This window comes from Pseudofrankia coriaricola (genome assembly GCF_001854805.1).
Classification (GTDB): Bacteria; Actinomycetota; Actinomycetes; order Frankiales; family Frankiaceae; genus Pseudofrankia.
Window position 1 is genome coordinate 1 of the sequence record NZ_MBLO01000034.1, and the last position, 57,671, is coordinate 57,671.

Sequence of the window (57,671 nt, forward strand, 5' to 3'; positions counted from 1 at the left end):
TCGAGCAGGTCGCTGCCAACCGCGACCGGGTGCTCCCACTCCTCGTCACAGCCTGCGACAGACCAACGCGGTGAGCTACCTCGCCGAAGCCCTGGGGTGGACCCGAGTTCAAGCCGCCCTGTGGAATCGGTACGATCTTTCTGCGCTGCGACGAGGGGGACCTGCTGTGAGGGAGCGTGTGAAGGTCGACGCCGTGATCGAGGTTGGCATCCCTGGGTTCGCTTCGGTGTCGATTCAAGTACCGGACATCCTCAGTTATTTTGGACCGAGACGGGATCTAGCGGGCCCTTTCATGATCCTGGAGCGCAAGTCCGGGCTGGCTCTAAGGACTCCGGAGAAGTGCCAGCTGGGTTGGCAGCCTTACCTGCAAGCTGCATATGGCGACCTCGCCGACCAGTGGTTCTTCAAACGACCATCCCGTGGGTCCAGGGAACTGCTCATTGTCTCGGCCAGCAGTGGCATGGTGTTCGACAAGACCCCGGAGGATAGGAACGAGGCCCCGTTAATTCTGTGGGAAGAACACGCCGGCGCGGTACAACGGTGGCTGCTTGCAGCCTCGCCCGACCGGTTGGGCTGGATCATCCAGAGCTGCCACGATGGAAGGGTGCTCGATGTGGGTTTGACGCCGAGCGCGGATCGAAAGGCATGGACCTACGATGCGCACAGAGATCGTCATCAGCAGTTTCTGATTCTTCCGCTGGGTAGGGTCCTCAGCTAGCTTTGGCCGGCACAGAGCGGCAGCAGAAGGTGCAGCTGCCGGGATCGCTGCCAGCGTGGCCAGCACCGGCAGCCCATGGTTTCGCCAGCGGTTCACGCCGAGCTCGGCGCGCCAGCGGGCCACAGTGTCGGCGTAGTAGGAGGCCAGTCCTGAGGGCAGGCGGGCGACGTCGGCGGGGTCGCGGGCGTGGTCGCGGATCTGATCGAGCACGGTCAGCGCATAGATCCACACTCCGCCCGAGCGGTCCAGGAGCATACGGCAGAATCGATCAACGGAAGGCCCGGAGATGCGCAACGCCTCGGACAGTTCGGGATCGCTGGCGGTGATGGCAGTCAGATAGTTGAGCAGGTCGCGGTGGTTGGCCGCGCTTTCCACGTCGATCCGCTCGACCACTCGTGCCTCTGCGGGCACCGCGACCATTTTTGGCCGCGTCGTCGCGATGATGACCGTTCCCGGGGGAAGGCTTGGCGGTAGTCCAAACGACAGTTCGCCTGTCGGGGGCAGCGGGGCCTCGTCCAGACCGTCGATGAGCAGCACCACCGGCACACCTGGCGTTTCGCGGTCCCGGCGGGCGGCGGCCTCGGACAGCCTGCCCGACAACCATGCCGTCGACTCGGCGCGCTCGGGAAGGACTCCGTCTGGTGCGGCGTCCTCAAGCTGCCAGCGGGCGATGAGCTGCGCGCCGAGGTTACGCCGCGCGATCTGCGGCGAGCGGCCTTCGGCGAGGCGAGTGAAGTGCGCGGGCCAGACCCGGGTGTACGCGAGGTAGGTGGCCAACGCGGACTTGCCCATCCCGGCTTCGGCCTCGACGAGCAGATAGCCACCGCGGCGCTGCTGGACGCAACGGTTCAGGAAGGCGTCGATCCGGCCGATCAACTCGGTGCGGCCCCGGAATCGGCTGACCGGGTTGTCCAAGTCCGCCGGATCAGCGAGCCGCAGGTCACCCGGCAGTGGGTCGAGCGGGATCACAGCCTGTCGTAGCGACTGGAAAGGCCCGGTGAACCGCCGCGCGAGCGCTGCGCGGTAGTTGACTCCGACGGCTGGCCCGCCTGATGGGAGCACATTCCCCGTCTCGCCACCGCCGGGCTTGCCGCGGCTCAAGGCCGGCGCGACTCCGCCGAGGTCGGGGGCGGCGGAGCCAGCCGGAAACGGAGGCGTGGCTGGGGCACCCGAGGAATCGGATGGGAACGACGGCGCGCTGGTCGGCTTTGCTCGCCCACCGGACACCGCGAGCTTGGCCGCCTGTAACAGGTCATTGCGGGCTTGATGTTGTGAGATCCCGAACAGGTCGAACGACACGACGTGGTCAAGCAAACTGGGTCGATCGCAATCCGCCACCCGGGCGACGAGCAATCTGCGCCGCACCCCGGTCGGATCCGCCTTCCACGCGGCCTGCCACTCAGCGGTGCCGTGCACCGAACGGGCATAGCTGTCCGACAGCACTGCCAGGGTGCGGGCTGCGCGCCGGACGCCATTCTGCATGCCGACTATCCAGTTCGAGCCAGGCACGAAGTCCCACGCCTGCAGTAGCACCCGATAGCCGGTCTCCTCCAGTACCCAGGCGATCCACTCGGCCCACCCCTGGTCCGCCTTGGTGTAACTGATAAAGAAGTCGCGTTCCTCCGCCGCGTCGTCCGCCTCATCGGTGACATCCCCACTTGTCACGCGGCCAGTGTGTCACCAGCACAAACTGCACTAAAACGTCCGTGCCCGTGGTGGGCTGGCGTTGAGATGCGACCGTGTGGTCGATGTCGCTCCTTGCGGGACGACTAACTGACCGTCGATGGCTACCTGTCGCGAGTGATGCAGCCAGGTCGGAGCCATCGCGAGATCTTGAGATGGCCCCGAAGTGATCGGAGACGCAGTCGACAGGGATGGCTTAGACAGTGTCGACTAAGGCTCCTATGTGATTTTGGCGGCGCGTGTCCTGTGGTGAGTAGTCGGCGACGATGTCCGTGTTCTGTAGTGCTACGCATTGGATGGGTTGTTCTGGCTGAGAGAATCTGCCCGTTCGCGAGATTTCTGGACTCGCGATTTCCTTGCCACGGGCAAGACGCGAGTTTGTGTACTCGTCCAGAGTCGCGCGCTGCAGTTGCCCAGGTAGAGGGGATGTTTTGGATCTTCAAGGATCGCGGCCCGAATCTGCGAAGGCGCGAATCAGGTACGGCGCGTGGTGATGTCTCGCCAGCTCGTCGTCTGGTTGACCAAGGAAGATCGGCGGCATGTCGACGGATCTTGGGCTGCGGACTCGCCGAATGCGGGTGCGGTACCGCACCGACGACGGCGCGGTCGTCGACACGACGCTCGACAGGCTGACCGTGGACGAGGTTGCCGGTGGGCTGCAGGTCCGGGAGTTCCGTTGGCGGAAGGGCCAGCGTCACTACTCCGGATAGGTACTGGTCGTCCACTGCCGGCCGTCTGGTGATCTACGAGAGCCGTCTGGAACTGGGAGCGCGCGGAGTGGTTCTTCGGGCCGGCCCCCGGCTCAGGTCCGTTCGAGGAGCACGACCGGGATATCCCGATCCGTCCCGCTCTGGTAGGCATCGTAGTCCGGCCAGAGCGCCGTCATCGTGAGCCACAGGCGGGCCTTCTCGGCGGGCTCCGCCACCCGGGCCTTCGCTGGGAAGCGTTCCGTCCCGACCTGCAACTCGACCTCCGAGTGGGCGAGCAGGTTCAGATACCACAGCGGGTGCTCGGGAAAGCCGCCCTTCGATGCGACGACGACGTAGTCGTTCCCGTCCCGCCCGTAGATCAGGGGCGTGCGGCGCGGCTTCCCACTGCGACGGCCCCGCGTCGTCAACAGCAGCGTCGGGGCTCCCCGCTCGAACGAACCGTCGATGCCGTACCAGATGTGCCCATCGGCACCGCCGCTGTCGAGATAGCGGCGGGTGTGATCAGCTATCCAGTCCATCGGGCTGTCGCTGGGCGTCGTCTCGGTCACGCGATCTCCAGGCGAGTTGGCGTCGGGGCGTCTCGGTGATAGAAGCGCGGCGAACCGCGGTCGTCCCCGAACGGGCCCGGATCCGTTCGATGCGGGCTCACGCTTCGTGCCAGCATCCGCCGGCGCGGGGATGTTCCCATCCCTACCTGGAGTAGGTGGACAGCCGTGGGCGGCGAGGGCGAGGACGTCGGCGACCATGCCGATCGACTCTTCGGCGGTCACCCCGTGAGCGGCGTTTTCCCGCGGGGGTGGCTCGTGGTGCCGAGGGGGTGGGCATAGCGCCGGGGTGGAGCTGGTGCGGCGGGGAGCGTCCGAGTCGGGTCCGGCTTCGTTGCGGGGCGCGTTCACAGTGCGGCGGCCCCCGCCCGGGCGGGGGCGCCTCGCGCTGGTCAGCGCGTTGGCGACGGGGATCCCGCTGGCCGCGGGGCAGCTGACAGGACAGCTCTCGCTGGGGCTGACGGCGACTCTGGGCGCGGCGACGGCGATCTACTACCCGAGGTCCAGCTGGCGCTACCGGAGCCGGGCGCTGCCGGTGGTCGCGGTGGGAGCTGCCGCGGCGGGAAGCCTGGGGGCGGTGGCCTGGGGGAATCCGTGGCGCACGGCCATCGTGGTGGCCACGGTGGCGTTCGTCGCCACAGCGTTGTTCGCCGCCCTGCTCGCGCCCCCGCCCGGCGCGGTGCCGATCGTGGTCGCCTGCGCGGTCGCCACCCAGCTTCCGCCGGGCGTTGCCCCGGTCGTGACGCGGGCCGGACTCACCCTGGCCGGCGCGGCCTTCGCCTACCTGCTCACGATGATCGTTGCCCGCGGGGACCGGGCCGGGCCAAGCCGGCGCGCGGTCGCCGAGGCACTCGAGGCGCTCGCGACCATGTCCGACACACTGGGGACGGGGCGGACAGAGGTCACACGTCACGACGCCCAGCGGGAGATCCGCCGGGCGGAGGTGATCGTTGCCCGGGACCGCCCTGGCGGTCAGCTCGCCGCGATCGCCGCCCGTCTGCGTCGCGTCTTCACCCGGATCGTGGACTACGCGACGCTCACCGGGCGTCGGCCGCCCGCCAGCGTGTCCGGGCGCCTGCGGGACTACGCTGCCGGCGTCTCCGTCGGCCGGTACGACCCGGACCGAAGCACGCGTGCGCGGTGGTGGCGTCGCGCGCCCCCCGCCGACCCCGGACTGGCTGGCGACGCGGCGCTGGCCACCGCCTGGGCGGGCGCCGCGGCCCGCGCGTACGTGCTGGTTGACCGCGTGGACGCGCCGACCCACGCAGGGCGGCGCCCCTGGCCTGCGTCGCGGCCCATCACCATCGGGCCACCCATCCACCCCGGCCGGGTGGCGGCGCGGCGCGGGCAGGACCAGACGTCGCGGGCGTGGCATCGGCTCGCCGCGACGGTGGCCGAGATGACGCAACCGACGGGCGTGCGGCCGGTGGCGCCGATCATCGCGCCGACCCGGGACCTCCTCGCGGACGGGCTGCGGCTTCGGTCCCCGGCGTGGCCCTGGGCGGTGCGCAGTGGTCTGGCCACGGCCGCGGCGGCGCTGCTCGCGATCGCCGCCGGTATCGACCGGCCCTTCTGGGCTCCGGTAGCCGCCGCCACCGTCCTGGAGGTGCGGTCCGCCCGGGTCGCCGGGCAGCACACCCTGCAGCATCTGCTCGGAACCGCGCTGGGCACGCTCGCCGCCTTCGCGCTGCTGGTGGTCCCCTTCCCGGTGTGGTGGCTGATCCTGACCATCACCGTCCTGCAGGCCGCGATCGAACTGCTCGGCCCCGCCAACGGCGGTATCGGGGCGCTCCTGGTCATGCCGTCGACGATGCTCGTCGCCGAGTTCGCCGGCCCAGAGCAACTGGCCGGGCCGCTGGTCACGTCGCGGCTCCTCGGCACGCTGCTCGGGCTCGTCGTCGGCCTCGTCGCCTCGCTGGTCCTCTGGCCGCGGGCCGCCGCCCAGAGACTGCCGGACGCGCTGGCCGACTGCCTGCGTGCGATCGGCGTTCTCCTGGCGAACCTGCTGGTCGAGTCCCGCACCGGAAGGACGCCCCCGGCCCTGCGGCCAGTCCCGACGTTCGAGCACCCTGCGCGACACGGAGCGCCCGATCAACGGCGTCCCCCAACCGAACGGCGGCGGGGGGCGGCGCGCCACCACGTCGAGGCGACGCTGGAATGGCTCTCCGAAATGCACGCCGAGGCAGAGAACGAGCCGGGAGAGGCGGCCCGAGCGATCTGGCCCGCGGTGATCGCCGCCCGCAGGCTCGGCTACCTCGTCCTGCTCGAGCCTCCCGGGCTGCGTGACGCGCTGCCCGCCACCGCGGCCTCACCCGAGGCCATCCGCCTGCTGTTCAGCCAGCTCGCCGCCGCGATCCGGGGCGACGGCCCGTCGCCACCACAGGAACCGCCCCAACTGCCGCCGTTCCCGCCGCTGCGGGGCGAGTTCGCCGCACTTGTCGGCGCCGCCCCCCAGCGCTGACTGCCCGGACCGTGCATGGACGAGCCCGGACGCCCGCTGTGGCCATCAGCCCCGTGACGTACATCAGTGGACATCGGCGGAGTGGCGTTCGGTCCGGGCGTGCTGCTGGCCAGCGGCGGCGACGGTGCCGTCACCCAGACGCCGGTGAGCTCGGCGATGACATCAAGCGGTCCAGCGGTGCAGATGACGCATCCCTGCGGTGTGCAGATGACGCATCCCTGCGGTGTGCGTTGCCATGCCCACTCGTCAGGCCTTGCCCACAGCGCCCCGCCGTTCGGCCCGAGGTCGGAAGGATCAGCCACGCTGCCATCTTCGCTGTGGGCGCGAGCTGCGATGGGCCGAAGCGTGCCCGCACGCGTTGCTTGACGAGTTCCCCGGCGATTGAGGTGGGGAGTGAAGCGGGCGATGGCGTGGCACTGGCTCGCCCGATCGCCGTCCTGACAGGATGGCGACATGGAACGTGTGCTTGGAATCGGTGGATACTTCATGCGTGCCGCCGACCCGGTGGCCCTGGGTGCCTGGTATCGCGATTGCCTCGGCCTGGACGCTGATGAGCACGGCCTGTGGCATCAGGAAGTCGGGCTGACGGTGTTCGCGACGTTCGAGTCCGAGACCGACTACTTCGGGTCCCGTGCCCAGCAGGCTATGATCAACTTCCGGGTCCGCGACCTGGACGCGATGCTCGCGCAACTGCGCGCCAAGGGCGCGGACGTGGTTGAAGAGACGCAGGACATGGAGGGCGTCGGTCGATTCGGCTGGGTCACCGATCCCGCGGGTAATCGGATCGAGCTGTGGCAGCCCGCCTGACCGTGTCTTCACGCAGGCGATGATGTGCTGATGGCGCACCAGATTGTCGAGGTGTGAACTCTGCCAGAAGGCGTCGAACGCTCCACGGTTCAGCACGTAGTCAAGACCCGGCCCGAGAGCCAGGTTCTGGAGCCGGAATGGGCCCTACATGTAGCGGTACCGGATCCCGGCTCGCCAGCTCGACGGCCTTCTTGGCGTCCGGCTTGCCCCTGCACTTCTGGATGGCGTGACGGATACAGACCAGGACATCGTTCGCCAGGAGATCACAAACCAGGCACGATGGCGACTTCGCCCTCACCTGTCAGTCCTCGCCCCGATATCGACGCGTCGACGCGACGATGGGAGCTATGACCGGACGCCACACCGGTGACCCCGTCGTCCGCCTCGCCGCGCGGGTCGTGCTCCTGCATGCCAACAACGCGGTGCTTCTCCAACTGCACGACTGGCCGCACGAACCACACTGGCCTGCCCTGGCGGCCCGGGAGGCCCAGCGCGCGCCTGACGTCAGCGTTCAGGCGGGTCTCGGCGATCGCCTGGGGCGGAGCCGCGTAGCCGCCTGTTACAGCGTCACGAACGTGTAGCCCTTGCTTTTCAGCTTGGGCAGCGCCACCTCCAGGGCCTTCACCGTCTCCGAGCGATCCGTGCCGTGCCCGCTCGGCCGGTCCCCGTCACCGTCATGGCAGAGCAGGATGTCCCCGGGCTTCGCCGTCAGAAGGCTGTCGATGATCTTCTGCGTACCGGGGCGAGACCAGTCTCTGGGGTCGACGTTCCAGGCGATCGGGGTCAGGCTGTGCTTGGCCGCCGCTTCGAACACGGCCGGCGACCAGTCGCCGCCCGGCGAGCGGAACAGGCGCGGGGCGGTGCCCGCGGCGCCCACGATCGCGGACTGGGCGCTGCTGATCTCCTGTTCGATCGCGGCCGCGGACCGGTGAGCGAACGGCTGGGGATGCGTCATGCTGTGGTTACAGATCGCATGACCATCAGCGACGATCTGCCGGACGAGATCCGGGTGGGCCTGCGCCTGTCTCCCGACAAGGCAGAAGGTCGCCCGCACGTCGTACTTCCGGAGCAGCGCCAGTACTCGCGGCGTCCAGGAGGGATTCGGTCCGTCGTCCAGGGTCAGCGCGACGGCGTTGGCCGGGGCCCGCGGAAGGATCTGGTGCACGGTGTAGACGGGCCGTTTCGGCATGGCCACTGACGCCGCCGCCGGCGGCGTTGGCGTTGCTGCCGCTGCCTCGGCCGCCAGGGCCGGTCGCGCGGACTCGATCACGCCCGCCGACGTCAGCGCGATGGCCCCAGCCACGATCCAGGCCACCAGCCGAGATCGGACGTTGCGCTCGTTCAGGTCCCGCCTCGCCTCCGGTGACCGACCGCGCACGCATGCTCCCCGACGGGGTCCACCCATCCGACCGTCTGCATGCCACGCGCTTCCGGACCGGTTACGCAGGGTGCTCCTGGCGCGGATTGACAAGAGAAATGCTTTCCCGCGACACCTGCGGATGCCCGGAAAACCGGCACGTGAAACCGCGATCGGCTGGCCGCGCCCACGAGGAGAATGCTTCTTCGCACCCGCCCGGCGAACGCCTGCAGGTTCGCCGCTTCTGCCCCGCGAACAGATGAGATGACATGTACCGGAACCGTGGGCAGAACTCGGCGTCGGTCCGGCGTACGCGCCCCGGCGGGTTCGTGCTCCCGACCGGAACGAGTACAACGTTAGACAGGACTCGGGGCCGAGGGCAAACGCCCGGCATCACCGGGCACGGTGCCGATCGCTGACCGAGCGCATTCTCCGCTCACCCACAAGGAGATCGGCGGCCGGCTTGTGACCATCGTCACACGCCGTCCACCGTTTGACGTATCCAAAACGTGGCTGGTCTGCGTCATGAAGTAATGAACGCGCCAGCAGGAGGGCCGGGTAGGCGCCGCGAACTACCAGATCATGGGACCGGTCCCAGGCGGTAGGAGCTGTACAGGCCTCCTCCACGAATATCAACGAGCCGCATGATCGAGGCGCTCGCCAGCAAAATCGTGTAGTTGCACGCTTCACCGTTCTGGAACGCCGGTCGGCCGGCGCGCACCCCACGACGATGCCATGGGATCGCGACGCGGCCCGCGAAGGGAACAACCGCGAAGCGCCATCAGGCCGCGCGAGCTGCGCGGAGACCTTCCTGACCGGCGACCCGCCACGACCAGGCGATTGTGATCAACGTGGCCACGACGGGCAGGGCGGTGCCGGTGATCCCGCGGACCGCGACGAAGACCTCGGTCGTCTGGGATGTCAACAACCAGTACGTGAAAGCGGAATTCCCGAGATTCACCGCCGCCCACAGGAGGGTGAGCCCGAGGAACAGCTTGCGCACGCCGGGCCGGGCCGTCACGCCGGGAGGCAGCGGGCAGAAGTCGCGAGCCAGCCGATGAACGAGGGGCCGCGGAGAAAGAGCGGACAGCAGGAACATCATTCCGATGATTCCAGCGACGATGACGGGCTGAAGGAAGTAGACGAAGGCGCTGCCGCTTATGATCGCTACCGCGGTGCGCACGGTCAGCCCGACCGAGGACAGCACCAGCAGCGCCGGGATGCGCCGCCTGGTGGCCACACGCCGGCTCACCGCGGCGTATTCCCACACCAGCGCGGCCAACGCCGCCAAAGTGAAGCTGGAAAGGTGCAGGACGACAAGAAAAAGAACCGCCGGTATGACCGTCGCCTCGATGAGATGAGGCAGCCCGTGTCTGGCGATCATCGTAGGCTTGGGGAGCCGGGCGTCGGCCTGCGGGACCACCTCGCCGGATCCCGCCGTGGCGGCGGTCGGGCGGTGGAGCACCGACCTCGCTCCCGTCAGAAAAATCGTCGTCTCCAACGGGTCGGGGCTGGGCCAGCGGTCCGCTACCGCCCCAACCATACGCCCGTCCAACGGGCCTGTTTCATCCAGCCAAGTCGGCCGACTTTGGCGGCACATCTTCTCGTCCGGAGACCTCGCCCGCCCGGGCCCCACCGCGACGTCGGTCCGAGTTGGAGCGTCTCTCGCGGTGGTTCGGGTACATCTCTGATCATGGATGTGACGGAGAACAGCCTCACTCCGCAGCCGTTCCGGATGATCCGTGGGAGCTGGCGGTGGTGGGTGTGGTGGGGGTGTTGAGGCGGGCCAACTCGGCGTCGACCATCACCTGATGTTCCTGCTCCTGGCGTCGGGCGGTGCTGGGGCGCCACGGCCCGGCCATCAGGAAGATGAGCGGGATGAACACCAGCTCACCCGCGACAGCGATCCAGAAGTAGGTCTGCCACTGGCCGGGGGAGTCCTCCGCGGCCTTCTGTACCTTCGCCCCGTTCTCGTCCAGGTACATCAGCACCGCCTGCACCTTCGGGTTCTGCAACGGGGTGCCGTACTTGTCGAGGTAGTCGAGGTCCGCCGCGGGCACGGCGGCGAGTGCGGTGAGCTGGTCGGCGGCCTGCTGCACCGCGTCGCCGTTGGCGTCCATGAAAAGCAGATCGGGCAGCGGCACCGCGCGCAGGTCGGTGAGCCTGGTGTGGGCTACTTCCGGGGTGAGGCCGAGCTTCGCGGCGATCTCGCCCTCGGCTGTGGCCGTCGCCGCCGTGTCCGCCGGGTTCGTCAGAACTGTGACGATCGTCTGGTCGTCGATCGTTTCCGCCGTGGCGAGCTCCGCCCCGTAGCGGCCGCTGAGATCGATCACCCGGGCGACGTCGGCGACCGGCTTGCCGGAGATCTCGCTGAGCGCCGCGGCCTGCGTCGCGGTGTTCGCCGGGTCCTCGGACAGCGCGCTCTGGGTGGATGGGGTCAGCTTCGCGGCCGTCGCGAGCTGTGTCTCGTACTTCGTCGCGAGGGCCTGAACCTTCCCGACGATGGCCGGGTCCGCCGCGACGGCCTTGACGACGGCGTTCTGGGTGGCGTCGAGTGTCGGGTCCTGCCCGCTCGCCGCGGCCTGCACGGTGGGGCCGTCCTGGACCAGCGGCGTGACGGTGGTGACGACGTAGGGGAGCAGGAAGGTCGAGACGGTGACGACGGCGCGGATCGTCAGCCCCCACAGCGCCAGCCCGGTGGCGGTGAGGGCGGGGTTGCGCCGCTCGACGGTCTCGGTGAAGCTCGCCATCCACGGCGCGAACGCGAGGCCGAGCGAGATCGCGAGCGGGACGAGGATCCCGACGAACGTGTAGTAGCCCGTGTCGGCGTGACTGGTGCGGCCGATCAGCAGCAGCGTGCAGACGACCGCGCCGACCGCGCCGACGACCATGAACGGCTTGCGGACCCGCAGCCGGTCCGACACCCAGCCGATCAGGATCAGCGCCGCCGCCTCGCAGCCCCACATCCAGTTGCCCAACGCGTTCGCCTGCGAGGTGCTGAACCCGAACAGTGTCTGGAAGAAGATCGGGAAGAAGCCGACGGCGACGAAGTAGATGAACAGGAACAGGCTGATGGCGAGCGCCGAGCCGACGATGTCCAGGTGCAGCATCTGCCGCCACGGCCGGCGCAGCGCCGCCTCGAGGTCGGCGGCGTCGAGGCCCCGGGCCCTGGCCTCGACCAGGGCGCGGTCGCGTTCGCTGACCATTACCTGATCCCGCAGCCGCGGCGAGAGTTCGCGCAGGAACAGCAGGGCGATGATGAACACGCCGAGCCCGGCGAAGCCGGCGATCACGTATTGGTCCCGCCAGTCGGTGAGGTGATCGGCGGTGTTGCTCACCACGACGCTGACGATCAGGCTGCCGGCGACGGGGCCTATCGTCCAGAAGCCCATCGCCGACGCCCGGCCCACCTGCGGGCTGAAATCACGGATCAAAGCCGGCGTCGCGACGAGCACGGTGCCCTCGATCGCGCCGAGCAGCGAGTAGAGAATCCCGACGCTCCAGCCCGACTCGACGTTCGGAAAGCCGAACAGGCAGATGAGCGCGCAAAGCAGCACGCCGATGGTCACGATGTTCGCTCGGCCGTAGCGGTCGCACACCCCGCCGGCGAGCGACGCCAGGGCGCTGGCGAGCGCGGACACCACGTTGATGTTGACGAAGAACAGGAACGAGATGCCGGTGCTGGTCAGCACCTGCTCGCTGACACCGCTGATCAGGTAGTACTGGTAGTAGAACAAGATCGTCGTCAGGACCACGATCGACAGAGCCGCCAGCCGCGGCCCGAGCGCGGGATAGTGCGCCAGTTCCCGCCGCCACAGCCGGCTGATCCCGAGTCCGGTCTCGTCACCGGTCCCGCCAGGCGGGAGGTCTCGGGGAGGAGTGCTGGCGGCGGCGGTTGCGCTCATGGCGGGTCCTGTCGCTGGTGCGGCGCCAGATCCGGCGATCGACGGCGTGTGCGCAGGTTAGGGGGACCATCGGGCGGTTTCAAGCAGTTCGCCCCACTCCGGGACGTCCTTCGGTGCTGCGCTGGTGATGCGAGTACCCGCCGGATCGGTGCGTCACATCGCCGGCACGCACGGCGTCAGTCGACCGCTCGGCATGAGTGGGCCAGGCGGGCGACTGCCGCGCTGACCGGCGGGACGCGGTTCGGGTGGGCGTTGGGAAACAGATGATCCGGTCAGTTGGGCCCCCGCCCTAGCCGCCAGTGACGTGGGCGTCGCCGAACACCGTGACCGATCGGTCCCAGTAGTCCGCCTGCACCTTCGTGGTCATGAGGCGCAATCGAAGGACTCCCGTGACGTTGATATCGACGGGGACGGAGTCGCCCAGTTTGACGGTGTGTGACGCCAGCCGGCGACCGTCGCCAAAGACCTCGATCAGGTAGACCGTGCCGCTCGTGGCGTCGTCCGAGAGCCCCACCGTCGTCTGAAGGTGCTGGAAATGCCTTCCAAGGTCATATTCCACGTACGTTGGAGTTTCGCCGCTGTACCCGAGGTTGGCGGGGAGTCGAACGCTGTGCACGTACGCGGCGCCACTGACCGAGGCCGATCCATTCGTGCCCGGAGCGGAAGAATCTACATTCTCCTGTACGATTTTCGAGTCCGAGAGATAGCGGTCGACAGTCGTCGGTGCCGCGCTCGCGCTCGGGCCTGAACTACCTGTCCCAGCTGTGGCCGGGGATGTACCGCTGCTACCGTTGTTCTCCCGGCCCGACGGTTCGTTGGGTAGATTCGCGAGAATTCCGACGACGACCAAGACTACGAGCAACGCCGCGCCGAGTGCGCCGAAAACCCAGGGCAATGCGCGGGAGCGCGACGGGCGAGGAGATGGTGGCGACGGTATCCATGGCGCCGGCGGCTGAGGAGGCCCGGGTACGGTGCGCGCTTGGGACGGCGACGGGGCGGGCGCGGTGAGGGTGTAGCGGGTGAGGTCGGCGCGCACGGTCGCGGGCAGCCAGCCCCCACCGATGCGCAGCCGCTCATCGGTGGACGCCTCCCGACACAGTTCGATCAACTTGGCGGGAGTGGGTCGGCTTGCGGGATCCTTCCGCGTGCACTGCTCCAGCACCGCACGGACCTGATCCGGGCAGCTGTCCCAGTCGGGCTGTTCGTGCAGGATGCGATGGAAGACGGCGGCGTCACCGCCGAACGGGTATTCGCCCGTGGCCGCGTAGTAGGCGGTGGAACCAAGGGTGAACACGTCCCCAGCTGTGCCGAAAACCTTTCCCTGTACCTGCTCGGGGGCCATGAACGCGGGCGTTCCAATCCGAGCCCCGGTCCCGGTGAGGGCCGCCGAGGAGGATTCGACCGCCCGCGAGATGCCGAAGTCGATCACCCGCGGGCCCTCCTCCGCGAGGAGGACATTCCCCGGCTTGAGGTCACGGTGGACGACACCCGCGGCGTGGATCGACTGGAGTGCTTCCGCCACCCCGGCGATCATCACGAGGACGGTCTCCGCCGGTAGTGGCCCCTGTCGGGCCACGGAGGCGGCGAGCGAGGGAGCGGGTACGTAGGCGGTGGCCAGCCAGGGCAGGGGCGCGTGCGGGTCACAGTCGATGACGGGGACGGTATAGAGGCCTTGGACCCGCTGAGCGATCGTCACCTCTTTCTCGAAGCGACGGCGGAACTCCGGATCGGCGGCGAACTCCGCCCGGGCGACCTTGAGCGCCACCGGCCTGCCGCCGGGAGTGTAGGAGAGGTAGACGGCACCCATGCCGCCCGCGCCGATCCGGGCTCTGAGCAGGTATCCGCTGATCACACGAGGATCCTGCGGAGTCAGCGGTGTGAAGACCGCGGCCCAAAGCGGCTCCGTCCCGTCAGACGTGTGAGGTGAAGCGCTCGTCATCGGTCTCCCTCGGCCGCTGCCCTCGGCGCGTGACTCCTGACAATACGCATTATTCCGATCACCAGGCGACGCAGATGTGCAGAAAATACCGCGAGTCGCCACCAGCGGATCGCTCCCCGGTCAACGTCGAGCCGTGGCCGGGTACGGTCCGGGGCCTGCACGCGGCCCGTGAGTCAGGGCTGGATGACGTCGTCGATGGTGGTGGCGGTGCCGGCGCGGCGTAGCCAGGTGTCGAGCTGGTCGAGGTCGGTGCAGGCGAGGATCTGCTCGCGGGCGGTGTCGGGGACCGCCACATGGCGAGCATCCAGCACCGTCAGCACCGAGCGCCCTTCACCCTCCGCACGGCCCTCTGCGCGTGCTCGGGCGTCGAGCTGGCGGTAGAAGTCGCTGTAGTACCTGTGTCCAACAGCGCGGGCCATGTACGCCTCCCATCTGGTCCGGACCGCATGAGGCAACCCGGCCACCAATATGTCATCGTACGAGGCCGCCACCTCGGTCGGAGCCGTTCGCAAGACCTCCGCGAGCGCGGGGAAGTGGTCGTCGATGTTGGGGTCGTTGCCGTGGCATATCGCGGAGAACACCGCGAGCGCGGGATTCGCACGAGCCTGGTCGACGTCGACGATCCGAGGCACATCCCGCGGCGAGAAGATGAGCGGTTCCTGCGGTGAGTAGCGGCCCCCGGGCTGGTATAGCCGCTGATAGCGCCGAGCCACGGTGGGGTCGGGACAGTAGACGAGCAGAAGCGTCCTAACCCGCAGGCGCACGGCCATGTGCGCCACGTAGAGCATCCATGTCCACTGCTTGCGCGGATCCCAGCCGCGCTGGATCTCCAGCACGACACCCAGTACCGGGTGATTGTCGGCATCCTTGAACAGCAGCGCCCCGTCGGCATGGTAGGTGCGGGGAGCAAGCATCCGCATGTCGGTGCTCGGCTCCGTGACCTCGCGAAAGCTCGGCACCTTGACTAGAAAGATATCCGACAGTAGGTCGAGCACTACGTTCGGGGCAAGCGTGGCCAGCTCGATTGGCGCCTCGTGTTCTCCGCTCGGCATGGCGCCCACCATAAACAAATCGGCCCGTATATGGCAAACCGGCACGGAAGGTAGTCGCTCGGAAAGCTCGTCGAAACAAATCGAGCGCTCGTCGAGCGCTTTTGTCGACGATTCGGCTCGCCGAGCCCACGTTCAAACAGTTACCCGGCTCAATAGTCAAATGCCGACGTCGACGCCAGGAAGACACGCGTACCGAGCCGTCCACCGCGCTGGCCGTCATTCGCTGGGCGTCGCGGCCGGTCGGTGGGCGGTGTTGGTGGCGGTGAGGACTAAGGGGCCGAGGATGCGGCCACGGGCTGGCCGGTGAGCTCGGGGGCGCCGCCCGGGAGGGTCAGGTAGCTCATCGCCAGGCGGACCACGCAGTCGGCGACGAGCTGGCCGTCGCCCATCTCGCCGTCAGCCGGATCTTCGGCTCCGCATGGTCCGGGCCGCTCGCGGCCGCTGACCGGCGGGCCAGGCCGCCGTCGCGCGCGGGCCCTTGCGTGTGGGCCCCGTAACCGGGCCGTCCGAGGATGCTCGGGCGGCCCGGCCCCATTCTGAGAGGCCGCGGCGGGTGTCCTCGCGGTGGCCGCGCGCTCGCGCCTGGCCGGCCTGCGTCAGACAGTAACGCGGCGACGGCGCTGGGGGATCCGTGTTTTCCCTGAGTCCTGGTGCGCGTCAGCGTGCGGTGAGCGCGTCGACGGCGGCGCGCTGCTCGGCGACCAAGGCCTCCTTCCGGTCCTCGTCGAGGAACGAGTGGCGGACAGCGGCCGTGGCGAGCCCGGCGACAGCCGCGCGGGACAGGCCCAGATCGCGCAGCGCATGCAGGTACTCCTCGCGCAGGGTCGTGCCGAACATCGGCGGGTCGTCGCTGTTCAGCGTGACCGACAGCCCCTCGGCGATCAGCCTGGGCAGCGGGTGGCTCGGGTAGTCCGCGACGACGCCGGTGCACAGGTTGGACGTCGGCGAGACGTCGAGCGGGATGCCGTCCGCGCGCAGCCGCGCGAGCAGCGCGGGGTCCTCCAGCGAGCGGATGCCGTGGCCGATCCGGTCGGCGCCCAGGTACTCGACGCTGTCCCAGATCGTGCGGGCACCGGTCGTCTCGCCGGCGTGCGGGATGCTGCGCAGGCCGGCCGCCCGCGCCGCCGCGAACGCCTCGGCGAACTGCGGCCGGGGAACGCCCGCCTCGGCGCCGCCGACGCCGAGGCCGACGACGCTGTCACCGCCGTGGGCGATCGCGTACCCGACGGTGAGGTCGGCGACCTCGAGGATGTCGACGTCGGGCAGCCCGCCGGGGATGTCGGCCATCCAGCGGATCTCGATGCCGGTCGCCGCCCGCGCCTCGGCCCGGCCGCGGTTGATGCCGGCGAACACGTCCTCGATCGGGACGTCGCGCATCGTGTGGATGTACGGGGTGAAGTAGATCTCCGCGTAGCGGACGTTCTGCGCGGCGAGGCCGAGGGCGGTCTCGCGGGCGAGCAGCGCGAAGTCGTCCTCGTCGCGCAGCACCCGCACCGCCGTCCGGTAGACGCGCAGGAAGTGGCTGAAGTCCTTGAAGGCGTACCACTCGCGCAGCGCCTCTTCGGATGTCGGGATGTCGTCGACCTGGTGACGGCGGGCGAGTGCGAGCACCGTGCCGGGCAGCATCGAACCCTCGAGGTGGACGTGCAACTCGACCTTGGGCAGCGCGTCGACGAACTCCTCGTTGCTGACGGCGCTGCCAGCCGCGGCGTTGTTTCTGATCGCCCTGTCCCTGATCGTGCTGCTGTCGGCGACGTCCGGGTGCGACACCATCAACAACTCTCCGGGGTCTCGGCCGCGCACGGCGCGGCATCGCGGGAAGCCAGCCTCGCCGACGCCGCCGCCAGGATGGCGGCGAGCGGGCTGCGTCCGTCCTGGTGACGGGTGCCGAAGCTGGCGATTCGGACGATCCGCCGCGCGGCTGGCTCCCGTCAAACAGCCTGACAGAAAGCCGTCAGGCCGCCGGGGGCGTCGTCTGCTCAGTCGGCGCCGCCGCGGTGCTCTCGGCGCCCGCCGGCGCCTGTTCCGCCGGCACCTGCTTCGCCGCCACCTGTACCGGCGACGCCCGCTCCGGTGACGCCTGGTCGGGCAGCGGGTGAGCCGTGGACGCCGCGGGAGCTGGGTCGTCAGGGCGGGTGGACGCGGCGTCCTGTGGGCGCGGCGGCGCGGAACCGCCCAGGTGGGCCGGCTGCCACCAGTCGGGCTCGCCGGGCGCGGGCGGCGGGTAGCGGTGCTGGTCCTCGTCGAGCAGCTTGCTCATCGCGTCGAACAGCAGGGCTGTGCCTGCCGCCGGGTCCGCCAGCTCCGCCGGCGGGATCGGGGCGCCGACCGTGAGCGAGACCGGGGTGTGCCGGGCCTTACGCAGATTGCGCGGCTGGCCCTTGGTCATGATCCGCTGGCTGCCCCAGATGACCAGCGGGATCACCGGCACGTCGGCTTCCCTGGCCATCCGCGCCGCGCCGGACTTGAACGGCGCCAGGCAGTAGTGCGGGTGGATCGTCGCCTCGGGGAACACGCCGACCAGCTCGCCGGCGCGCAGCGCCTCGATCGCCACCTTCAGTGACCCGGCACCGGCGGCCCGGTCGACCGGGATGTGGTGCATGCCGCGCATCAGCGGGCCGGTCACCTTGCTCTCGAAGGTCGGCTTCTTCGCCATGAACCGGACCATGCGCTTGCGCTCGCGCCAGAACGGCACGCCGGCGAGCGCGAAGTCCAGGTAGGAGATGTGGTTGATGAGCACCACAGCGCCGCCGGTCGCCGGGATGTTCTCCCGGCCGCGCACGTCGAGCTTCAGGTCGAGAGCCCGGAACAGCCCGAGCGCGACGCTGATGACCGGCCGGTACACGTACTCCGCCACCTGTGCCTCCGTCCTGTCCAGCCGTCCGCCCAGAGTGCGCCGGCTCGCCCAGCGCCTGCCGGCCGGGTATGGCTTCGGCGACCTTCCGAGGTCAGGCCGCAGGTCGGGGTGGCCACGCGCCCGCTTCGGCGTGGGCCGCCGCGGCCGCCGCCGGCCGGCCAACATTACCGCCACCGGCGGACACTTCCGGCCCATGCCGGCCGGGTGGCGACGGCCGGGGTGCACCTTCTCCTCGGAAACCGGTATGAACGGGCCGTAGGGGAATGCGGCCGACGACCGCGTGGTCACCGCGATGGCCCGTCATCGGGACGGGCCCGCCGTGGTGGCGCCGCCGCGCCGTCGCCGGCCACGAGGCTCCCCACCGAGGAGACGGCCCTGTCTGACCTGCTGCACCGCGCGCTCGTCGTCCAGCCGGCGCCGAGCCGCGCGGTACTCGCCGCCGCCGGCCTGCTCGCGCTGCTGGCCGTCGCCAGCAACCGTTCCTGGCCCGTCGCCCGGCACGTCATCACGATCGTCCATGAGGCCGGGCACGCCCTCGTCGCGCTGTGCGCCGGGCGCCGCCTCGCCGGGATCCGGCTGCACTCGGACACCTCCGGAGTGACGATCTCCTCGGGCCGGCCCCATGGACCCGGGGTGGTCTGCACGGTCGCCGCCGGCTACCCGGCGCCGGCGCTGCTCGGCCTCGGCGCGGCGGCGCTGGTGTCGACCGGGCGCACCGCGCTGCTGCTGCAGCTGTTCGTCGTGCTGCTGGTCGGCGTACTGGTCGTGATCCGCAACGGGTTCGGCCTGCTGTCGGTGGTGGTGAGCATCCTGATCGTGCTCGCCGTCTCGGTCGTCGCCCCGGACGCGTTGCGCGGCGGTTTCGCCGCCTGTGTGACCTGGTTCCTGCTGATCGGCGGCGTGCGGCCCGTGTACGAGGTGTCGCGGTCCCGCCGCCGGCAGCGGGGCGGCGGCTCCGACCCCGACCAGCTCGCCCGCCTCACAGGCTTGCCGGCCGGCCTGTGGGTCGCCGTCTTCGCCGTGTCCAGCCTCGCCTGCCTGGCCGGTGGCACCGCGCTGCTCGCCGGTGTCTGGTAGCCGCGTGCGCTCCGAATCGTCGTAGGACGGTCCTACGCTGAACACATGTGCGGCCGGTATACCCAGACGCTAAGTGCGGACGACCTCGCCGACGCGATGTCGGCCCGTGACGACACCGGCGGCGAGGTGCGTGAGCGCTATAACGTCGCCCCGACCACCACCCAGCCGATCGTGACGGCTGAGCGCCCGAAGCCATCCCCCGGGGACTCCGCAGGCGGCGCCGACGGCGCCGACGGCTCCTCTGAGACCCCTGTCGCGAGCGGCCGCGTGCTGCGGCTGGCCCGGTGGGGGCTGGTGCCGTCCTGGGCGAAGGACGTCTCCATCGGCTCGCGGATGATCAACGCGCGGTCGGAGACGATCGCCGAGAAGCCGGTGTTCCGTAAGCCGTTCGCCGCGCGGCGCTGCCTCGTCCCCGTGACCGGCTTCTACGAGTGGCACCGGCCCGAGAGGAAGAAGCGCGGCCAGCCGTACTACATCCACCGCGGCCAGCACCCGGGCATCGGCCCGGCCGGTCCGCTGCTCGCCTTCGCCGGCCTGTACGAGGTGTGGCGCGGTGGCGACGAGCCACTGACCACCTACACGATCCTCACCACCGGCCCGGCCGTCGGCCTGGAGTTCCTGCACGACCGCTCGCCGGTCGTCCTGCCGGCCGCCGCCTGGGACCGCTGGCTCGACCCGGGCTACGCCGACACCGACGCCCTGCGCGCGTTGCTCGTCCCGGCGCCGGCGGGTGTGTTCGAGACCCACCCTGTCGACGCCGCCGTCGGCGACGTCCACAACCAGGGCCCCACCCTGGTCGAACGCATAGAACTCCCGCCGGGCGCCCCCGACCCCCAGGCGACTGCCCCCGCCCCGGTGGCGGGCGAGCCCATCGACCTCTTCACCGCCCCCGACCCCGCATCCCCGACGACGGCCGAGGCCCCTGTCGATCTGTCCGGCCACGTCTGAAACGGCCGGCATCGGCCTGGAGCGTGCTGGGCACGTCCCCGCGGCCGCTCCCATGGCTTGGTGGGCTCGTCCGCGTCGCAGAGCGGAGGGAGCCCACCAGGCCATGAGCTAGCGGCGGAGCGGCGTCGCCGGCGCGCGGTATGCGAACCAGCGACGGGTCGTGGGCGGCCGGGCGGGTCAGGCCTGCTTGATGGCGGAGATGTCGAGCTGGATCTTGACCTTGTCGCTGACGAGGACGCCACCGGTCTCCAGGACGGCGTTCCAGGTCAGGCCGAAGTCCTTGCGGCTGATGGTGGTGGCGCCGGTGAAGCCGGTGCGGGTGTTGCCGAACGGGTCCAGCGAGCTGCCCTCGAACTCCATCGCCAGCTGGACCGGCTTGGTGACGCCCTTGATGGTCAGGTCGCCGGTCATCGTGTACTCGTCGCCGTCCTGGCTGACACCGGTGCTGACGAAGGTGAGCGTCGGGAAGCTCTCGACGTCGAGGAAGTCAGCCGAGCGGACGTGGCCGTCACGGTCCGCGACGCCGGTGTCGAAGCTGGCCGCCTGGATCGTCACGTTGGCCGCGGACTTGGCCGGGGCGGAGCCGTCCAGCTCGAGGGTGCCCTCGAACTGGTTGAAGTAGCCACGTACGGTCGTGACCATCGCGTGCTTGGCCGAGAAGCCGATGCGCGAGTGCGCGGCGTCGACGGTCCAGGTGCCGGTCAGCGCGGACAGGTCGGTCGTGGTGACGGTGGCTTCGGACATCTGGGTCCTCCTGGTAACGCGGATCTCCACCGCCGCCGGTGGCGGTGGACGTCTCGACCGGTGCTGGGTATCACCGATCGTTGCCCGAGCAACTATATAGAGCGACGCGCGTATTCCCACCGCCGCTCCACGCCCGGATGGTGTGCCGCTCGTCCCAGCCGTCCTCACCATGCTGGCAGGGCCCCGGCCTGGATCGGGCAGGGCTGTGGACGGGCGGTCGCTGTCCACAGCGGCTCGCTGACCGGCCCGCGGCGGCGTCGCGCCGGCCTACGGTCCGGCCCATGACCGATCAGCATCTCGACCGCCCTGACCGCGCCGGTCGCGCCGCCGCGACCGACCCCAGGCGCGGTCTGATCGACACCTCCGCCGACCGGACGTCGCCCGGTCGCGCCCACCTGCCAGACCTCTCCGAGCTTTCCCTCGCCGCCCTCCCGGCCCGCCCCGGCCCGCTCCTAGCCGGCCCCGGAGAGGATGAGGAATCGGCGGCGTGGGCCGCGCCTGACCCGGGCTTCCTGCCCGGCGAAGGCGCTCCACCCGGCCGGGACCCGGCGGATCGGGGTGGGGGTCCGGCGGGCTGGGCTGCCTCCGAGCGGGTGGTCCCCCCGGATGTCGCCGCCCTGCTCGGCCTGCGTTCGGTGGACTCAGGACTCGGCGCGGCGCGGCGCGAGTCCCACCCGGCGGACGATCATGACTGGGAGGGCGACGGCCCGGCGAGTGCGCGACCGTGGGAGGACGGCGGGGCGCCGCTCGGCGGGCCCGACGACGCGTACCTGAGCACGCTGGACCGCGGCGTCCCGTTCGAGCGGGAGCCCGAGCCCGAGCCGCCGGGCCGCCGGCGGGGGCGTGAGCTCGGTGCCAAGCTGCCGGCGGTGCTGCGGGGCGCCGTGTTCGACCCGGCGGCCCGCGGCGCGATGGTGCTCGCGCTCGTCGCCCTGGTGGCCGCGGCCGTCGCCGCATTCTTCGCCTGGCATGGCCGGCCGGTCCGGATCGACACCGCTGCCGGCGGGGGGACGGCGCGCCCGACGGCCGGGACGGGCGCTCTCCCCGGCGGCGCCACGTGGGCCGGCACGGCGTCCGCCGCGGCGAGCGCGTCCGGCGGGGCGAGCCAGAGCCCCACCCCGGCCGCCGAGGTGGTCGTCGACGTCGCCGGCCTGGTGCGCGAGCCCGGGGTGGTACGCCTGCCGGCCGGGGCACGGGTCATCGACGCGATCGAACGGGCCGGAGGAGTGCTGCCGGGTACCGACACCACCGGTCTCGCGCTCGCCCGCCAGCTCGTCGACGGCGAGCAGATCCTCGTCGACGGCAAACCGGGCCGCGCGCCCGCGGGGCCGACGGCTGAGGCGGGGACTGGCGGCGCCGGTGGCGGGCCAGGCGGGGGATCGGGAAAGGCGGGGCCCATCCACCTGAACACGGCGACGGTCGAGCAGCTGGACACGCTGCCCGGCATCGGCCCGGTGCTCGCCGAGCGGATCGTGCGGTACCGGGAGGAGAACGGTCCATTCGCCTCGCCGGACCAGCTCGCCGAGGTCCCCGGTGTCGGGGACCAGCGCCTGGCCGAACTGCTCCCGCTGATCGCGCTGTGAGCGGGCGGCCCAACCGGAAGCCGGCGGGCCAGGCGGTGGCATCGGATCACGGGGTGCCCGGCGGCGGACCCGCGGCGAGTGGCGATGGGCCCGTCGAGGCGGAGCGCCCGCCGCTGGATCTGCGGCTCGCGGTGCCGGCCGTGGCCGTGTGGGGCGGGGCGGCGCTCGCGGGGCGATGGGGGCCATCGGCCGCGGTCCTGATCGCGGCGGCGGTGGTCGGCGGGATCGCGCCGCTGGTCGGCGGGGCGCTGCTGGTCGCCGAGCGAGGCCGGTCTGGGGCGGGCCGCCGGGCGTGGCTGGCCGTGGCCGTGGCCGCGGTGGCGGGGCTCGCGGCGGGTGTGTTCGTGGCCGGGGCCGGCGGCCAGGACGGCCGGTCCGGAATGCTCGCCCAGCTGGCCGCCGCGCGGGCGACGGTCGGCGTCGAACTCGTCGTCACCGATGACCCGCGCCCCATCGGAGGCGGTCTCGCCGGCCCGGCCGGCGGTCCCGGCAATGTCGCCGTCCCCGCGCGGCTCGTCGAGCTGGCCACCAGCCAGCGCGCCGCCGGGACGCGCGTGGCGGCGTCCAGCGCCGCCCCGGCGCGCGCAACTGCTGGCGCCACGGCGAACACCGCCGCGAACGCCGCCGGTGCTGCCATCGGCACGGCGTCCGGCGGTCTGGTCGCGCGGCTGGACGTACCGGTCCTGGTCCTGGCACCGGGGGACGGCTGGTCGGGGCTGCTGCCGAGTACCAGGGTGGCTGTCGACGCGCGACTCGAGCCGCCGCGGCCGGGCGACCAGGTCGGCGCCGTTCTGTTCGTCCGCGGCCCGCCGAGACCCGTGGCCGGGCCGGTCTGGTACCAGCGGGCCGCGGGCCGGCTGCGTGCCGACCTGCGCGCCGCCGCCGGTGTCCTGCCACAGCCCGCCCGCGGGCTCTTCCCCGGGCTGGTCGACGGCGACGTCAGCGGGCTGGATCCGGGCCTGCGCGCCGACTTCCGCGCCGCCGGGCTCACCCACCTCACCGCCGTCAGCGGCGGAAACGTGGTGATCCTCACCGGCGCGCTGCTGGCGGCCCTGCGGCGAACCCGCATCGGCGTGCGGTCCAGGGCGCTGTGGGCCGCCGCGACGATCGTCGGGTTCGTCGTCATCGCCCGGCCGTCCGCGAGCGTGCTGCGGGCCGGCGCGATGGGGCTGCTCGCGGCGGTGGCGACCGGCACCGGGCGTCGCGCCTCGGTGCTGCCCGCGCTGTCGGCCACGGTCGCCGTGCTGGTGCTGGCCTACCCGCGGCTCGCGCTCTCGGCCGGGTTCGCGCTGTCGGTGCTGGCCACCGCCGGCATCGTCATCGTCGCGCCCGGCTGGCGTGACCGGCTCGCCCGGCGGCTGCCACCCCGACTGCACTGGCTCGCGGACGGCGCCGCGGTGGCGGCGGCGGCACAGCTGGCCTGCACGCCGGTGATCGCCTGGATCGGGGGCGGCGTCAGCCTGGTGGCGATCCCGGCGAACGTCGCGGCGGCGGTCGCGGTCGCCCCGGTCACCGTGCTCGGCGTCGTCGCGCTGGCCGTGGGGCCCGTCAGCGGCGGGCTCGCCCGGCTGGCCGCCTGGCTCGCGGGCTGGCCGTGTCGGTGGCTCGTCCTGGTCGCGCGGACGGCGGCGGACGTGCCCGGCGCGACCGTGCGCTGGCCCGGCGGCCCGCTCGGAGCGCTCGCCGCGCTCGCGGCCCTGCCGGCGGCGCTCGCGACGCTGCGCCGGCCGCGAGGGCGGCGGGTGTGCGCCGCCGCGGCGGCCGGGCTGCTGCTCGCCCGGTGCGTCCTGGTCGGCCGGCTCGCCGGCTGGCCACCGCCCGGCTGGCTGCTCGTCGCCTGCGACGTCGGCCAGGGAGACGCCCTCGTGCTCGCCGCCGGGCCGGGCGCCGGCGTGTTGATCGACGCCGGGCCGGACCCGGGCGCACTCACCGCCTGCCTCGACGACCTGGGGATCCGCCGGCTGCCCGTCGTGTTGCTCACCCACCTGCACGCCGACCATGTCGACGGGCTCTCGTCCGTGCTCGGGCACCTGCCGGTCGGCGAGGTCCTCGTCGGGCCGTTACACGAGCCGGCCGATCGGTGGGCGGCGCTGCGGGCCGAGGCGGAGGCAGCCGGCGTACCGCTCGTCGAGGTCGGCGCCGGGGCCAGTCGCGCGGTAGGGCCGGTCACCGTCCAGGTGATCGGGCCGGTGCGTCCCCTGCGCGGCACCGACAGCGACCCGAACAACAACTCCCTGGTCGCCGTCGCCCGCGCCGGCGGGCTGACGATCCTGCTCGCCGGCGACGCGGAACACGCGGAGCAGCGCCAGCTGCTGACCGCCGGGGCGGTCGCCGCCGCCGCGCCCCGCATCGACGTCCTCAAGGTCGCCCACCACGGCTCCGCCAGCCAGGAAGCCGGCCTGCTCGGCGCCTCCGGCGCCCGGACCGCGCTGATCAGCGTCGGCGCAGGCAACCAGTACGGCCATCCGGCGCCCGTCACCCTCGCCGCGCTGACCGCCGCCGGGATCCCCTACGCCCGCACCGACACGGATGGTGCCACCGCCGTCGTCGCCGCCCCCGCCGGCGTCCCCGCCCTGGTCGCCCGCCGCCAGCACCGTGACGCCTGATCGCCTGACCGCCTCCGGGCGCGCGAGGCTCCGCCATCGTCGCGCGCCCTTTGGCTGTGACAGCTCTGGTGGCCTCCGGGCGCGCGAGGCTCCGCCATCGTCGCGCGCCCTTTGGCCGGGCCGGCTGATGGCGACGCCCACGACGCGAACGGAACGACCGGCGCGCGGCGGGCGTGATCGGCCGGACCGGCCGCGGTGTGCCATGCTCGGTGCCGTGCCGCCGACCGTCCCGCCGCTCGTCCTCGTCCAGGGAGACGAGGAGCTACTGGTCGCCCGGGCCGTGCGCGAGACGCTCGCCGCCGCCCGCGCCGCCGACCCGGAGCTGGAGGTGACCGACCGGGCGGCGGGCGAGTTCACCGAGTCCGACGTCGTCGACCTCGGCGCGTCCTCGCTGTTCGGCGGGCTGCGCGCCGTGGTCGTCCGCGCCGCCCAGGAACTCACCGACGAGCTGCGCGACGCGCTGATCGCCTACATCGCCCACCCGATGGACGACGTCATCCTCGTTGTCGTTCACAACGGCGCGGTCCGCAACCGTAAGATCGCCGACGCGATGAAGGCCGCGGGCGCCAGGATGATCGCGGTTTCGAAGATCACGCGGCCCCGGGAGCGGCACGACTTCGTCGTCGCCGAGGTGCGCCGCGCCGGCGGGAAGATCGCCGACGCCGCGGTCACCGCACTGCTCGACGCGGTCGGCAGCGACCTGCGCGAGATCGCGGCCGTCTGCGAGCAGCTGGTCGCCGACACCGACGGCCCGATCGACGAGGCCGCCGTCCACCGCTTCCACCGCGGCCGCGCCGAGGCCAGCGGCTTCGCCGTCGCCGACGCCGCCGTCGCCGGCGACCTGGCCGGCGCGCTCACTCTGCTGCGCCAGGCGCTCGAGACGGGGACCGCGGCGGTGCTCATCAGCAGCGCGGTCACGGGCGGCCTGCGCGACCTCACCAGGGTCGCGGGCGCCGGCGGCGGCTCCAAGTTCGACCTCGCCCGCGCGCTCGGCATGCCGGACTGGAAGGTCGAGCGCGCCCAGCGCACCGCCCGCGCCTGGTCGGACGAAGGCCTGGCCCGCGCCCTGCGTGCCGCCGCCACCGCCGACGCCGGCGTCAAGGGCGGCGCCGCCGACCCCGCCTACGCGCTGGAGACACTCATCCACACCGTCGTCGAAGCCCGCGGACGCCGCGGCCGTGCCAGCGCGGGTGCCCGATGACCGGCCGCCACGAGGCGGGCCGTCCCGGGCCCGGCCGGGAGGCCGGTCACCCGGCCCCCTCCGCCGACCGCCCGGTCTCCGCCGACCGCCCGAGCGCCACGGGCGCGAACGGCGCCGGTCCGAGCGACATCGGTCCGAGCGACATCGGCCCGGCCAGGGACGGCGAGGCGGGGCGGGAGCAGACCGGGTTCGGCTTCCGGATTCTGCCCGCCGGCTGGATGCGCGGCCTGCTGTTCACGGTGACGGCGGTCCTGACCGTCGTGATCGCGCTCTCGGACCTGACCAGCGCCTGGGTCCTGCTCGCTCTGCCGCTCGTCGTCGTGATCGCCGTCGCCTACCTCGAGACCCTCGACCGCATCACCCGCCCCTGACCGCCCCGCCGCCCGGCCGCGATCGGTGGATCTCTCCACCCAACTCACACAACCCAGCCACCGTCGGTGACGGCGCATCGGCGCAGCGCCCGGGGTCCCTGCCGGATCGGCGGAGCCGATCTGGGAGGTCTGCCAGCCACGTCCTCAGCCCGGTCCAAGCCCTACCACCGCCATATGCCAGGGCCTGGCACCACGCGAGGAGCAGGGTCCCTGCCGGATCGGCGGAGCTTGCGTAGCCGATCTGGGAGGTCAGGCTCAGCGCCCGACACGGGGCGAGCGCGTCCAGCGCCTCGCCCCGACAGGCCGTGCCCGGCGCCCGGGCGCTCCGCGCCCGGGCCGCGGGACGGCCTCAGCCGGAGCGGTTGCTCTTGGAGGCGTCGTTGGAGAGGGCGGCGATGAAGGCCTCCTGCGGGACCTCGACCCGGCCGATGGTCTTCATCCGCTTCTTGCCCTCCTTCTGCTTCTCCAGCAGCTTGCGCTTACGGGTGATGTCACCGCCGTAGCACTTGGCGAGCACGTCCTTGCGGATCGCGCGGATGTTCTCCCTGGCGATGATCCGGCTGCCGATGGCGGCTTGGATCGGCACCTCGAACTGCTGGCGCGGGATCAGCTCGCGCAGCTTACCGGTCATCGAGACGCCGTAGGCGTAGGCCTTGTCCTTGTGCACGATCGCCGAGAAGGCGTCGACCGTCTCGCCCTGCAACAAGATGTCGACCTTCACCAGGTCGGACTGCGACTCGCCGGCCGGGTCGTAGTCCAGGCTCGCGTAGCCGCGGGTGCGCGACTTCAGCGCGTCGAAGAAGTCGAAGATGATCTCGCCGAGCGGCATCGTGTACTTGAGCTCGACCCGGTCGGCCGCCAGGTAGTCCATGCCCTTGAGCACGCCGCGCCGCGACTGGCACAGCTCCATCACCGCGCCGACGAAGTCCGTCGGCAGCAGCACCATCGCGTCCACCACCGGCTCGTACACCTCGGCGATCTTGCCGGTCGGCCAGTCGCTCGGGTTGGTGACGGTGTGCTCGGCGAGGTCCTCCATCACCACCCGGTACACGACGTTCGGCGCGGTGGAGATGAGCGTCAGGCCGAACTCACGCTCCAGCCGCTCGCGGACGATCTCCAGGTGCAGCAGGCCGAGGAAGCCGCAGCGGAAGCCGAACCCGAGCGCGGCCGACGTCTCCGGCTCGTAGGTGAGCGCCGCGTCGTTGAGCTGCAGCTTGTCCAGCGCCTCGCGCAGCGCCGGGTACTCGCTGCCGTCGATCGGGTAGAGCCCCGAGTAGACCATGGGCAGCGGGTCGCGGTAGCCGCCGAGCATCTCGGTCGCGGGGCGGCGGGCCGAGGTCATCGTGTCGCCGACCCTGGCCTGCCGGACGTCCTTGACCCCGGGGATGACATAGCCGACCTCGCCGGCCGACAGCGACCCGGTCACCACCGGCTCCGGCGAGATGACGCCGACCTCGAGGGTGTCGTGGGCCGCCCCGGTGGACATCATCAGGCAGCGGTCGCGGGTGGTGATCGAGCCGTCGATCACCCGGACGTAGGTGATGACGCCCCGGTAGATGTCGTAGACGCTGTCGAAGATCATCGCGCGCGCTGGGGCGTTCGGGTCGCCCGAGGGCGGGGGGACCCGCCGCACGACCTCGTTGAGCAGCTCGGGGACGCCCACACCCGTCTTGCCGGAGACCCGCAGCACGTCGGTCGGCTCGCAGCCGATGATGTTCGCGATCTCCTCGGCGTACTTCTCCGGCTGTGCCGCCGGCAGGTCGATCTTGTTGAGGACCGGGATGATCGTCAGGTCGTTCTCGATCGCCAGGTACAGGTTCGCCAACGTCTGCGCCTCGATGCCCTGGGCCGCGTCGACCAGCAGGACGGCGCCCTCGCAGGCGGCGAGTGACCGGCTGACCTCGTAGGTGAAGTCGACGTGCCCGGGGGTGTCGATGAGGTGCAGGACGTAGTCCCTGCCGTCGTCGGCCTTCCAGGGGAGGCGGACGTTCTGCGCCTTGATCGTGATTCCGCGCTCGCGCTCGATGTCCATCCGGTCGAGGTACTGGGCGCGCATGTTGCGCGCCTCGACCACGCCGGTCACGCCGAGCATGCGGTCGGCGAGGGTCGACTTGCCGTGGTCGATGTGCGCGATGATGCAGAAGTTGCGGATCAACGCCTGGTCGGCACCGGGCGCCTGCGGGGCTGAGGACACGCGGGCAGGTCTCGTTTCTGGATGGGCACGCCGACGGTTCGGGTGGGCGGGTCCGGCCCACGGCCCCGCCCCGCCGGCCGGCGGCGCCGGACGGTGGTCCGCCCGCGCAAGGTGCGGGCTCCTCTCCATCGTGCCAGGATCCCGGGCAAGGCTGGACCGCGCGCCACGCATGGCGTGGCCGGCGACACCTCCACGACACCCCGGCGGCCCTCCGGCGGCACGGGTAAAGGATCGTCATGCCCTGTCGACGTCAGCCCGGCATAACTGTTGGTCCTAGGTGCGGTAAGGTTGACCGCGCTGCATCGGGTCCACCGTGCGCCGCGCGAGCAGACACAGCACGGCTGACGTGGTGGGGCGATCGTGGCGGACGGGCGGTCGGCTGACCTGTGGTTAGCTGACGGCGCTTCAGGCCGCCATGGTCCGGCCCCGACCCGCGGTACACGGCTCACGGGCGCCCGCCCGCGGGCACGGCACCCTGGATGCGGCACCCAGACCGAAGATCTAGTCCCGACTCGACGACGAGGTTTCTCCGCGTGGCCAACATCAAGTCGCAGATCAAGCGTATTCGCACCAACGAGCAGGCGCGGCTGCGCAACAAGGCCGTGAAGTCCGAACTGAAGACCGTGGTGCGCCGTTTCCGTGAGGCCGCCGACGCCGGTGACGTCGAGACCGCTACCGAGTCGCTGAAGATCGCCTCTCGCAAGCTCGACAAGGCCGTCAGCAGGGGCGTCATCCACGCCAACCAGGCCGCCAACCGCAAGTCGGCGATGGCCAAGCAGCACGCGAGCCTCACCAGCTCCTGAACCGGCTCCCATACCGGAAGTCGGCGAAAAGCCGGGACGCATCCGCGTCCCGGCTTTTGCTGTGCCCGCGGTTGGTGCTGTGGCCGCGGTTGGTGCTGTGCGCCGCTTCGCAATCGCCCTGGGCGAGCCGTCCGCGTCGCGCTGGCGTTGGTTAGAGCTCGGCCACCGGCGACGCGAGGGGGGCGGGGACGGCCAGCGGGAGCCGGATGGGCTGGGTGACCGGCTCCTCGGCCCAGGGGTAGGAGACGGCGCCGGAGCGGTACTCGGTAGTCCGCGGCGGCAGCAGCGCCAGGCCCTCCTCCAACAGGTCCGCCTCGATGGGGAGATCCATGACGTCTTCGTCCATATGTCCGATCCTTCCGCACAGATCGCGACAAAGCCACGACGACACGCCCATCATGGCTGCAACGCACGCCAACCGCGGGTAAACATTCGGCGATGGGGTGGCGGGCTCACGCCCGCGCCAGTCGGTAAGACCACGCGGAACCTACAGGAACCGTGCCTATTACGTGGATTGGGGAAGCGGGACACCCCGGCGGCGGGCGCACACTGGAGGACATGTCCGCCAAGCCGCCCGAGGGCCAGACCCCACCGGCCGACGGGACGCTGCCGGCCGCGGCGCTCGCAGAGCTCCCTCGGCATGCGTTCGGGATCTACATCCACGTGCCGTACTGCGCGACCCGCTGCGGATACTGCGACTTCAACACCTACACCGCCGCCGAGCTCGGCGGCGGCGCGAGCGCCGCGACCTTCGCCACCACCGCGTCCGCCGAGATCCGGTTGGCCGCACAGCGGCTCGGCCCCGACGCGCCGGCGGTGGACACGGTGTTCTTCGGCGGCGGGACCCCGACGCTGCTGCCCCCGGCGGACCTCGCCGCGCTGGTCTGCGCCGTCGACGACGCGTTCGGCATGCGCCCCGGCGCCGAGGTCACGACCGAGGCCAACCCCGAGTCGGTCGACGCGGCCGCGCTGGAGCAGCTGCGCGCCGCGGGCCTCACCCGGATCTCGTTCGGGATGCAGAGCGCCCGGCCGCACGTGCTCGCCACCCTCGACCGCCAGCACACCCCCGGCCGGCTGCCCGACGTCGTCGGCTGGGCGCGCAAGGCCGGCTTCGAGCAGGTCAGCGTCGACCTGATCTACGGCGCGCCGGGGGAGTCGGAACGGGACTGGGCGGCGAGCCTCGCGGCGGCGGTCGAGCTCACCCCCGATCATGTCAGCGCCTACGCGCTCACCGTCGAGGAAGGCACGAAGCTCGCCCGCCGCGTCCGTCGCGGCGAGCTGCTCGAGCCCGACGACGACCTGCTCGCCGACCGCTACATCCAGGCGGACGAGACCCTCCAGGCCGCCGGCCTCGCCGCCTACGAGGTGAGCAACTGGGCCAGCGGGCCGGACGCCTGGTGCCGGCACAACCTGGGCTACTGGCGCGGCGCGACCTGGTGGGGGATCGGCCCGGGGGCGCACAGCCACGTCGGCGGCGTGCGCTGGTGGAACGTCCGTCACCCGACCGAGTACACCCAGCGCCTGCGCGCGGGCCAGAGCCCCGCCCAGGCCCGCGAGACCGTCTCCCCGGGCGACCGCCACGTCGAGCGGGTGATGCTCGGGGTGCGCCTGGCCGAGGGCCTGCCGGTCGGCGAGCTCGCCCCTGGCGAGCTCGCCGCCGTCGACGGCCTGGTCGCCTCCGGCCTGGTCGACCCCGCGGGCCTCGCCGCCGGCCGGATCAGCCTGACCAGGCAGGGCCGGCTGCTGACCGACACCGTCGTACGCGCCCTCCTGCCCGATCTCTGACAGGCGCGGCTGCTGCCGCGCGCCAGCCGCCGGTTGCCGGTTAGACTTGGCACTCACGGCGATGGAGTGCCAGGTGGGTCGAGGTCAAATGGGTTGATCTGGCCACTCGTCGGGCCCGACATGCGCACCATGGACTATGCGAACAAAGACGGCGCGGACGACCAGGGTGCGCAGCGGCGCGGTCACCGGTCCCGGCGGGCATCGTCCCGCCGGCCACTGGCCGGCCCGGGTGGGGCTCGCGAGGCCGCGCCGCGTCGTCGCCGTCAGCCGGCCGGTGGCTGGCCGTGGCTCGACGGCGGAGGGGGCGCGTTGATCCCGCGCTCCGGCCGCCATGGCACCGGAGGCGGCCAGGGCCGCCGTGGCCCGGCGGATCTCGCCGGGTACATGGTGTCCGGTCCGGTGGTCACCGAGGGGGTGCGTGACGTGCTCGAGGAACGCCGCCTGGAAGTGCTGCGGGCGATCGTCGAGGACTTCGTGATCGGCAACGAGCCGGTCGGCTCCAAGGCACTCGCTGAGCGGCACGCGCTCGGGGTCTCACCGGCTACTGTCCGTAACGACATGGCCGCCCTCGAGGAGGACGGCTACATCACCCAGCCGCACACCAGCGCGGGCCGCATCCCGACGGACAAGGGCTACCGGCTGTTCGTCGACCGGCTCTCCGGCGTCAGGCCGCTGTCGCGGGCGGAGCGGCGGGCCATCCAGAGCTTCCTCGAGGGCGCCGTCGACCTTGACGACGTGGTGCGCCGCTCGGTCCGGCTGCTCGCCCAGCTGACCCGGCAGGTCGCCGTCGTGCAGTACCCGTCGCTGACCACCAGCCGGGTACGCCACATCGAGGTTGTCCAGATCAGCCCCGGCCGGCTGCTGATCGTCCTGATCACCGACGCGGCCCGGGTGGAGCAGCGGGTCGTCGACGTCGCCGAGCCGATCGACGAGGACACGGTCGCCGAGCTGCGCACCGTGCTCAACCGCGCACTCGGCGGACGCCGGCTCGCTGACGCCGCCGAGGCCGCCGCCGTCCTGCCGGACGAGGCGGGCCCGGGCCTTCGCACGCAGCTCACGGCACTCGCCACGGTCCTCATCGAGACGCTGGTCGAGCGGCAGGAGGAGCGGATCGCGCTCGCGGGAACGGCGAACCTGACCCGTTCGGCGCTGGACTTCTCCGACTCGCTGCGGGCGATCCTCGAGGCGCTCGAGGAGCAGGTCGTCCTGCTCAAGCTGATCGGCTGGGCTCGCGAGCCAGGTACCGTTACGGTACGCATCGGCCGTGAAACCGATGTTGACGCGCTGCGGTCCACCGCCGTCGTCGCGACCGGCTACGGCCGTGGCGCGGCGGCGCTCGGCGGCATGGGGGTGGTCGGTCCGATGCGGATGGACTACCCGGGGACAATGTCGGCGGTCTGGGCCGTTGCCAACTATGTGGGTGAACTCCTGGGTGCCGACTAGCGGGTCAGCGGGGGTGCGAGAATGATCTTCCTTCGCACGCCTGGCCGGGGTTCCTGCCGGATCGCGAAGCGATCTGGGAGGTCCGGTTGTCACCGGGATCGCGAAAGGGTCGTGACTTCTAGCGGTGGGCTTCTAAATGGCAGTGGACTACTACGCGGTGCTGGGCGTCTCCCGTGAGGCGACCGGGGACGAGATCAAGCGGGCGTACCGCAAGCTCGCCCGGGAGCTCCATCCCGACATCAACCCGGACCCGGAAGCGCAGCAGCGGTTCAAGACCGTGACCGCCGCGTACGAGGTGCTCTCCGACCCGGAGAAGCGCCAGATCGTCGACCTCGGCGGCGACCCGCTCGCCCCGGGCGGCGGCGCCGGAGCCGGCTCGCCGTTCGGCCCAGGGTTCGGCGGCCTCGGCGACATCATGGACGCCTTCTTCGGGGGCGGCGCGAGCCGCGGGCCGCGCTCCCGAGTCCGCCGCGGCAACGACGCGCTGCTGCGGATCGACCTGGACCTCGCCGAGACCGCGTTCGGGACCAACCGCGACATCATGGTCGACACCGCGGTCGTCTGCGAGGTCTGCATCGGCTCCGGCGCCGCCCCCGGCACCGCGCCGATCACCTGCCAGACCTGCGGTGGACGGGGCGAGATCCAGCAGGTCACCCGCTCGTTCCTCGGGCAGATGGTGACCTCGCGGCCGTGCACGCGCTGCTCGGGGACGGGCACCGTCATCGAGCACCCCTGCCGCGAATGCGCCGGCGACGGGCGGGTGCGCAAGCGCCGCACCCTCACCGTCAAGATCCCGGCCGGCATCGGGGACGGCATGCGCATCCGCCTGTCCGGCGAGGGGGAGGTCGGCCCCGGCGGCGGCCCGGCGGGTGACCTCTACGTCGAGGTCTCCGAGCGGGTGCACCCGGTCTTCACCCGGGAGGGCGACGACCTGCACTGCGAGCTGCGGCTGCCGATGACCGCCGCGGCGCTCGGCACGTCTGCGACGATCGAGACGCTGGACGGCACCGAGACGATCACCTTCAAGGCGGGCACCCAGCCTGGCGAGGTGGTCCGGCTGTCCGGGCGGGGCGTGCCGCACCTGCGCGGCGTCGGCCGCGGCCACCTGCACGTCCACGTCCTGGTCGAGACGCCGATCAAGCTCGACGCCGAGCAGGAGCGGCTGATGCGCGAGCTGTCCCGGCTGCGCGCCGAGGAGCAGCCGACGGTCGTCAGCGCCGCCACGGCGCCCACGGGCCTGTTCAACCGCCGCCGCGGCGGCCGCCGCAAGACTTGACGACCACCCCGGTCTTCCACCTGGCGTCGCTGCCCGCCGTCGACGTGCTCACGCTCGATGGACCGGAGGGGCGGCACGCGGCGACGGTTCGGCGGCTGCGGGTGGGGGAGCGGCTCGACGTCACCGACGGCGCGGGCGGCCTGGCGCATTGCGAGGTCGCCGCCGTCCGCCGGGACGAGCTCGACTGCCGGGTGCTGGGCCGGGCGCACGTTCCCGAGCCGACGCCCCGGATCGTCGTGGTCCAGGCCCTGGCCAAGGGAGAGCGCGGCGAGCTCGCCGTCGAGATGCTCACCGAGGCGGGCGTGGACGAGATCGTGCCCTGGCCGGCGGCCCGTAGCGTCGTGCGCTGGGAGGGCGAGCGCGGCGCGCGCGCGAGGGCACGCTGGGTGGCCACCGCCGCCGAGGCGGCCAAGCAGTCCCGCCGGGCACGCTGGCCGGTCGTCGCCGAGCCCGCCCGCACCACCACCGTGCGCGACCGGCTCGCCACCGCCGGCCTCGCCCTGGTGCTACACGAGACGGCGACGGTTCCGCTGGCCGCCCTGCCCGGCCGGCACGAGCCGTGGCCGCCCCGCGGCGAGATCGCGCTGGTCGTCGGGCCCGAGGGCGGGATCGCCGACGAGGAGCTCGCCGTCTTCGAGAAGGCCGGCGCGACGGCCGTGCGGCTCGGCCCGACCGTGCTGCGCACGTCGACGGCCGGCGTCGCCGCCGCCGCCGTGCTGCTCGCGGCCACCGGTCGCTGGGACGGCTAGACTCGACCTGGAAGTTCGTAACGTGTTGTCCGTGCGCGCCTCGAGACCGAGACACGCGCCATGTGAGTACTACGCAGCCAGTCCTACGCAGCCAGCCCCGCGCCCGACGAGACGCATGACCGACGAGAGGTGTCCCGGCCCGCCGTGGCCGTCCTCATGCCCGAATCCGCCACCACCACCGGCGCCACGTCGCAGAGCGCCCAGACGGTCACCCGCTTCGTGGTGCCCGGCCCGCACAACATGGTCAGCCTGCTGGGCCACCAGGACGAGCTCCTGCGGGTCATCGAGCAGGCCCTCCATTCCGACATCCACGTCCGCGGCAACGAGATCACCATCACCGGGGAGCGGGCGGAGAACGACCTCGCCGTCCGCCTGTTCACCGAGCTGTCCGCGCTGCTGGACGCCGGCACGGTGCTCACCGCCCAGCACATCGACCACTCCCTGGCGATGCTGCGCAGCGGCGACGAGCGCCCGGCCGAGGTGCTCACCCTCAACATCCTGTCCAGCCGCGGCCGGACGATCCGCCCGAAGACGCTGAACCAGAAGCGCTACGTGGACGCGATCGACGCGCACACGGTCGTGTTCGGCATCGGCCCGGCGGGCACCGGCAAGACGTACCTGGCGATGGCCAAGGCGGTGCAGTACCTGCAGGCCAAGAAGGTCAACCGGATCATCCTGACCCGGCCGGCCGTCGAGGCGGGGGAGCGGCTCGGCTTCCTGCCGGGCACCCTCTACGAGAAGATCGACCCCTACCTGCGCCCGCTCTACGACGCGCTGCACGACATGGTCGACCCCGACTCGATCCCCCGGCTGATCCAGAGCGGCACGATCGAGGTCGCGCCACTGGCCTACATGCGCGGCCGGACGCTCAACGACGCGTTCATCCTCCTCGACGAGGCGCAGAACACCTCGCCCGAGCAGATGAAGATGTTCCTGACGCGGCTCGGCTTCGGCGCCAAGATCGTCGTCACGGGCGACATCACCCAGGTCGACCTGCCGTCGGGCACCCGCAGCGGGCTGCGCGTGGTCCGGGAGATCCTCGACGGCATCGAGGACGTGCACTTCGCGAACCTGACCAGCACCGACGTGGTCCGCCACCGGCTCGTCAGCGAGATCGTCGACGCGTACTCGCGCTGGGACGCGGCCGGCGGGGGCGAGGCTCCGGTGGCGCCACCCGGTTCCCCGCGCCCTCGCCCCACGGCCAGGGCCGCCCGCGGGGACCGCCGGTGACGGCGGCCGCCGGTGGTACCGGCGGCGCCGCGGGCGCCGGCGCGAACGCTGTTTAGGAGAGACACCGACATGTCCGTGTTCATCGCCAACGAGGCGGGCGAGACCGACGTCGACGAGGTCACGCTCGCCTCGCTGGCCCGGTTCGTGCTGGACGCGATGAAGGTCAACCCGCTGGCCGAGCTGTCCGTCATGCTCGTCGAGACGACGGCCATGACCGAGCTGCACGTGCGCTACATGGGCGAGGACGGCCCGACGGACGTGCTCGCCTTCCCGCAGGACGAGGCGTTCGAGTCGAGCTACGCCGACTCGGCCGACTCCGACCCGACGACGCTGCTCGGTGACGTCGTGCTCTGCCCCGAGGTGGCCCGCCGCCAGGCGGGGAGCGCCGGCCACTCGGCCCAGCGCGAGCTGCACCTGCTGTGCGCCCACGGCATCCTGCACCTGCTCGGCTACGACCACGCGGAACCGGCGGAGGAGCGCGAGATGTTCCGCCTGCAGGAGGACCTGCTGGCCCGCTGGGACGCCGCCAGCACCGCCGGCCAGGCCGGCCAGACCGCCGGCTCCGCGGGCTGAGGCGACCCGACCGGCCGAGCGCGCGCGCCGGGCGGCCCGCGCCGTTCCCACGGTCTCCGCTCCATCCGGAAACCCACATCACGGATCCGGGTTCCGGGCATTCTGATGAACAGGACGTCCCGACGAGGGACGTCTCTATGAGAAGGGCGTCTCGATGAGCTCGGCGGATGTGCCGCTCATCCTGCTGGCGGTCGTCGCCGCGTTGGCCGCGGCCGCCCTGGGGGGTGTCGACGCCGCGCTGACCCGGGTCTCCCGGGTCACAGTCGAGGAGTTCGTCCGCCAGTCCCGGCCGGGCGCGCGCCGGCTGGCGACGGTGGTCGCGGACCCGGGCCGGTACCTCGCGCTGCTCCTGCTGCTACGGATCATCGGCGAGATGGTCGCCGCGGCCTGCGTCACGATCGTCGCCGCGCACGCCTACGGCACCGGGTTCGCCGCGGTGTTCCTCGGCGCGGCGATCGCGACGCTGGTCTCCTACGTCCTCGTCGGGGTGATGTTCCGTACGCTCGGCCGTCAGCACGCCCCCACGGTCGCGCTCACCAGCGCAGGGCTCACGTTCGGGCTCGCCCGGGTCTTCGGCCCGCTGCCGCGGCTGCTGATCGCGTTCGGCAATGCGGTCACCCCGGGCAAGGGCTACCGCGACGGCCCGTTCGCCTCCGAGGCCGAGCTGCGCGACCTCGTCGACCTCGCCGAGGAGAACGAGGTCATCGAGCCGGAGGAGCGCGATATGATCGCCTCCGTCTTCGAGCTCGGTGACACGCTGGTGCGCGAGGTCATGGTGCCCCGCCCGGACATGGTCTTCATCGAGTCGACCAAGACCGTCGAGCAGACCATCTCGCTGGCGCTGCGCGGCGGCTTCTCTCGCATCCCGGTGGTCGGGGAGAGCGTCGACGACGTCGTCGGCATCGCCTTCCTCAAGGACCTCGTCGGCCGCGAGCGCGGGGGCGGCGGTGACGAGCCCGTCGGGTCGGTGATGCGCTCGCCGGCTCTCGTGCCGGAGAGCAAGCCGGCCGATGACCTGCTGCGCGAGATGCAGGCGTCGCGGACCCACATGGCGGTCGTGATCGACGAGTACGGCGGTACGGCGGGCCTGGTCACCATCGAGGACATCCTCGAGGAGATCGTCGGTGAGATCGTCGACGAGTACGACAGCGCGGTCCCGCGGGTGGAGTGGCTCGACGCCGACACCGCCCGGGTGACCGCCCGGCTCGAGGTGGAGGACCTCGCGGAGCTGTTCGGCGTCGCCGAGGACGACCTTCCGGGATCCGACGACGTGGAGACCGTCGGCGGGCTGCTGGCCAGCGCGCTCGGCCGGGTGCCGATCCCGGGGGCGATGGCCACGGTCGGCGGGCTGTCGCTGGTCGCGGAACGGGCCGCCGGCCGGCGCAACCAGATCGGTACCGTCGTAGTACACCGGGTGGCCGCCGACACCGACGGCGCGGACGACGGCAACGAGGCGGATGCCATCAGCCGCTCCGCGGCAAGGTCAGCCGGCTCGGCCGGTGGCCGGGAGGCCGGGACGGCAGGCGGCCGGGAGGCCGGCCGGGAGAAGGGTGACGAGCGCGATGGGCAGCGAGGCCAACCAGATCATGCTGGCCGGTGAGCCGGTGACCGGCGAACTGGCCGCCGAGGACGCCAAGCTGGTGGTGCTCGCGCGTTCGGCCCGGCTGCGGGCCTACACCCCGCGCGGCGAGCGGGCCGAGGGCGCGGCCGTGCGGGACACCGACGGGCGGACGTATGCCGCGGCCACCGTCGGGCATGCCCGCCCGGACCTCGCGACCGCCGCGCTGCGCGCGGCCGTCGTCGCCGCCGCCGCGAGCGGGGCCCGCCGGTTCGAGGCCGCCGCGGTGGTGTCGGAGGTGGGCCAGCTCGCCGCCGACGACCTGGCCGTGCTCGCCGAGTTCGGCGAAGGTACTCCGGTTTTCCTTGCCGGGCCGGACGGCGTCGCGCGTACCAGGACGACGGTCTGACGTGCCGCGCCAGTTCCCGACCGAGAGATCCCGCCCGGCCACCGGCCGGCGCCCCGGCGGCTCCCAGGCCGTGACCGAGCAACCGGCAGGCGGCGCCCAGCCGGCCGGGGAGGAGGCCGGCCCGGTGTTCCGGTCCGGCTTCGCCTGCTTCGTCGGGCGGCCGAACGCCGGTAAGTCGACGCTGACGAACGCCCTGGTCGGCACCAAGGTCGCGATCACCAGCGGTCGGCCGCAGACCACCCGCCACGCGATCCGCGGCATCGTGCACCGGCCTGACGCCCAGCTGATACTCGTCGACACCCCCGGCCTGCACCGCCCGCGCACCCTGCTCGGCCAGCGGCTCAACGACGTCGTCCGCGCCACCCTGTCCGAGGTCGACGTGGTCGGCTTCTGCGCGCCGGCCGACGAGCCGGTCGGCCGCGGCGACCGGTTCATCGCCGAGGAGCTGTCGCGGCTGCCCAAACGCACGCCCGTCATCGCCATCCTCACCAAGGCCGACAAGGTCACCGAACCGGACCGGCTCGGCGCCCGGCTGCTCGAGCTCGCCGCCCTCGGCGACTTCGCCGAGATCGTTCCGGTGAGCGCCGCCCCCGGGGCCCGGGGGCCGTCCTCCGGGGGCGGTGCGGCGACCTATCAGCTCGACGTGCTCGCCGACCTGCTGGTCGCCCGGCTGCCGGAGGGGCCGGCGCTGTACCCGGACGGCGAGCTCACCGACGAACCAGAGCAGGTGATGGTCGCCGAGCTGGTGCGCGAGGCGGCGCTGGAGGGAGTGCGCGACGAGCTGCCGCACTCGCTCGCCGTCGTCGTCGAGGAGATGCTGCCCCGCCCGGACCGGCCCGCTGACCGGCCGCTGCTCGACGTCCACGTCAACGTGTTCGTCGAGCGGTCCAGCCAGAAGGCGATCGTGATCGGCGCCGGCGGCTCACGTCTCAAGGAGGTCGGCACCAAAGCTCGCGGCCAGATCGAGGCGCTGCTGGGTACCCCGGTCTTCCTGGACCTGCATGTCAAGGTCGCCAAGGACTGGCAGCGCGACCCCAAGCAGCTGCGCCGCCTCGGTTTCTGAGGGAGCTACCGGGCCGGCGGGGCGCGGGCCGGTGCCGTGGCCGCCGGTCGTGAGTGCTCTGACCTGGCCTTGCGGGCTCCGCCCGGTCGCGCACGGAGCGTGGCAGCCCGCACCGTGCGAAGCGGGACGGGGCAGGCCGAACCGTGGGCCAGCCGCGTGGCTATGCGACCATGGATGCATGCCGGTGTACCGCGACGAGGGTGTCGTGCTGCGCACGATCCCCCTCGGCGAGGCCGACCGGATCATCACCGTGTTCACTCGGCGTAACGGTCGGGTGCGCGCGGTGGCGAAGGGGGTGCGCCGCACGTCGTCGCGGTTCGGCGCCCGGCTGGAACCGGCGATGTACGTCGACCTGCAGCTGCATCAGGGCCGCTCGTCACTGGACACCGTCACCCAGGCCGACCTGCTCGGGCCGTATGGCGCCGTCCTCGCGGGCGACTACGGCCGGCACACCGCCGCCGCGGTCATGCTGGAGACGTCCGAGCGGCTGACCAGTGAGGAGCGCGAACCGGCGCTGCGGCTGTTTCTGCTGCTCGTCGGCGGGCTGCGCACGCTGGCGTCGGGCGAGCACCCGCCGGGCCTGGTGCTGGACGCGTTCCTGCTGCGGGCGCTCGCGGTCAGCGGGTACGGGATGGCCCTGGACGACTGCGTGCACTGCGGGGAGCCGGGCCCGCATCCGTCCGTGTCGGTCGCGGCCGGCGGCATAGTCTGCCCACGGTGCCGGCCGCGTGGGGCCGCGTCGGCGTCGCTCGCCGCGGTCGGGCTGCTCGCGGACCTGCTGCACGGTGACTGGGCTGGCGCCGAGGCCACCGATGCCAGGACTAGACGGGAGTCGGCCGGGCTCGTCGCCGCCTACCTGCAGTGGCATCTTGAACGGGGACTGCGCGCGCTGCCGCATCTCGAACGAGCGTGACGGCGGTACCGGACCGTTGGCCCGCGCCTGGCCTGCGCCGACGGCGGCGCGGGCCGAGACTAGGCGGCGGGCGACGGCCTGGCACCCCGGTGGGAACGGTCAAGGACCAGGCATGAAGATGGGGGAGGCAATGCGCGTCGGAATCGGGCCGGATCAGCGGGGAGGTGGACTTCCGGTGAGCCTGCAGGATGACGGGGTCAGGCCCCTTCGGGACCCGCATCCGCACCCGTCCGGAGCGCGTCCGCCGGCCCTGCCGGAGGAGCTGGTACCCCGCCACGTGGCCATCGTCATGGACGGCAACGGCCGGTGGGCGACGCTGCGCGGGCTGCCGCGGACGAAGGGCCACGAGGCGGGCGAGGACGCGCTGTTCGACTGCGTGGAGGGCGCGATCGAGCTCGGCGTCCGGTGGATGTCGGTGTACGCGTTCTCGACGGAGAACTGGAAGCGCTCGCCGGATGAGGTGGCCTTCCTGATGCGCTTCGTCGACGGCGTGTTCGGCCGGCGCATCGACGACATGGCCGCGCTCGGGGTGCGGGTCCGCTGGGCTGGCCGGCGCCCCCGGCTGTGGAACAGCGTCATCCGCCGGCTGGAGAAGGCCGAGGAGCGGACCCGCGCCAACGACCGCCTCACGCTGGCGATGTGCATCAACTACGGCGGCCGGGCCGAGATCGCCGACGCCGCCGCGGCCATCGCCCGGGACGTGAAGGACGGCCTGCTGCGGCCGGACAAGATCGACGAACGTACCGTCGCCCGCTACCTCGACGAGCCGGACATGCCCGACGTTGACCTGCTCATCCGCACCTCCGGCGAGCAGCGCCTGTCGAACTTCCTGCTCTGGCAAGCGGCCTACGCCGAGTTCGCGTTCGTCGACACCCTCTGGCCCGACTTCGACCGCCGCGACCTGTGGGCCGCCTGCGAGGACTACGCCCGCCGCGACCGCCGCTACGGCGGCGTCGCCGCGAGTGCCTGACATGCCCGAGCCCGGATTCGAGTCCCCGTCCCAGGTCCAGTCCGGGCCCGAGGTCGGCCGGGGCGCGGTGGCCCGGCCCGGCCGTCCGGTGGCGGCGCCCGTGCTCGCGATCGTGCGGTTCCGGCTGCCGGCCGGATCCGGCGAGACGGCCATGGCCGGTGAGTTCGCGGCGGGAGCCGACCGGGCGCTGACGGCGCTGGGGCAGGCCGACGGCTACCGCGCCGGCCGGCTCGCCCGGGCGGTCGACGACCCGGACGAGTGGGTGCTGGTCACCGAGTGGGACGGCCCGGGTGCCTGGCGGCGGGCGCTGGGCCGGTTCGACGTCAAGATCGAGCTGACACCGCTGCTGGTCCACGCCGTCGACGCGCCGGGCGCGTTCGAGGTGCTGGTCGGCCAGGACAGCCCGGCCGCCGCTTCCCGGCGCTACGGCTCGGCCCTCGCGCCCGACGCCGCCACCGCCGCGCCCGGCCACTGATCACCGCGACGCTTCTCCACCCCGGCCACTGATCACCCCGGCCACTGGCCGTCCGGGCGGCTTTCCACCCCTCCCGCCCCTCGCGCTGGTCGGCAGCCTCGCCCTGGGGTCGCGCGGACGACTCCCATGGCCGGCGCCGGTCTGTAGGCTTCGCGTGCTGGTCAGCCCGATCTGACCTGTTGCGTGCGGGTGGCGGGGATAGGGCGGGATCGCGGGGGTGTCGTGGAGCTGGCGAAGGGCGCGAACGCCGCGGTGCCGAGCCCGGTGGTGCGGGTGTCACTCGCATCGAGCCTGCCGGCGCACGCCGTCGACCTGTTCGCGCTGGAGCTCACCGGCGACCGGCGCGTCCGCGACGACAGCGACCTCGTCTTCTACAACCAGCGCCGCTCGGCGGACGGCTGCCTGTGGCAGGTCGACGGCCAGCGCGTGCGGATCGAGCTCGGCGACTGGCCCCGCCAGCCCGCCGACAACGACGCCGGCCCCGCCGGCCCCGCCGGCCCCGCCGGCCGCCGGGCCAGCGGCTGGGACGGCACGCGCGCCCGGGGCGGCGACGACGCCGGCGAGACCGGCGACGACGGCTCGGACGTCCGGCGAGGCTGGGCGGGTGCCAGCCGGCTGCTGCACGTCCGGCCTGTCGCCAGGGCCGCGCGGCGGGCGCCGCTGGACCTGCTGGCGATGGACCCGTACGACTTCGAGCAGCTGGTCGCGAACCTGTTCACGGCGATGGGCTACACCACCCAGCGCACCGGGCGTTCCGGCGACGGCGGCGTCGACGTGGAGGTGCGCTCCGACGACCCGTTGGCGAGCGGGCTCATCGTGATCTCGGTGAAGCGGCTGAAGCGCACCGTGGCGGCACACTACGTGCGCGAGCTCGCCGGCACCGTCCACGACCGCGACGCGATCAAGGGGATCCTCGTGACGACGTCGGGCTTCGGTCCCTCGTCCTGGGAGTTCGCGGCGAAGAACCGCCTGGAGCTGGTCGACGGCGAGCGCCTGCGCACCTGGCTCGCCGAGTACCTCGACCTCGACGCCGTCTGAGACGGGGGCGCGGGGCGGCTCCGGGCTGGTGCCGGCGCGGTGCCGGCGCGGGCCGTCACCGGGTGAGCGTCCGAGTCCGTAGGCTGGACCCCTGTACATCGCCTCGACGACGAGACGTCAGTGTGGTTAAGGAGCAGGGTCCCGTGGCAGGCACATCCGACCTGATGGACACCATCGTCAGTCTCTGCAAGCGGCGGGGACTCGTGTTCCCGTCGAGCGAGATCTACGGCGGTCTGCGTGCGTCCTGGGACTACGGGCCCCTCGGTGTCGAGCTGAAGAACAACGTCAAGCGCGCCTGGTGGAAGGCGGTCGTGCAGGGCCGCGAGGACGTCGTCGGCCTCGACTCGTGCGTCATCCTCGCGCGCGAGGTGTGGGAGACCTCCGGTCACGTCGAGGTCTTCACCGACCCGCTGACCGAGTGCACGAACTGCCACAAGCGCTACCGCGCCGACCACCTCGAGGAGGCGTTCGAGGCCAAGCACGGCCGCAAGCCGGCCGGCCTGTCCGAGGTCGTCTGCTCGAACTGCGGCACCCGTGGCAAGTTCACCGAGCCGAAGATGTTCAACGGCCTGCTCAAGACCTTCCTCGGCCCGGTCGAGGACGCCTCCGGCCTCGCCTACCTGCGCCCCGAGACCGCGCAGGGCATCTTCATCAACTACGCCAACGTCCAGTCGACGGCGCGGCGCAAACCGCCGTTCGGCATCGGGCAGATCGGCAAGTCGTTCCGCAACGAGATCACCCCGGGCAACTTCATCTTCCGGACCCGCGAGTTCGAGCAGATGGAGATGGAGTTCTTCGTGCCGCCGGGCGAGGACGAGACCTGGCACGAGTACTGGATCACCGAGCGGACCAAGTGGTACACCGAGCACGGCATGAAGCCGGACAACATCCGCCACTTCGAGCACGCGCGGGAGAAACTCGCCCACTACGCGAAGCGCACCGTCGACATCGAGTACCGGTTCAACTTCGCCGGCCTGGAGTGGGGTGAGCTGGAGGGCATCGCGAACCGCACCGACTTCGACCTGACCTCGCACGCGAAGGCCTCCGGCGCGGAGCTGTCCTACTTCGACCAGGCCACCGGCGTCCGCTACACCCCGTACGTCATCGAGCCGGCGGCCGGCGTCGACCGGGCCACGCTCGCCTTCCTGCTGGACGCCTACGACGAGGACGAGGCGCCGAACACGAAGGGCGGCGTCGACCGGCGCATCGTGCTGCGCCTCGACCCGCGGCTGGCCCCGGTGAAGGTCGCGGTGCTGCCGCTGTCCCGCCACGCCGACCTGTCGCCGATCGCCCGGGACCTCGCCGCCCAGCTGCGCCGGCACTGGAACGTCGAGTACGACGACTCGCAGGCCATCGGACGCCGCTACCGCCGCCAGGACGAGATCGGCACGCCGTACTGCGTCACCGTCGACTTCGACACGCTGACCGATGAGGCGGTGACGGTCCGCGAGCGTGACTCGATGGCCCAGCAGCGCGTCTCCCTCGACAAGGTCGTCACCTACCTGAACGCCCAGCTCGGCCCGATCTAGGTGCCCGGCCGCGCGGCGCCCGGCCGGGCGCCGGGCGGCCAGGCGTTGTCTCCCGTGTGTGCGATCCCGCAGACATTTGGGGGACACGACTGGGACATTCGGGGGACAAGTTTGCTACCGTCAAATGCAGCGGCGTCGACCGGAAGTACCCCCCGAGCTTCCGGACGGCGCCGTTCTTCATTGCCCGGACCGGCATCGCCAGGCCCGCGGCGTCTCCAGGTCCGTCATCCCGCCGAGCCGGGCGGAAAGGGCCTTGTCTCAGCGGCGTCGGCGCCGGGTGCTGGTGCTGGCGCGGGCCGGTCGGGGATCTCGAGGGCGTTCGGGCCGAACCGGTCGGCCAGGAAGCGTTCGTGGGCGAGCAGGCGGCTTGCCTCGCCGTTGCTCGCGTCCTCGGTGACCTCGCGGACGGCCCGCTCCAGCAGCGCGAGCTGGTCGAGCAGCACCTGCCGCGGCGTGCGTCCGTCGGGCAGGTGGTGTGTGCCGGCGAAGGTCCGCGGCAGGCCCAGGTAGGTGTTCAGCGCGGTCGGCAGGTAGTCGTCCACGAGCCGCTCGACGAGGTCGGCCTCCTGCGAGCCCCCGCGCAGCAGCTCCGGCCGGTCGAACAGCTCGTCGAGCGCGCCGGTGACCCGCTCGGTCGCGCGGATCACCTCCGTCGGGGCCCGGCCGATGAGCGAGCTGCGGTGTGCCCGGGCCGCCGCCCGCAGCCGTTCGACATCCACCCCGTCGTCGTCCTCGCCGAGGCCGCCCAGGGCACCGGGGCCGCTCGCGGCCCGGCGGGGGAACGCCAGCGCGCCCGCCCCGTAGAGCGCCGCGACGCCGAACGGCCACCAGGGCGCGGGGACGACCCCGACGACCCCGAGCACGACGCCGCCCAGCGCGCCGACGCACCCGAGGATGTTGCGGCCGGATCCGAGCCAGCCCATGGGGCCCCGGCCGGCGGCCCGGCGGTCCCGGTCGCGGTCCCTACTGGTAGCCACGGATCTCCCGGAATACGTCGGAGAGGGACACGCCCGGCGCGGTGGCGTCGAAGACCGCGCCGCCGGTGCTGGTGGCGATGGCGGTGAGCGCCTCGCGGTCCGCCTCGCCGAAGACGACCGCGAACGTGCGCACGGCGCGGGCTGTGGACGGCCGTGCGTCGTAACGGGAGGTGAACTCGTCGGCGTCGAGACCGCTGTTGGTCTCGCCGTCGGTCATCAGCACGATCGACGTCAGCGCGTTCGGGTCGTCCTTCATCGCCTGCGCCGCCTTGTCGTACGCGGCGTCGAGGGCGCTGTAGACGGCGGTGTTGCCATTGGCCCGTAGCGCCCCGGCGAAGTCGGTGATGGCGCGCAGGTCCGGCGAGCCGGGTCTGGGGTCGGTGATGGTGAAGTCGCGGGTGCCGGTCACCTTGCTGCTGAACGTGATCATGGTGACGTGCTCCCGGCCGCGGAACCGGGCGAACCGGCCGGCGAGGCTGTCGTCCGCCCCGGTCAGCCCGACGAGCGCCTGCTGGAGCGCGGCCAGCCGGGTGCCCTCCATGGAGCCCGACACGTCCAGTACGTAGATGGCGTGCGTGGGGCGCCGGTACTCGTCGAAGTAGGCGGCGAGCAGCTGGTCGGCGACCTGCTGGGTGGCCGGGAACGGCAGCTCGATCGGCGTGCCGGTGCCGAAGCGGGCGTCCAGCGGGACGCCGGGGACGGCGGGCCGGCGGCTGGTGTCGTTCTGGATGCGGCGCTGGGCCTCGGGGGAGCGCAGCCAGGTGACGACGCGGGTGTACTCGTCGCGCCGGTTGTCGGCGAGCAGCGCCATCGGGTAGTCGGCCGTGATGACGCCGTCGTGGGGGCGGATGATCGTGATCGGGCCGGCGGCGCCGGAGCGTTGCAGGGTGAGCAGCACCGACTCGTAGTTGATCATCGCGCCGACGCTGGCGGCGGGGGCCTTGACGAAGGCGTCGGTCAGCCAGCCGGAGCTGCCGGCGGTGAGCACCTGGCCGGAGAAGAAGCTCTTGAGCGGGGCCGCCTTGATGTCGGAGGCCTGCAGCGCGTCGCCGGTGCCGGCGAACGCCGCCGCCACCCCGACGAGCGCGGAGAAACCGGAGTTGGAGGCCGCCGGGTTGGTCATGGCGTAGGTGAGCTGGCCGGAGGAGACCTTCGCGGCGATGTCACCCCAGGTGACCTGCGCGTCGCCCGTCCAGCCGAACTCCTGCGCGAGCGGCGTCCGCACGCCGAGGACTACCGGGGAGAGCATCACCGGGGTGCGGACCAGTTCCTTGGCCGCGCCGCCGGGCAGGAGGCGCAGGTAGCGGTCGGAGGAGAACCACGCGGCGTCCGCGTCCGCGGTGCCGTGGAGGATCTTGTCCGCGCCGTCGAGGGTGCCGGTGTAGCTCAGCGTGACGCTGATGCCCGTCGCCGTCTTCAGGTCGGGCAGCAGCGGTTCGAGGTCCTTCAGCTCGGAACCAGCGAGGATGCGCAACGTTCCCGGCTTGCTGGGCGGCGGGGGCGACGAGGTGCTGGTGTCCGGGCCGCCCGAGCCGCCGTCGGTACAGCCGACGAGCAGCGTGACCGCCGTGACGAGCGCTCCGAGCGCGCCAAGCGCGCCGCCCGACCGCCGCTGCCGGCCGCGCCGGGACTCCGAGGTGATTCCGCGGCTCATCCGTAGGCCTCGTCGATCTTCTTGATCATCAATTCGGAGATCTTCTGGATGGGCGGCTCGACGACATTGGCCAGTTGCGGCGGCGGCGCGACGCCGCCGTCGCCCGAGTTGCCGGCTGGCTGGGTGGCGTTGGAGGTGCGGAAGCCGTTGTGAACGGCGAGCCGCTGCAGCTCCGGGTCGGTGGCCAGCAGCTTCGCGACGGCGTCGCCCTTGTCGTTCAGGGGGACCGCGGTGTGCTTCGCGTAGATCGTCGGGCTCGGGTACACCAGCACTCGGCCGTCCTTGATCGAGCCGTCGCCCGCGATCTGGCGCGCTCGGAACTGCGACTCGTAGATCATGACCATCGGCGTCTTGGTGATCCCGATCGACAGGTAGTCGTTGAACGGCCCCTCCGTGGACGGGTCCGTGAAGCCCTGATGGGTGAACAACTTGGCAAGCTTGGGACCCAGCTTCTCCGCCGTCTCCGAGTCGCTCACGACCTGGTTGCCGTTCTCGACGTAGGAGGCAATCGCCAGGTAGACGGCCGCCGAGTTCGAGGTGCGGACGTCCGTCGACTTGATGAGCACCGACCCAGAGTTCTGGTAGTCAGGGTTGTCCTTGAGCTGCGACCAGCGTTTGTCCGCGGCGACCAGGTCGAGGTAGCCGCGCATGTCGAAGTAGGAGACGTTTCCGTCGGCCTTGATGACCCCCTCGGCGGTGAGGGGCTTCACGATCTTCGTGAAGGTCGCGATCGCGATCGGCGTGAAGAACAGCACGTACTGCGGGCGGGTGATCGCCTTGTCGTGCTTGATCTGGTCGGCCTGCGGGGAGTTCGACGGGAGCGCGATGTCGTAGTCGTCCAACGTGCGCGAGACGATCTCGCGTGAGCCCGCAGTGTCGACCCGCAGCCGGTACCCAAGCTCCTCGAGGCGCTTGGTGACGTCCGGGTCGGTGAGGTAGGCCTGTGTCTCCGAGCCGGCCAGGATGCGGATGTCGGTGAGCTTGCCGCCCTGCCCGCCGCCGTCGTTGCCGCCGGTGAGCCGGGGGATGACCGCGAGCCCCACCACTCCGAACACCAGCAGCACGGCGAGGATCGGACCTACGACGCGGCCGCTGCCGCGACCAGTGGCCACCTGCCGGCCTCCTCTGTTGTCTGCGTGTCGGGTCCTCGCGGCGGATCGCCCCGTAGGACCGTTTCGCGGCGCATCGTGGCAAACATCGGGCCGCCGCGCATGTCACGGGGGCGACTGCCGATGGCCTTGTCATGTGATGTTCATCTTCGGTTCAGTGGATCACCCGGCTGGCGGGAGCCGTCCCGCCGGGGCCCACTTCCGGGCGCGATCACGCCTGTCCCTGGGCGTGATCCGCGGCGGACGGGGAATGCAGAGCAGCATGGACCATCCGGACGCGAGGCACAGTCGCGGGCTGAGCGGGTGTCCCACGCAAAGCGGTGTAAGTCCGGCCGATAGGGTCTGCGGCGGAGGAGTCCAGTGATCCGAACCCTTGGCCGCCGCGCGATGGGCAGGATGCCGGCCGCGAGCGCCGAGCCGCCCACGGCCCCGGTGCCGGCCACGCCAGCACCGGCGTCCACCCCGCGCCGCCGGCCGGGTCTGCTGCGCGGGCTGCGCGCGCCCTGGTGGCTGTGGCTGGCGCGTGGTGTGCTCGCTCTCCTGGCCGGGGTGATCGTTTTCGCCCTGGTCACGATCGGGCAGGTGTGGTGGGTCGGCAGCCAGGACCACCGGCCCCGTTCGGACGCCCTGGTCGTGCTCGGTGCGTCGCAGTACAACGGCCGGCCGTCGGCGGTCTTCGCGGCCCGGCTCGACCATGCCGCCGAGCTCTACCGCGCGGGCGTCGCCCCACTGGTGATCACCGTGGGAGGGCGGATCCCAGGTGACCCGTTCTCCGAGGCTGGCGTCGGCGCGTCCTACCTCGTCAAGCAGGGCGTACCAGCCTCGGCGGTACTGGCGGTGCCGGAGGGACGGGACACCCTCCAGTCGCTGGTCGCCGTCGCGGGGGAGATGAACACGCGGTCACTGCGCAGCGCGGTGGTCGTCACCGATCGGTGGCACTGCCTGCGCTCGGTGGCCATGGCCCGCGACCTGGGCCTGAAGGCGACCACCTCGCCGACCCGGACTGGTCCGGCGAACCGGGGGTGGGACACCCAGGCCCGCTACATCGTGCGGGAGGCGATCGGATACCGCTTCTACCAGCTGTTTCACCGCGCAACCCCGTCCGGCGCCAGCCACCCCGCCGTCTAGAGGGCCAAAGGGTGCGCGAAAATGATCTTCCTTCGCACACCCGGCGGCCGTTGTCCCCAGGATCACTAACGGCTCCTGAGCCCGCGCGTCCGCAATCCGCACGAGGTAGCGGACCTGAGTGTCCCCGTGGCCCGCGCTTTTCGTGGTGTTCACCCCAGCCGGGGAGCTTCGGTCGTGGCCAGTTTGCTGTTTGCTCCAACAAACTTCGCGTGAGGTCTGTCGTGGCCGTCTGGCGATGTGGTTCGCTGGTCAGGGCGCGGTGTCCGCTGGCGACGCGACTCTGGCCGGCCAGTGGCTGGTGGCCGGAACTGATGCCCGCGCCCGACGCGGCGTATCTGGGCGGCGGGCGGTGCGCGACTGTTCTCGTCGCGCCGCTGAAGGCTGCCGGAACTCGGGATGTGACGCACATCCCCGTGGCCTGGCGGGCATAGAGGCCACCGGCCGCGCTGGTACGGTTCGGAACGCTTAGACGCCGGGTAGTGCGACGACGGGCGGGTCGATGTGGACCTGCCGCCGGCGTCGCTATGGAGGAGGCAGGCGTGGCAAGTCCCGTGTCCGAAGCGGTGGGCGTGGCCGACCTGGAAACGGTTCGCGAACTCGCTCAACAGCTGAGGGTCGACTCGATCCGGTCCAGCACGTCGGCGGGTTCCGGGCACCCTACGTCGTCGATGTCGGCCGCAGACCTGCTGGCCGTGCTGGTCGCCCGTCACCTGCGCTACGACTGGGACAACCCGGGCGACCCGGCGAACGATCATCTGATCTTCTCGAAGGGGCACGCGTCCCCGCTGCTCTACTCCGTCTACAAGGCCGTCGGCGTCGTCACCGACGAGGAGCTGATGACCGGCTACCGCCGGTTCGGCCAGCGGCTGCAGGGCCACCCGACGCCGGTGCTGCCCTGGGTGGACGTGGCGACGGGCTCGCTCGGCCAGGGCCTGCCCGACGCGGTCGGCGTCGCGATCGCCGGCAAGTACCTCGACAAGAGCCCCTACCGGGTCTGGGTCCTCTGCGGTGACAGCGAGATGGCCGAGGGCTCGATGTGGGAGGCCTTCGACAAGGCCTCCGTCTACGAGCTGTCGAACCTGGTCGCGATCATCGACGTCAACCGGCTCGGCCAGCGCGGCCCGACCGAGCTCGGCTGGGACCTGGCGACCTACGCCCAGCGGGTGAGCGCCTTCGGTATCAAGACGATCGAGATCGACGGTCACGACATCGACGCGATCGACGCGGCGCTCACCGAGGCCGACGGATACAACGGCCCGGTGGCGATCATCGCCCGCACCATCAAGGGCGACGGGTTCAGCGAGATCGCCGACCACGAGGGCTGGCACGGCAAGCCGCTGCCGGCCGACATGGCCGAGCGCGCCATCGCCGAGCTCGGTGGCGAGCGCAACCTGCGCGTGCGCGGCCCGGTGCCCGGGCAGTCGCTGCCGCGGCCGGCGGCGCGGGCCGACGTGCGGGTCACGCTGCCGACATGGGAGATCGGCACCAAGGTGGCCACCCGAAAGGCCTATGGCGAGGCGCTGGCGGCCGTCGGCGCGCGCGGCGACGTCGTCGCCCTGGACGCCGAGGTGAGCAACTCGACGCACGCCGAGGACTTCAAGAAGGCCCACCCCGAGCGGTTCTTCGAGATGTTCATCGCCGAGCAGCAGATGGTCGCCGCCGCGGTGGGCCTCCAGGTGCGCGGCTACGTGCCGTTCGCGTCCACCTTCGCGGCGTTCTTCTCGCGCGCGTACGACTTCATCCGGATGGCCGCGGTCTCGCATGCCGACATCCGGCTCTCCGGCTCGCACGCCGGTGTGGAGATCGGCGCCGACGGGCCGTCGCAGATGGCGCTGGAGGACCTGGCGATGATGCGGGCGATCGGCGGGTCGACCGTGCTCTACCCGAGCGACGCGACCAGCACGGCCAAGCTCGTCGCCGYGATGGCGGACCTCGACGGCGTCAGCTATATGCGCACCACCCGAGGCGCCTACCCGGTGCTCTATGGGCCGGACGAGCCGTTCGCGCCCGGCGGCTCCAAGGTGCTGCGCAGCTCGGACGCCGACGTGGTCACGCTCATCGGCGCGGGCGTCACCCTGTACCAGGCACTCGCCGCCGCGGACGCGCTCGCCGCGGACGGCATCGCCGCCCGGGTGATCGACCTGTACTCGATCAAGCCGGTCGACAAGGCGACGCTGGTGGAGGCGGCGAACGCGACCGCCGGACGGATCGTCGTCGCCGAGGACCACTGGCCGCAGGGCGGGATCGGCGGCGCGGTGCTCGAGGCACTCGGCGACGGGAGCGCCCCGCTGCGGCTGAGCCACCTGGCCGTGCGCGAGCTGCCCGGCTCCGGCACCTCGGAGGAGCTGCTCGACTTCGCCGGCATCTCCGCCAAGCACATCGCGGAGGCCGCCCGAGCCCTGCTGGCCTAGCAAACGCCCCCTGTGATTCGGCGGCCCCCGTCACGAGCTCTCGCGGCGGGGGCCGAAATCGTCTTGGCGAGCAATGTCCGTAACCCAGACACAGAAGGCGACCGCGCATCAGCGCAGTGCCAACCCAACCACGTCGTCAGGCCGGCGCCAGTCCAGCCACCGTCATATGCCGGGGCCCGGAACCACATGGCGAGCAGGGTTCCTGCCGGATCGCGAAGCCGGGGTCCCTGCCGGATCGCGAAGCGATCTGGGAGGTCTGCTGGGAGGTTAGGCTCAGCGCCCGAGGGCGCCGCCCGGTGCCGGGCGCGGAGCGTCCGGCACGGGAGCGCCTTAGTCGTCCTCGGCGGGCTTTGGGCCGCCGCCGAAGGTCATGTCGAGCAGGGTGATGTAGAGCTGGTCCGGCTTGGGGATGTAGGGCAGCCTGTTCAGTGCCTGGTCCTGGCCGGCGGACTCGACCTTGAACTCCCCGTAGCCGAGCACGCGGCCCAGCGGGTCCCGGGTGTAGGTCATATCGGTGATCTTGCTGAGCGGCATCGTCTGGGCCTTGCGCACGAAGACCCCGGACACCTTCAGCAGCCGCTTGTCCGTGATCATCAGGTGGTCCATGTGCCAGTCCGTGATCCGCCAGAGGGCGCGCAGGATCATGAACAGCGCGAAGTACCACAGCAGCGTGGTGATGAACGTGCCGCCGCCGCGGACCGCCAGGAAGATGTTGACCGCGAGCGCGAGCGCGATGGCGCCGGCGGTCTCGGCGCAGACGCGCAGCAGGATGGCCCAGTGCAGCCGGACCATCGAAACGAGCCGCTCCTGGGAGGCCAGGTACTTCAGGTCGCGGTTTGCGGGGTCAGGAAGGCGGAGTCTCACCACAGCGGCAGTGTCCCAGACAGATCAGGATGTAGGAGCGGGATTGCGGCGCGATCCCGGTGGCGAAGCCACGGCGTCGCCCTGGTGACGTCCCCGGCCGGCCCGGCCGGGCCGCGAGCCTTCGCTCGCACCCACGGTCCCTGCCGAGCGGGGCAGGCCGGTGGTGCCTGACGCGCGGCGCCAGCCGCCGCGCGCCTCAGCTGACGTCATCGATCAGTCTGGCCAGACCGCCAGCCTGCGCCCACACCCCACCCCCGCCGTCCATACCCGGCCCGACTGGCTCGACAGGCGGGGGAGTACCGGCGCCTGGCGCTGGTCACAGGGCGGTCTGGGTGACGAAGTCGGACACACCGTTGCCGATGGATTGAAGCCCGTCGATGCCCTTGGAGATGATGCTCGCCGCACTGTCCGGCTGGGTCACCACGAAGAACAGCACGAAGGCAATGATCAAATACTTGACGATGTTGTTCACGGCGGGCCTCCGGGCCGAGTGCTAGGGGGTGCGGCACAAAGTATGGTCGCTGCGTCGACCCCAGGTAGCGGGTTCCTCTCGAAATGCTCAGCCGGCGAGGTTGGATCCATGGTGACCTGGTATGACGACGCGGACGTACAACGTCGACTGGACGAGCGCCCGAAGGCTACACCGGACGATCGGGGTGCCTTCGCCCGGGATCGTGCCCGTGTACTGCATTCGAGTGCTTTGCGGCGACTTGCCGCAAAAACGCAGGTCATGGGGCCTCTGGACGATGACTTCCCCCGCACCCGGCTCACGCACTCTCTGGAAACGGCGCAGATTGGCCGGGAACTAGCTGCGACAATCGGGGCGGACCCCGATCTGGTCGACGCCGCCTGCCTTGCGCATGACCTTGGTCACCCTCCCTTCGGTCACAACGGCGAGCGGGCGCTCAACGTCGCCGCGGCGGCCTGCGGCGGGTTCGAGGGCAACGCACAGAGTTTCCGCGAGCTGACGAGGCTCGAGGCGAAGACCGTCGACGAGACCGGAGCACCTGGCGGGCTGAACCTGACCAGGGCCACCCTCGACGCGACGCTGAAGTACCCCTGGCCGCGGCCTGAGAGCGCCACCGGCGTGGTGGGCTCCGGCTGCGACCAGCCGGACCTGGCCGCGCGCAAGTACGGCGTCTACGACGACGACCTGGCGGCGTTCCACTGGACCCGCGCTGGCGCCCCCGAGAGCCGGCGCAGCCTGGAAGCGCAGATCATGGACTGGGCCGACGATGTCGCCTACTCCGTGCACGACCTCGAGGACGGCGTCGTCGGCGGCCTGGTGGACCTCTCGGCGATCCTCGCGCCGGCCGGGCGGGCCGAGCTCGCCGACTACACGGCCGGCCTCTACGGCGCCGACACGGCGGCGATCGCCGAGGCGCTGGCGCGGCTGGCCGCTCAGCCCTGGTGGGGCGCGCCCAGTCCCACGTCCGCCGCCGGCCTCGCCGCGCTGCGCACGATGACAAGCGAGCTGGTGGCCCGCTTCGCCGCCGCCGCCCACACCGCGACCAGGGAGCGTTTCGGCGGCGGGCCGCTGCGCCGCTACCAGGCGGATCTGGTCGTCCCCGCGGACATCCGCGCCGAGTGCCTGGCGCTGAAGGGAGTGGCCTGGTACTTCGTCATCGGCCTGCGCTCCGGGGACGCGCGGCGCGCGCGCCAGCGCGAGGTGATCGCCGAGCTCGTCGAGCTCGTCGCCGCGGGTGCGCCCGGCACCCTGGAGCCACTCCTGCGCCCGGGCTGGGGGGCGGCCCCCGACGACCCGTCGCGGTTGCGTATCGTAATCGACCAGGTGGCCCGCTTCACCGACGCGAGCGCCGGCCGGCTGCACGCCCAGCTGCTCGGCCGTCCGCTCCCCCGCGTGCTGTGAGGCCTGGATGCCTCTCCCGTCCGAGGAGACGTTCAGCGCCCGGCGGGTGGCTGTCGTGAAGGTGACGGAGCGCCCCTCACGACAGCCACCGTTCTGGCATGATCGGTACCGTCGCGTTCGCGACAAGTACCATCGGCGCGTAGGGGTTGTGTGGGCGGCACTTGTGTGGGCGGCGACCATGTGCGCCGTTGTGCTGTGCCCGGGTGGTGGTTGATGTGCTGGGCGAGCGCGTCAGGTTCTCATGCCTGGCGGGCGCCCGTCTCGCCTCCTCGGCGTCGGCACGCGGCGGGTCCTCGCCGTCGACCGAGCCCGCTCGTCGACTGACCTGGCACGGGCCGGACGCACAGGGGAGGGACCGTTGACCGGACGCATCCCCGATGAGGCCATCGCCCTCGTCCGCGAGCGGGCCCGGATCGAGGACGTCATCGGCGAGCACGTCCAGCTGCGCCCGGCCGGCAGCGGCAACCTGCGCGGGCTGTGCCCGTTCCACGAGGAGAAGACGCCCTCGTTCAACGTCAAGCCGTCGACCGGGGTCTACTACTGCTTCGGCTGCCAGCAGGGCGGCGACGTCATCGGCTTCGTCCGCGCGATCGACGGGCTGACCTTCCCGGAGGCCGTCGAGCGGCTCGCCCGCAAGGCCGGCGTCACCATCACCTACGAGGGCGGCGGCACCACCAGCCGCTCGGTCGTCAGCCAGCGCCATCGCCTCCTGGAAGCCCACCGCGTCGCCGCCCAGTTCTACGCCGAGCAGCTGTCCACCGCCGCGTCGGCCCGCGCGGGCTGGGACTTCCTCGCCGCCCGCGGCTTCGACGCCGACGTCGCGGCCCACTTCGGTGTCGGCTACGCCCCGCAGGGGTGGAAGGAGCTGACCCGCCACCTGCTCGCCCGCCGGTTCACCCCGGAGGAGCTGGAGCTCGGCGGGCTGGCCAAGCGGGGTGCCCGCGGCGAGCTGGTCGACCGGTTCCGCCACCGGCTCGTCTGGCCGATCCGCGACCTGTCCGGCGAGGTCGTCGGCTTCGGCGGGCGCAGGCTCGCGGACGACGACGAGAAGGCCGGGCCCAAGTACCTCAACAGCCCCGAGACGCCGCTGTTCAAGAAGGCGCACCTGCTCTACGGCGCCGACCTCGCCCGCCGGGAGATCGCCCGCCGCTACCAGGTCGTCGTCGTCGAGGGCTACACCGACGTGATGGCCTGCCATCTCGCCGGCGTCGCCACGGCCGTCGCGACCTGCGGCACGGCGTTCGGGTCGGACCACGTCGGCACCGTCCGCCGGCTGCTGATGGACTCCGACGCCCAGCGCGGTGAGGTGATCTTCGCCTTCGACGGCGACGCGGCCGGCCAGAAGGCGGCGATGCGCGCCTTCGAGCACGAGGAGCGCTTCGTCGCCCAGACCTACGTCGCCGTCGAGCCGTCCGGGCTCGACCCGTGCGACCTGCGGCTGGCCCGCGGCGACGCGGCGGTGCGCGAGCTCGTCGCGAGCCGGGTGCCACTGGTCGAGTTCGCGCTGCGGCAGGTGCTCGGCCGCCACGACCTCGACAGCATCGAGGGCCGGGTCGCGGCGCTCGACGCCGCCGCCCCGATCGTCAACCGGATCAAGGACTGGTCGCTGCGGCAGCGCTACGCCATCCAGCTCGACCGGTGGACGGGCTTCAACGACGAGGAGTTCGTGCTGCGCCGCGTCACCGAGCATCCGTCGGCGCCGATGCTCGACGGCCCGCCCGTCCGGCGCGGCGGAAAGGGCGCAGGCCCGGCCGGCTCGCCCGCGGCCCAGCGGGGCGCCCGCGGCGGCGCGGCCGGCGGCCCGGACGACCCCGCGGTGATCGTCGAACGGGAGACGCTCAAGATCGCCCTGCAGTGCCCCGGGCTCGCCGGGCCGATGTTCGACGAGCTCGACGCCGAGGTGTTCACCGTGCCCGAGCACCGCGCGGTGCTCGGGGCGATCGCCGCCGCCGGCGGCGTGTCCGCCGGGCTCGCCGCCGCCGGTGACGTGGCGACCTGGGTCGGCATGGTCGTCGCCGCGACTCCGCACGACTCCGTCGCGCGGCTGGTCACGGCGCTGGCGGTCGAGTCGATGCTGGTCGATCACGAGGTCGACGACGGCTACGTCGCCGCTCAGCTCGCGCGGGTGCAGGAAGCCGCCGTCGACCGCCGGATCAACGAGGTGAAGTCGCGGGTCCAGCGGCTGAACCCGGTGACCGACCCCGAAGCGTTCAACCAGGCGTTCGGCGAGCTCATAGCGCTCGAACAGTACAAGAAGGAGCTCCGGGGACGAGGCAGCGGTGCCACGTGACCTGGGTCGATCCCGCCGAGAAGGAAGTGACGAGATTCCGCCCATGCGCACCCAGACCGTCCTGCCGCGAGTAGCCCAGGTCGACGAGGTCAAGGACCTCGTCGCCCGGGGCAAGGAGATCGGCTTTCTCACCACCGACGACGTCACGGTGGCGATCCAGGCCGCCGAGCTGCCACAGGAGCAGGCCGAGCAGGTGATGACGCTCCTGAACGACGAGGGAATCGAGATCCTCGACCCTCGCTCTGACTCCGGCGAGGCCGCTGACACGCTCGCTCGCCGCCGCCGCGAGGAGGCGGACCTCGCCGCCAAGGCGCCCACGTCCGACCCGGTGCGGATGTACCTCAAGGAGATCGGCAAGGTCCCGCTGCTGACCGCCGCGGAGGAGGTCGACCTCGCCAAGCGGATCGAGGCCGGCCTGTTCGCGACCGAGAAGCTCGGCGAGGCGCGGCGGGTGACCGTCGCGCTGCGCGTCGACCTGGAGGCGGTCGCCCGCGACGGCGACGTCGCCAAGCGCAAGCTCGTCGAGGCGAACCTGCGGCTGGTGGTCTCCATCGCCAAGCGGTACGTCGGCCGGGGGATGCTGTTCCTGGACCTGATCCAGGAGGGGAACCTGGGCCTGATCCGGGCGGTCGAGAAGTTCGACTACACCAAGGGCTACAAGTTCTCGACGTATGCGACGTGGTGGATCCGGCAGGCGATCACGCGGGCGATCGCGGATCAGGCGCGGACGATCCGGATCCCGGTCCACATGGTCGAGACGATCAACAAGCTGATCCGGATCCAGCGGCAGCTCCTG

Annotated in this window: 47 protein-coding genes and 1 pseudogene (1 of these 48 running past the window's edge); 31 read left to right on the top strand and 17 right to left on the bottom strand. The window is 71.8% G+C overall.

Annotation, left to right across the window (positions count from 1 at the left end; all coding sequences use genetic code 11):
• Nucleotides 1–292 precede the first annotated feature (292 nt).
• Nucleotides 293–718: an RICIN domain-containing protein gene (locus BCD48_RS56390; protein ID WP_491677113.1), complete on the top strand. Its 426-nt coding sequence runs from the start codon at nucleotides 293–295 to the stop codon at nucleotides 716–718.
• A 519-nt stretch (nucleotides 719–1,237) separates the two neighbouring features.
• Here the strand turns inward: BCD48_RS56390 and BCD48_RS56395 are convergent.
• A pseudogene (locus tag BCD48_RS56395) lies at nucleotides 1,238–2,383 on the bottom strand (toll/interleukin-1 receptor domain-containing protein); the annotation flags it as partial.
• Between the two features lie 557 nt (nucleotides 2,384–2,940).
• Between BCD48_RS56395 and BCD48_RS51080 the strand changes: the two are divergent.
• On the top strand, nucleotides 2,941–3,111 hold the full coding sequence (locus BCD48_RS51080; protein ID WP_157910442.1) for a hypothetical protein: 171 nt from the start codon (nucleotides 2,941–2,943) through the stop codon (nucleotides 3,109–3,111).
• Between the two features lie 92 nt (nucleotides 3,112–3,203).
• Here BCD48_RS51080 and BCD48_RS05825 read toward each other — a convergent pair whose 3' ends face one another.
• Nucleotides 3,204–3,659, bottom strand: a complete 456-nt coding sequence (locus BCD48_RS05825; RefSeq protein WP_241841538.1) for a nitroreductase family deazaflavin-dependent oxidoreductase — start codon at nucleotides 3,657–3,659, stop codon at nucleotides 3,204–3,206.
• Between the two features lie 295 nt (nucleotides 3,660–3,954).
• Between BCD48_RS05825 and BCD48_RS05830 the strand changes: the two genes are divergently transcribed.
• The 3 genes from BCD48_RS05830 (at nucleotide 3,955) to BCD48_RS05840 (ending at nucleotide 7,505) form a co-directional block, all read left to right on the top strand.
• Complete coding sequence (locus BCD48_RS05830) at nucleotides 3,955–6,117, top strand: FUSC family protein (protein WP_131803808.1); 2,163 nt, start codon at nucleotides 3,955–3,957, stop codon at nucleotides 6,115–6,117.
• A gap of 453 nt (nucleotides 6,118–6,570) precedes the next feature.
• Complete coding sequence (locus tag BCD48_RS05835; protein WP_071047274.1) at nucleotides 6,571–6,924, top strand: VOC family protein; 354 nt, start codon at nucleotides 6,571–6,573, stop codon at nucleotides 6,922–6,924.
• A gap of 347 nt (nucleotides 6,925–7,271) precedes the next feature.
• Nucleotides 7,272–7,505 carry a hypothetical protein gene (locus BCD48_RS05840; protein ID WP_071047275.1) on the top strand — a complete coding sequence of 78 codons (234 nt, stop codon included), beginning with the start codon at nucleotides 7,272–7,274 and terminating at the stop codon, nucleotides 7,503–7,505.
• On the opposite strand, the gene BCD48_RS05845 is transcribed toward BCD48_RS05840, so the two are convergent.
• The 7 genes from BCD48_RS05845 to BCD48_RS05875 form a co-directional block, all read right to left on the bottom strand.
• Nucleotides 7,484–8,302 (bottom strand): polysaccharide deacetylase family protein, encoded by an 819-nt coding sequence (locus tag BCD48_RS05845; RefSeq protein ID WP_241841540.1) that lies wholly within the window; start codon nucleotides 8,300–8,302, stop codon nucleotides 7,484–7,486. The genes BCD48_RS05840 and BCD48_RS05845 overlap by 22 nt on opposite strands.
• 760 nt (nucleotides 8,303–9,062) lie before the next feature.
• The gene (locus BCD48_RS05850) at nucleotides 9,063–9,824 is read right to left on the bottom strand and encodes a VC0807 family protein (protein WP_241841541.1); all 762 of its coding nucleotides are present in this window, start codon (nucleotides 9,822–9,824) and stop codon (nucleotides 9,063–9,065) included.
• A gap of 172 nt (nucleotides 9,825–9,996) precedes the next feature.
• Complete coding sequence (locus BCD48_RS05855) at nucleotides 9,997–12,186, bottom strand: MFS transporter (RefSeq protein ID WP_071047277.1); 2,190 nt, start codon at nucleotides 12,184–12,186, stop codon at nucleotides 9,997–9,999.
• 289 nt (nucleotides 12,187–12,475) lie between these two features.
• A complete protein-coding gene (locus BCD48_RS05860) occupies nucleotides 12,476–14,125 on the bottom strand; it encodes a protein kinase domain-containing protein (protein ID WP_071047278.1) in 1,650 nt (549 codons plus the stop codon).
• A gap of 173 nt (nucleotides 14,126–14,298) precedes the next feature.
• Entirely contained in the window at nucleotides 14,299–15,177 is an 879-nt protein-coding gene (locus BCD48_RS05865) for a hypothetical protein (protein ID WP_071047304.1), read from the bottom strand.
• Nucleotides 15,178–15,834: 657 nt separating this feature from the next.
• Nucleotides 15,835–16,947, bottom strand: coding sequence for an adenosine deaminase (add, locus tag BCD48_RS05870; protein ID WP_491677114.1), 1,113 nt, complete (start codon nucleotides 16,945–16,947; stop codon nucleotides 15,835–15,837).
• Nucleotides 16,948–17,131: 184 nt separating this feature from the next.
• A complete protein-coding gene (locus BCD48_RS05875; protein WP_083418232.1) occupies nucleotides 17,132–18,034 on the bottom strand; it encodes a lysophospholipid acyltransferase family protein in 903 nt (300 codons plus the stop codon).
• 387 nt (nucleotides 18,035–18,421) lie between these two features.
• Here BCD48_RS05875 and BCD48_RS05880 point away from each other — a divergent pair, with 387 nt between their 5' ends.
• Complete coding sequence (locus BCD48_RS05880) at nucleotides 18,422–19,111, top strand: M50 family metallopeptidase (RefSeq protein WP_071047306.1); 690 nt, start codon at nucleotides 18,422–18,424, stop codon at nucleotides 19,109–19,111.
• 45 nt (nucleotides 19,112–19,156) lie between these two features.
• A complete protein-coding gene (locus tag BCD48_RS05885) occupies nucleotides 19,157–20,059 on the top strand; it encodes an SOS response-associated peptidase (protein ID WP_071047279.1) in 903 nt (300 codons plus the stop codon).
• Nucleotides 20,060–20,236: 177 nt separating this feature from the next.
• Here BCD48_RS05885 and BCD48_RS05890 read toward each other — a convergent pair whose 3' ends face one another.
• Nucleotides 20,237–20,803: a YceI family protein gene (locus BCD48_RS05890; protein WP_071047280.1), complete on the bottom strand. Its 567-nt coding sequence runs from the start codon at nucleotides 20,801–20,803 to the stop codon at nucleotides 20,237–20,239.
• A gap of 281 nt (nucleotides 20,804–21,084) precedes the next feature.
• On the opposite strand from BCD48_RS05890, the gene BCD48_RS53235 reads away from it, so the two are divergent.
• The 4 genes from BCD48_RS53235 to BCD48_RS05910 all read left to right on the top strand — a co-directional run bounded on the left by BCD48_RS53235 (nucleotide 21,085) and on the right by BCD48_RS05910 (nucleotide 26,564).
• Nucleotides 21,085–22,386: a ComEA family DNA-binding protein gene (locus tag BCD48_RS53235; RefSeq protein ID WP_241841542.1), complete on the top strand. Its 1,302-nt coding sequence runs from the start codon at nucleotides 21,085–21,087 to the stop codon at nucleotides 22,384–22,386.
• A gap of 53 nt (nucleotides 22,387–22,439) precedes the next feature.
• Nucleotides 22,440–24,992, top strand: a complete 2,553-nt coding sequence (locus BCD48_RS05900; protein WP_131803810.1) for a ComEC/Rec2 family competence protein — start codon at nucleotides 22,440–22,442, stop codon at nucleotides 24,990–24,992.
• A 202-nt stretch (nucleotides 24,993–25,194) separates the two neighbouring features.
• On the top strand, nucleotides 25,195–26,193 hold the full coding sequence (gene holA, locus BCD48_RS05905; RefSeq protein ID WP_071047282.1) for a DNA polymerase III subunit delta: 999 nt from the start codon (nucleotides 25,195–25,197) through the stop codon (nucleotides 26,191–26,193).
• Nucleotides 26,190–26,564, top strand: a complete 375-nt coding sequence (locus tag BCD48_RS05910) for a hypothetical protein (protein ID WP_071047283.1) — start codon at nucleotides 26,190–26,192, stop codon at nucleotides 26,562–26,564. The genes holA and BCD48_RS05910 overlap by 4 nt, the downstream gene beginning before the upstream one ends.
• A 349-nt stretch (nucleotides 26,565–26,913) precedes the next feature.
• Here the strand turns inward: BCD48_RS05910 and lepA are convergent, their stop codons facing one another.
• Nucleotides 26,914–28,758 carry a translation elongation factor 4 gene (gene lepA, locus BCD48_RS05915; protein ID WP_071047284.1) on the bottom strand — a complete coding sequence of 615 codons (1,845 nt, stop codon included), beginning with the start codon at nucleotides 28,756–28,758 and terminating at the stop codon, nucleotides 26,914–26,916.
• A gap of 533 nt (nucleotides 28,759–29,291) precedes the next feature.
• Here lepA and rpsT point away from each other — a divergent pair.
• The gene (gene rpsT / locus BCD48_RS05920) at nucleotides 29,292–29,561 is read left to right on the top strand and encodes a 30S ribosomal protein S20 (RefSeq protein ID WP_071047285.1); all 270 of its coding nucleotides are present in this window, start codon (nucleotides 29,292–29,294) and stop codon (nucleotides 29,559–29,561) included.
• Nucleotides 29,562–29,712: 151 nt separating this feature from the next.
• Here rpsT and BCD48_RS05925 read toward each other — a convergent pair whose 3' ends face one another.
• The gene (locus tag BCD48_RS05925) at nucleotides 29,713–29,907 is read right to left on the bottom strand and encodes a hypothetical protein (protein ID WP_071047286.1); all 195 of its coding nucleotides are present in this window, start codon (nucleotides 29,905–29,907) and stop codon (nucleotides 29,713–29,715) included.
• Nucleotides 29,908–30,119: 212 nt separating this feature from the next.
• Between BCD48_RS05925 and hemW the strand changes: the two genes are divergently transcribed.
• The 14 genes from hemW to BCD48_RS05995 all read left to right on the top strand — a co-directional run bounded on the left by hemW (nucleotide 30,120) and on the right by BCD48_RS05995 (nucleotide 44,572).
• Complete coding sequence (hemW, locus tag BCD48_RS05930; protein WP_071047287.1) at nucleotides 30,120–31,346, top strand: radical SAM family heme chaperone HemW; 1,227 nt, start codon at nucleotides 30,120–30,122, stop codon at nucleotides 31,344–31,346.
• 423 nt (nucleotides 31,347–31,769) lie between these two features.
• Complete coding sequence (hrcA, locus tag BCD48_RS05935) at nucleotides 31,770–32,789, top strand: heat-inducible transcriptional repressor HrcA (RefSeq protein ID WP_071047308.1); 1,020 nt, start codon at nucleotides 31,770–31,772, stop codon at nucleotides 32,787–32,789.
• A 136-nt stretch (nucleotides 32,790–32,925) separates the two neighbouring features.
• Nucleotides 32,926–34,065, top strand: a complete 1,140-nt coding sequence (dnaJ, locus tag BCD48_RS05940) for a molecular chaperone DnaJ (RefSeq protein ID WP_071047288.1) — start codon at nucleotides 32,926–32,928, stop codon at nucleotides 34,063–34,065.
• On the top strand, nucleotides 34,062–34,814 hold the full coding sequence (locus tag BCD48_RS05945) for a 16S rRNA (uracil(1498)-N(3))-methyltransferase (RefSeq protein ID WP_071047289.1): 753 nt from the start codon (nucleotides 34,062–34,064) through the stop codon (nucleotides 34,812–34,814). The genes dnaJ and BCD48_RS05945 overlap by 4 nt, the downstream gene beginning before the upstream one ends.
• Before the next feature lie 156 nt (nucleotides 34,815–34,970).
• Complete coding sequence (locus BCD48_RS05950; protein WP_071047309.1) at nucleotides 34,971–36,044, top strand: PhoH family protein; 1,074 nt, start codon at nucleotides 34,971–34,973, stop codon at nucleotides 36,042–36,044.
• A 69-nt stretch (nucleotides 36,045–36,113) separates the two neighbouring features.
• On the top strand, nucleotides 36,114–36,617 hold the full coding sequence (ybeY, locus tag BCD48_RS05955) for an rRNA maturation RNase YbeY (protein ID WP_071047290.1): 504 nt from the start codon (nucleotides 36,114–36,116) through the stop codon (nucleotides 36,615–36,617).
• A 154-nt stretch (nucleotides 36,618–36,771) separates the two neighbouring features.
• Nucleotides 36,772–38,217 carry a hemolysin family protein gene (locus tag BCD48_RS05960; protein ID WP_071047291.1) on the top strand — a complete coding sequence of 482 codons (1,446 nt, stop codon included), beginning with the start codon at nucleotides 36,772–36,774 and terminating at the stop codon, nucleotides 38,215–38,217.
• Nucleotides 38,180–38,584 (top strand): cytidine deaminase-like protein, encoded by a 405-nt coding sequence (locus BCD48_RS05965; protein ID WP_083418233.1) that lies wholly within the window; start codon nucleotides 38,180–38,182, stop codon nucleotides 38,582–38,584. The genes BCD48_RS05960 and BCD48_RS05965 overlap by 38 nt, the downstream gene beginning before the upstream one ends.
• Before the next feature lie 70 nt (nucleotides 38,585–38,654).
• Nucleotides 38,655–39,647, top strand: coding sequence for a GTPase Era (gene era, locus BCD48_RS05970; protein ID WP_241841543.1), 993 nt, complete (start codon nucleotides 38,655–38,657; stop codon nucleotides 39,645–39,647).
• 178 nt (nucleotides 39,648–39,825) lie between these two features.
• A complete protein-coding gene (gene recO, locus BCD48_RS05975; protein ID WP_071047292.1) occupies nucleotides 39,826–40,560 on the top strand; it encodes a DNA repair protein RecO in 735 nt (244 codons plus the stop codon).
• A gap of 175 nt (nucleotides 40,561–40,735) precedes the next feature.
• A complete protein-coding gene (locus BCD48_RS05980) occupies nucleotides 40,736–41,530 on the top strand; it encodes an isoprenyl transferase (protein ID WP_071047293.1) in 795 nt (264 codons plus the stop codon).
• Between the two features lies 1 nt (nucleotide 41,531).
• Nucleotides 41,532–42,005, top strand: a complete 474-nt coding sequence (locus BCD48_RS05985) for an antibiotic biosynthesis monooxygenase family protein (RefSeq protein WP_083418234.1) — start codon at nucleotides 41,532–41,534, stop codon at nucleotides 42,003–42,005.
• 222 nt (nucleotides 42,006–42,227) lie between these two features.
• Nucleotides 42,228–43,043 (top strand): restriction endonuclease, encoded by an 816-nt coding sequence (locus BCD48_RS05990; protein WP_071047294.1) that lies wholly within the window; start codon nucleotides 42,228–42,230, stop codon nucleotides 43,041–43,043.
• A gap of 143 nt (nucleotides 43,044–43,186) precedes the next feature.
• Complete coding sequence (locus tag BCD48_RS05995; protein ID WP_071047295.1) at nucleotides 43,187–44,572, top strand: glycine--tRNA ligase; 1,386 nt, start codon at nucleotides 43,187–43,189, stop codon at nucleotides 44,570–44,572.
• A gap of 224 nt (nucleotides 44,573–44,796) precedes the next feature.
• On the opposite strand, the gene BCD48_RS06000 is transcribed toward BCD48_RS05995, so the two are convergent.
• Genes BCD48_RS06000 through BCD48_RS06010 form a run of 3 tightly spaced genes read right to left on the bottom strand, consistent with a single transcriptional unit; the run spans nucleotide 44,797 to nucleotide 48,315 of the window.
• Nucleotides 44,797–45,549: a hypothetical protein gene (locus BCD48_RS06000; RefSeq protein ID WP_198543107.1), complete on the bottom strand. Its 753-nt coding sequence runs from the start codon at nucleotides 45,547–45,549 to the stop codon at nucleotides 44,797–44,799.
• On the bottom strand, nucleotides 45,536–47,203 hold the full coding sequence (locus tag BCD48_RS06005; RefSeq protein WP_241841544.1) for a VWA domain-containing protein: 1,668 nt from the start codon (nucleotides 47,201–47,203) through the stop codon (nucleotides 45,536–45,538). The genes BCD48_RS06000 and BCD48_RS06005 overlap by 14 nt, the downstream gene beginning before the upstream one ends.
• Entirely contained in the window at nucleotides 47,200–48,315 is a 1,116-nt protein-coding gene (locus BCD48_RS06010) for a hypothetical protein (RefSeq protein ID WP_071047297.1), read from the bottom strand. The genes BCD48_RS06005 and BCD48_RS06010 overlap by 4 nt, the downstream gene beginning before the upstream one ends.
• A 357-nt stretch (nucleotides 48,316–48,672) precedes the next feature.
• Here BCD48_RS06010 and BCD48_RS06015 point away from each other — a divergent pair, with 357 nt between their 5' ends.
• The gene (locus BCD48_RS06015; RefSeq protein WP_241841545.1) at nucleotides 48,673–49,440 is read left to right on the top strand and encodes a YdcF family protein; all 768 of its coding nucleotides are present in this window, start codon (nucleotides 48,673–48,675) and stop codon (nucleotides 49,438–49,440) included.
• A gap of 539 nt (nucleotides 49,441–49,979) precedes the next feature.
• On the top strand, nucleotides 49,980–51,851 hold the full coding sequence (locus BCD48_RS06020; protein WP_071047298.1) for a transketolase: 1,872 nt from the start codon (nucleotides 49,980–49,982) through the stop codon (nucleotides 51,849–51,851).
• 330 nt (nucleotides 51,852–52,181) lie between these two features.
• Here the strand turns inward: BCD48_RS06020 and BCD48_RS06025 are convergent, their stop codons facing one another.
• Together BCD48_RS06025 and BCD48_RS52050 are read right to left on the bottom strand one after the other, a co-directional pair.
• A complete protein-coding gene (locus tag BCD48_RS06025) occupies nucleotides 52,182–52,718 on the bottom strand; it encodes a PH domain-containing protein (RefSeq protein ID WP_071047299.1) in 537 nt (178 codons plus the stop codon).
• A 313-nt stretch (nucleotides 52,719–53,031) separates the two neighbouring features.
• Nucleotides 53,032–53,187 carry a hypothetical protein gene (locus BCD48_RS52050; RefSeq protein WP_007520190.1) on the bottom strand — a complete coding sequence of 52 codons (156 nt, stop codon included), beginning with the start codon at nucleotides 53,185–53,187 and terminating at the stop codon, nucleotides 53,032–53,034.
• 108 nt (nucleotides 53,188–53,295) lie between these two features.
• Between BCD48_RS52050 and BCD48_RS06030 the strand changes: the two genes are divergently transcribed.
• The 3 genes from BCD48_RS06030 to BCD48_RS06040 all read left to right on the top strand — a co-directional run.
• Nucleotides 53,296–54,585, top strand: coding sequence for a deoxyguanosinetriphosphate triphosphohydrolase (locus BCD48_RS06030; RefSeq protein ID WP_071047300.1), 1,290 nt, complete (start codon nucleotides 53,296–53,298; stop codon nucleotides 54,583–54,585).
• A 358-nt stretch (nucleotides 54,586–54,943) separates the two neighbouring features.
• A complete protein-coding gene (gene dnaG, locus BCD48_RS06035) occupies nucleotides 54,944–56,875 on the top strand; it encodes a DNA primase (RefSeq protein ID WP_071047315.1) in 1,932 nt (643 codons plus the stop codon).
• A 43-nt stretch (nucleotides 56,876–56,918) separates the two neighbouring features.
• Nucleotides 56,919–57,671: part of a sigma-70 family RNA polymerase sigma factor coding region (locus BCD48_RS06040; protein ID WP_071047301.1), annotated on the top strand (this coding region is incomplete at its 3' end). The annotated region continues 37 nt past the right edge of the window; the window shows 753 of its 790 annotated nt.

Excerpts from the sequence above, each read along its gene's own strand:
- BCD48_RS56390 (WP_491677113.1), top strand. The coding sequence starts at position 293 with ATGATCCTGGAGCGCAAGTCCGGGCTGGCTCTAAGGACTCCGGAGAAG.
- BCD48_RS51080 (WP_157910442.1), top strand. The coding sequence starts at position 2,941 with ATGTCGACGGATCTTGGGCTGCGGACTCGCCGAATGCGGGTGCGGTAC.
- BCD48_RS05835 (WP_071047274.1), top strand. The coding sequence starts at position 6,571 with ATGGAACGTGTGCTTGGAATCGGTGGATACTTCATGCGTGCCGCCGAC.
- BCD48_RS05840 (WP_071047275.1), top strand. The coding sequence starts at position 7,272 with ATGACCGGACGCCACACCGGTGACCCCGTCGTCCGCCTCGCCGCGCGG.
- BCD48_RS05850 (WP_241841541.1), bottom strand. The coding sequence starts at position 9,824 with ATGGTTGGGGCGGTAGCGGACCGCTGGCCCAGCCCCGACCCGTTGGAG.
- BCD48_RS05855 (WP_071047277.1), bottom strand. The coding sequence starts at position 12,186 with ATGAGCGCAACCGCCGCCGCCAGCACTCCTCCCCGAGACCTCCCGCCT.
- BCD48_RS05860 (WP_071047278.1), bottom strand. The coding sequence starts at position 14,125 with ATGACGAGCGCTTCACCTCACACGTCTGACGGGACGGAGCCGCTTTGG.
- BCD48_RS05865 (WP_071047304.1), bottom strand. The coding sequence starts at position 15,177 with ATGCCGAGCGGAGAACACGAGGCGCCAATCGAGCTGGCCACGCTTGCC.
- BCD48_RS05885 (WP_071047279.1), top strand. The coding sequence starts at position 19,157 with ATGTGCGGCCGGTATACCCAGACGCTAAGTGCGGACGACCTCGCCGAC.
- BCD48_RS05890 (WP_071047280.1), bottom strand. The coding sequence starts at position 20,803 with ATGTCCGAAGCCACCGTCACCACGACCGACCTGTCCGCGCTGACCGGC.
- BCD48_RS53235 (WP_241841542.1), top strand. The coding sequence starts at position 21,085 with ATGACCGATCAGCATCTCGACCGCCCTGACCGCGCCGGTCGCGCCGCC.
- holA (WP_071047282.1), top strand. The coding sequence starts at position 25,195 with ATGCTCGGTGCCGTGCCGCCGACCGTCCCGCCGCTCGTCCTCGTCCAG.
- BCD48_RS05910 (WP_071047283.1), top strand. The coding sequence starts at position 26,190 with ATGACCGGCCGCCACGAGGCGGGCCGTCCCGGGCCCGGCCGGGAGGCC.
- BCD48_RS05925 (WP_071047286.1), bottom strand. The coding sequence starts at position 29,907 with ATGGACGAAGACGTCATGGATCTCCCCATCGAGGCGGACCTGTTGGAG.
- hemW (WP_071047287.1), top strand. The coding sequence starts at position 30,120 with ATGTCCGCCAAGCCGCCCGAGGGCCAGACCCCACCGGCCGACGGGACG.
- dnaJ (WP_071047288.1), top strand. The coding sequence starts at position 32,926 with ATGGCAGTGGACTACTACGCGGTGCTGGGCGTCTCCCGTGAGGCGACC.
- BCD48_RS05950 (WP_071047309.1), top strand. The coding sequence starts at position 34,971 with ATGCCCGAATCCGCCACCACCACCGGCGCCACGTCGCAGAGCGCCCAG.
- ybeY (WP_071047290.1), top strand. The coding sequence starts at position 36,114 with ATGTCCGTGTTCATCGCCAACGAGGCGGGCGAGACCGACGTCGACGAG.
- BCD48_RS05960 (WP_071047291.1), top strand. The coding sequence starts at position 36,772 with ATGAGCTCGGCGGATGTGCCGCTCATCCTGCTGGCGGTCGTCGCCGCG.
- BCD48_RS05965 (WP_083418233.1), top strand. The coding sequence starts at position 38,180 with ATGGGCAGCGAGGCCAACCAGATCATGCTGGCCGGTGAGCCGGTGACC.
- recO (WP_071047292.1), top strand. The coding sequence starts at position 39,826 with ATGCCGGTGTACCGCGACGAGGGTGTCGTGCTGCGCACGATCCCCCTC.
- BCD48_RS05985 (WP_083418234.1), top strand. The coding sequence starts at position 41,532 with ATGCCCGAGCCCGGATTCGAGTCCCCGTCCCAGGTCCAGTCCGGGCCC.
- BCD48_RS06005 (WP_241841544.1), bottom strand. The coding sequence starts at position 47,203 with ATGAGCCGCGGAATCACCTCGGAGTCCCGGCGCGGCCGGCAGCGGCGG.
- BCD48_RS06030 (WP_071047300.1), top strand. The coding sequence starts at position 53,296 with ATGGTGACCTGGTATGACGACGCGGACGTACAACGTCGACTGGACGAG.